Below are 57,304 nucleotides of genomic sequence, written 5' to 3' on the forward strand. Positions count from 1 at the left end.
CTGGCTGACGCGCGAGGGAGACAATTTCGCGGGGGTGATCTGGAACTATGCGATTCCTGATCAGAAGGAGAGCAACCGCCCCTTTTACACCAAGATTCACCCGGCGGCGAAGCTGGCGCCGGTCGAACTGAACCTGTCCTCGCTCAAGCCGGGCAACTACAGGCTGCGGGTCTACCGCACCGGCTACAAGGCCAATGACCCCTACACCCGCTATATGGAATGGGGTCGCCCCGACAAGCTGACGCCGGAACAGATTTCCATCCTGCAGAACCTCACAAAAGACGCGCCCGAGGTCGACCGGACAGTGACAATCGGCTCGGATGGAAACTTTCGTCGCAACATTTCCCTTCGGACCAACGACGTGCTGCTGGTGCAACTCGACAACATCGGCACGTAGCTGTTCAGTGAATCAAGAAGAAGTTGGGCTGCCCGCGGCTCGTCTGGGCGCCTTTTGTCTTTTTGAGCGATCTGTAATTGTAACGGTTTGTGCCGGTCATGGCTTCATCCGCGCGCATGCGCAACGAAACTGCCCGGCTCTAATCGCATCTGAAGGACAGCCGGGGAGCACGTCACACGTCACAGCCAGCTCGACATTGCGACAGCAGTGCATCGGGCAAAGTGAGCGGATCGAAATGCCAGATTCATATCTCGTTCCGCAACTAAGTCGAACAACCTGCCGACAAAGCAGGATTACTCGATAGGGCATATTGACGGCCGGGGATCACCTTGCTGATCCCCGGCCAATTGATCACCAATTAAATCTCAGCGTGGCGCCAAATTCACGCGGCGGCGTGATATTCGCCAGGCGGTAGCCTGAGTCGAACGGGATGGTACCAAAGCTTTCGAGACCCGGCAGTGCGCTCGTTCCAATCTGGAAGTTGCCCTGTGACACCCGCTGCGCACGCGTCTGGTCGAGAAGGTTCTTCACGAACAGGTTGAGTTCCCAACGGTCCTCGCCGCGAAGGCCAACGAAAAGATCGACTTTTGTGAAATCCCGGTAGGTATAATTGCTGTTTTGTGACTTATAGCCCGGCCGATAGGACAGAAGACCGCGGATGAATGGGGTGAGTGAACCCATGCCAAAGCGGACTTCGCCATTACTCGTCAGGCTGAACTTTGGCACATCGGCGATGCGATCGTTACGAGCGCAGACAGCAACCTGTTCGGTTCCGGGCACGCTGGGCGTTCCGATTGAGTCCGGGACGCCGTCACCATTATAGTCGTTACAATAAAGTTTAGCGTTATCGTAGTGGGCATCCGCGTAGGTCGCATTGATGTTCAAGTCTACCCATTGAGAAGGTTGAAAGCCGAGTTGAACTTCAACACCCTTGCTGATGGCGTCGCCGAAAGTCGGCAGCGGCGCAGCCGCCGTGTCGACGGCACCTGGCACGCGTGACGAATTGGTCGTTAATGACGGAGCGAAGTCCACATAGTTTTTGAACTTCTGGTAAAATGCGGCGATGTTAAGGGTGACCTTGCGATCGAACAAGCTGGACTTGAGACCGACTTCAACCCCGTCCGACGTCTCGTCAGGAGTTTGCAGATATTGCGGATCGAGTGGAGTCGAAACACCTGTGGCTGCGACACCCGGACGGAAAGACCGACCGTAGTTTGCATAGATGTTCAGATCAGGGTTTACCTTCCAGCTGATGGCCGCACCGCCGGTCAAAGCGCTCGGCTTCACTACACTTACTGTAGTGGTATCAGTGCCAATGGCCGGGATGATGAGGCGCTGGGAACGGGTCGTCGTACCCCAAGTTTGGCGGAGACCGCCGGTTATGGTCAAGCCATCAACCACTTCATATCCGAGCAAACCTGACACTGCATAGGATTTGCTGAGGATCGGGAGTATGACCGACACATCGACGGGAAATACGAAAATCTGCGGAGGCACCGGCCCCGGGCCCGTCATTCCGGGGAAGATCGTCCCGAACGGATCGGTGAAGAAGGCGTCGTTGCTCTGGTTCACGCGGACGTCGTTGAACTTCGAATAGTCGTAGTTAGCTGCAATGGCCCAGTTCAGACGAGAGTCGCTTGGCGATTGAAGACGGACTTCCGCGGTCCAGAGATCATAGGGTGTGTGCACATGCTGGTTCAGCTGATAGCCAGGGACCGCATTGCCCTCGTCCTGGTCGCGCTGCTGCTCCAGACGTGTTTTTTGATATCCCCCGTTGAATACCAGTTCGCCCCAACCAAAATTATAATTGGTGTTGAGCGTGATCAGATGCGTTTCATTGGTGAACCGCAACGCACCTTCGTTAACCGCCAGGCGGTCTTTCAAGCTGATCGCAGGACCGCTGCGTAATGGGAAGAAGCTGCTCGGGCTTGGCTGATTACCAGAGCCGAAGACGGCACGGAACGGGCGCGTATCTGTCCAAAGATATTGATAGACCAAGTCCGCACGGAATTCGGACGATGGTTGCCAGGCAAGCGAAATACGCCCGCTCATCGTTTCGTTGTAGGATTTACGCCCGTCGACATTTTTTACCTGACCGGCGCGGTTCCGGTCATATAGGAGCGCGCCGCGAACAGCCAGGCTGTCCTGGATGATCGGCACGGACGCAGCACCCTGGAAGTTGTAGGCATGAAGGTCGCTGGCCGCTGCCTGTGCGTAGCCGGCCGGCTTGCTCAGGTCTGGGCGAGCCGAGCCTATGACGATCGAACCAGCGGGCGACACCTTGCCACGGAACAGGCCCTGAGGGCCGCGCAGGACCTGGACTTGGCCGATATCGTATATGGCGCTGAAGAATGTGTTGGGATCAACGTCGATTTCGTTGAAATAAACCTGAACTGCGTCGCTCGATCCGCTGTCCGGATTGAAGGAGATGCCGCGCAATGTCGCGATGTTGCTGCGACCATCGCCATTTTCCAGTGTCAGGCCTGGAACGACGTTCTGGATATCCTTGACGTCGAACAGGTTGAGCTTGGCGATCTCCTGTCCTGAAACGACATCGACTGCCAAAGGCGTTTCCTGCAGCGTCTCTGCACGGCGCGTGGCGGTCACGATGATTTCCGAAACATCCGACTCTGCTGCGCCCTGCTCCACCTGCTGGGCCGCCGCGCCGCTGGCGATGGCGAGCCCGCATGCACAGCTCAACAGGCCGATAAGATGATGCCCCCTTCGTCCCTTCATAGTCCCCTCCGTTTTGATGGCGATTTGCCCGTTAGTTAATAGCGGCCATCTTAAAGGAAGGGTTCGCGCGCCATAAGCGCCCATTCCACCATGTGGAACAACGCTGGCGACCCGGCGCAGTAGCGCCTGGAAGCTATCCAGGCGCTACGCCCCCTTTAAGATGCGCATCATCCTCACGCCAAAAGTGTGGGCAAGATCAAATGCATCTGTCATTCATCCCATGATGTGGGACGGAACCATTGACCCTTCCCATTGACTTGCCATCACTATCTCTGTTTCTTCAAACAATAGATAGGACGATGCCGGTGATCCGGTTACGGCGCACGTCTTGGGGTCGCGAGCCCTCATATCTTTCACCATCCTCTGTCCCGCCGCTTCGCGCTGCTACAGGGGCGTTGCGCTACTTATCTCGCAATGGATGGAGGGAGGGCGTAAGACCGTTGTTCAGAAGCTCTGCGCCGCAATTTCTATGCTGATGCGTTGCGCGGCGCTCATCAGCGCCGGGCCGAGAATATCAAGTCGCTCGCGGGTGAGGTGCGACGATCGATCCGAAATCGACAGCGATCCCTTGGGCAATCCGTAACGGTCGTTCACCACCGCCGCAACGCAACGCAGCCCGTCGCTATGCTCTTCATCGTCGAATGCATAGCCACGAGCGCCTATCTCCGCCAATTCGCGACGGAGCCGATCACCATCGATGATGCTGCGTGCGGTGCGCGGCTTGAGCGGCGCACTGTCAAGATAGCGGTCGAATTCGGCCCTGGACCATTTCGCCATCAGCACCTTGCCCGAAGCAGTGGTATGCAGCGGTAAAACAGCGCCGGGCCGTGCGGCTGTCTGGCGGAACCCGTTCGTGGCAGCCTGCCCCACATAGCAGACGCCTGTGCCCTCTGGCACGGCGATATTCACGCAATGCTGCACTTCGGACATCAGTGATCGCATGATCGTGCGGCCCAACTGCCCCAGGTCGCGCGTCTGCGCGAATACGGCCCCTACCGTAAAAGCCTGGACTCCGATGGACCAGCCGTTCCTGCGCCGATCAAATGCGACATAGCGAAGCGCCTCCATGGTCGTCAGCAGGCGATGAGTGGTGGATCGGGGCAGGCCGACGGCGCGAGACAAATCGCTGAGCGTCATGTTGTCGCTCTTCGCCAGTTCATCCAGAATGCCAAATGCCCGTACCAGCGACTGAACTCGCCCGAGCAAGCCGTCTTCCGGTTCTTGCTGACTATCCGCCACGCCCGTTCCTCACCTTGCCTGATCGCCACCGCACAAGCGGCAATCTATCGAACTGGTATGACCTGTTAGCCCGTGTTTGTCGAGATATTTTCTAATTCAAGAAGTCGCCGCGCCTTAGATCGACGCGTTCCATATTATGGGATGGTGAATTGTGGACGGCACAGCTTGGGCTATTTTCACGGCCGCAAGGAGAAATGATGCCCGAAATATTACCCCTTGATCGCCGCACGGCCCTTGCGTTGGGCGCTGTCGCCCTGCTGTCCGGGATCGAACCCGCCTTCGCGCGCCGACTAAGCAGCGACGCCGCGCCCAATTGGGCCAGCGAACCCATGCGCTGGTTCCAGCTCGCCTTCACCGAAGATGATCCGGGCCATTATGAACCCACATTCTGGACTGACTATTTCCAGCAAATCCACGCCGATGGCATATGCCTGAGTGCCGGGGGGGGCATTGCATTCTACCCCACGGACATTCCCTATCACGGCATGGCGCAGGGCGTCGGCAAGGGCGTCGATCCATTTGGCGACATGGTGACGGCTTGCAAGAAACTTGGGCTGCGCGTCCTCGCCCGCATCGATCCGCATGCGATGAACGCTGCCGCCGCCGCAGCCCATCCCGAATGGGCGCTGACCGGTCCGGATGGGAAGATCAAGCAGCATGGCAGCGCGCCGGACCTCACGCTGACCTGCGCCTATGGCCCTTATAATTTCGAACTGATGCCAAAGGTGATCGAGGAGATCGCGCGCCGCTATCCGGTGGATGGCTTCTTCGGCAATCGCTGGAACGGGAGCGGCACCTGCTACTGTCACAGTTGCCGCACGCTCTATCGCGCCGCGTCGGGACAGGACATCCCGCTCGATCCGGACCCGTCCAAGCCGGAAGGGCGACGCTATGCTGCATGGATTGAAGAGCGGCTCTTCTCCCTTGTCGACCTGTGGAATGCGGCGGCGCGCAAGCACCGACGGGACGCCTTCTTCACACCTGGCGGGGACCGCAGGGGTCTGGTCGACCTGAATGGACCAGCCCTGTCGAAACGCCTTCCGCTTGCTTTTTGCGACCGTCAGGCACGATCGTCGGACAGTTCACCTTGGGGCACCGGCCCGGAGGTCTGGGGCGCCGGTCGCTATACACGCGAATTGCGCGCCTTCATGAAGGACAAGCCGGTCGGCCACATCATCTCCGTGGGGGTGGAGGAGGCCTATCGGTGGAAAGATTCGGTACAGAGCCCGGCGGAAATACGCATCTGGGCCGCTGGCGCGATCGCCCAGGGTGCGCGCCCGTGGATCACGAAGTTCAATGCCAAGCCTCTGGACCGTCGCTGGATGGATGTCGTTCGGCAAATCTACAGCTGGCATCACGCCAACGAACCCTATCTGCGCAACACCGGAAATCTCGCCCGTGTCGCATTGGTGCATACGCCCCGCACCACCGCTTATCTCGGCGGCTGGACCGGGCGGGGAAAGCTTGAGGAGCATGGTGACGGCTTCTACCAGGCCGCGCTGGAAAGCCGGATCCCGTTCGACCTGATCGACGAGGATTTCCTGGACGCCGACAGCCTGTCGCGCTTTGACACCATCATTCTCGCAAACGCGGCGGTGCTGTCCAACCGGCAATGCGATCACGTGCGTGCCTTCGTGGCGCGTGGGGGCAGCGTCATCGCCACTTATCAAACGTCACTTTACGATGGCGAGGGAAGGCAGCGAGCAGATTTCGGGCTTGCCGACCTGTTCGGATGCTCCATCGCGGGCAAGGCCGAAGGACCGATGAAGAACGCCTATCTGACCTTGCGTCACGCCCATCCGGCCATGGCCGGGCTCAGCGACATCAGCCGAACCATCGGGCCGTTGTTCCGCCTGCCCGTCACCGCGCGCGATCAGCGGGACGTCGCCTTGACGCTCGTGCCCAGCTATCCCGACTTGCCGATGGAACGGGTGTTCACCGATCGCGCAGAGAGCGACATACCCATGGCGATCTGCCGTCAGGTCGGGCGCGGCCGCGTTGTCTATCTGCCGATGGACCTTGATCGCAGCTTTGCGGAACTTGGCCATGGCGATCATCTGACGCTCTTGCGCGCGATGCTTGCTTGGGCGCACGAGAAAGCGCATCCGTTGCAAATCGATGGGCCGGGCCTGCTCGACATCGCCTGCTGGCGGCAGGAAAGGTCCATTACCGCACATCTCATCAATCTCAACAATCCCATGGCGATGCGCGGCAGCTATCGCGAAGCGATCCGCACCGGCCCCTATCGGGTCCGCTTGCAACTGCCCAAAGGCAGCCGTGCCATGCGGGCTCGGCTCCTGACAACTGAAGCCGACGTGAAGCACCGCACAACGGATGGCTGGATCGAAGTCGAGGTGCCGTACATCGACTTCCATGAAGTGGTCGCAATCGATTTGATCTAGCCTTTCAGCTTTGTCCAACCGTTCGTCCCGAGCCCATCCAAGGCCTCTTCTATGCTCAAGAGGGAATCAGCCGTCATGATCGACCGCCGCGACATGCTAGCTCTGGGTACGTTCGGTGTACTCACTCTTGGCGCCTCATCGCTTGCCGACGCCGCAGCCATCACGCCAGACCAAGTCAGCCTCCCCTTTCATGGACGGCAATTACACGTCCTCGACCTCACCCACCGGCTGACCCGCGCATTCGCGTTCACGCCCGGTCGCCTCTCCATGGAGGCGGTGGAGGGGTCGGGAACCAACGCAGGCATGGCGCTTAACCGCATATCCATCGTCGAACATACCGGCACCCATCTCGACGCGCCGCGCCATTTCTCGCCGAAGGGTGCGTCAGTCGGCGACATGGCGATCAGCCAGTTGATCGTTCCGCTCGTGATCATCGACATCAGGGAAAAGGCGAAGGCGAATCGCGACGCGCGAGTGGAGCCGAAGGACGTCGCCGCCTGGGAACACCGCCATGGACGCATCCCGGCTGGTTCCTGCGTCGCCATGCTATCGGGATGGGACCCGCTGGGCGCCTTTGCCAATTACGGCAGCTTGCCCCCGGCCGAGCGGCGCAAGAGCCCGGGCTTCGATGCCGCGGTCATGGACATTCTGACGAAGCGAGACGTCATCGGCATCGGCGTCGACACCATGTCAATCGACGCGGGGCAGGCGATGCCGGCCTTCCCCGTGCATCAGGCGTGGCTGCGAAGCGGGCGCTGGGCGCTGGAGGGGCTGGCCAATCTGGACCGGGCGCCTGCCGCTGGTGCCCTGCTGTTTGCCGGGGTTGCGCCGCTCGAAAACGCCACCGGCATGCCTGCGCGGGTGATCGCGCTCTATTGAACAGGCGCTGCGACGCCTGCCCGTGCAGAGGCGGACGTCGCAGCCAATACCGTCAGGCGCGCATCAAAGATCCGCCATTGACGTCAAAGATCGCGCCGTTGATCCAGCGGCCATCTTCCGACAGCAACATCGCCACGACGCCCGCATGATCTTCGGATTCGCCCAGACGGGTATGCGGCGTGCGCGCCATGAAATAGTCGGCCCATTTCGTGGCCTCCTCGGCATTCGCTTCCATCGCCTTCTTCATCTCGCCGGTCACGGTGAAGCCTGGTGCGAGGACATTGGCGACGACACCTTCCTTGCCCCAGCGTGCACCGACATGGCGTGCAAGCGCGTTCACGCCCGCCTTCGCCATGGCATAGCAAGGCCGCGTCGGCTCGCCGCCATGTGCCGAGCCGGAACTGGTGTAGACGATAGCGCCCTTGCCGCTCTTGACGAGATGCGGAAGGACGGCGCGGGTGCACAGCAGGTGCCCGCGCAGATTGACCGTAATCGTCCGGTCAAAGGTGGAGAGATCGATTGCAAGCGCATCGCTATCCTCCATGATGACGCGCAAATCCGCAGCGTTGATATGCGCACCGTCGAGCCCGCCAAAGCGGCTCACTGCCGCTTCGGTCGCCTTCTGCACCGACGCTTCATCGGCGATGTCGACATGTACGGCGAAGGTTTCCCCGCCCGCCTCTTGCGCCACCTGCGTCGCGCCATCGATGTTGATGTCGGCGGCGCAAACGCGCGCGCCTTCCGACGCCAGGCGCCTGACGGTGGCGGCACCGATTCCGGTTGCGCTGCCGAACACGATGATACGGCGGTCTTTAAGACGATTGTTGGTCATAAGCATCCTCCGGAGAAGTTATTGGGTGTGCGAAATGTCTGCGGTTAGCAACCACTCACCAAGTGGTTAGCAGCCCGCTCAAGCGCAGTCACCATGGCACTGTGATCCTTTTCCCCATCTCCGTAGGCCGCGCAGCTGCTGAAAAGCTGCTGGGCATTCGCCGTCGCGGGCAGCGATATGCCCAGCGATCGCGCACCTGACAGGGCGAGATTCAGGTCTTTTTGATGTAGCCGAATGCGGAAGCCGGGATCGAAGCTGCGGTCGATCATGCGTTGGCCATGCACTTCCAGCACGCGCGATGCAGCAAATCCGCCCATCAACGCTTCCCGCACCCGCGCCGGGTCCGCGCCCGCTTTCGATGCGAAAACCAGCGCCTCCGACACGGCTTCGATGTTCAGGGCGACGATGATCTGGTTGGCAACCTTGGTAATCTGTCCCGCGCCAACCCCACCGACCAGCGTAATGTTCTTGCCCATCAGTTCCAGCAGCGGACGGACCTTGTCGAACACTTGCTGCCTGGCACCACACATGATCGTCAGGGCGGCATTTTTCGCGCCCACCTCGCCGCCTGAAACCGGCGCATCCACATAATCGCACCCGAGCGCCTCGATCTTCTCCGCAAAATCGCGTGTGGCGATAGGGTCGATCGAGCTCATATCGATGACGGTTGTGCCGGGCTTCAAACCCTGAGCCACACCATTCTCGCCGAACAGCACGCGTTCAACGTCCGGCGTGTCGGGCAGCATCAGGATCAGACACTCCACCTCCGCCGCCACCTCAGCTGGCGTAGCGCATGCGATCGCGCCGCCTTCGCGCAATTCGTCGGGCATAGGGGTACGATTGGCGCTGCTGAACATCGCATGCCCGGCCGCTTGCAGATGCCCGGCCATCGGACGCCCCATTATGCCAAGGCCGATGAATCCAATCTTCATATCATGCGCTCCTGAATTTCAGATAATTGCGCGCCCAGCCAAGTCCCGCTTTCGTGTCGCCCGCAGGTCGATATTCGCACCCGATCCAACGGTCATAACCAAGCGCGTCGATATGGCTGAGCAGCCAGGGATAGTTGATCTCTCCGCTGCCCGGTTCGGCACGGCCCGGATTGTCGGCGAGCTGCATATGCCCGATCCGGGGCAGCAGGCGTTCGATCGTGCGGGCAAGGTCCCCTTCCATGATCTGCATATGATAAATGTCATATTGCAGGCGAACATTGGGGCGCGCCGCTTCGTCCATGACGGACAGGGCCTCGTCAGTCGTGCCGTAGAAATATCCCGGGATGTCGATCCTGGTGTTGATCGGCTCGATCAATATCTCGACCCCATCAGCCGCAGCCAGTTCGGCAGCGTGCACGATGTTGGCGACCAGCGTGGACCGGCATTCGGCACTGGCAGGCGCCTTTCCGGCCATAAGGTGCAGACGCGGGCAGCCTAGCGCTCGGGCATAATCCAGACCCTTGGCCACCCCTGCACGGAATTCCTCCACCCGGTCAGGTATGGCCGCAATACCTCGCTCGCCCCCGGCCCAGTCGCCCGCAGGGAGGTTGAACAGCACCACCTCAAGCCCGCAATTCCGTGTGCGTGCGCCCACATCGGCCGGATCATGGTCGTAGGGAAACAGGAACTCGACACCGGAAAATCCAGCCGCTTTTGCCGCATCAAAGCGGTCAAGGAACGGCAGGTCCGGGAACATCATCGACAGATTAGCTGCCAGCTTCACCATATCTCTTCCCTCTCATATCGTGCCGGTCAGAACGCGATGCCCAGCACCAGGTCCATGACGTTGGTTCCCGTCGGGCCGGTGCGGAACAGGTCGCCGGTGGCCTCGAACAAGTGGTAGCTGTCGTTGCGCGCCAACATCTCTTCAGCGTCGAGCCCGGATGCGCCCGCTCGCTCGCGCAGCGCGCCGTCGGCAAACGCGCCTGCCGCATCGGTCGGCCCGTCGGTGCCATCCGTACCGGCGGCGAGCAGCGCGGCATTATCCTCTCCCGCCAGCGCTAGGCCCGCCACCAGCGCAAATTCCTGGTTGCGCCCGCCCAGACCGTCGCCCTTCACCTGCAAAGTGGTCTCCCCGGCCGATATCAGCAGCGCGGGGCGATCCTGCGGCGGCACTGCCCGTAGAGCCGCCGCCATCTTCAGCGCGGCGTCATGGGTGTTACCCGCCATGACTGGATCCACGTCGCAGACGGCCAGCCCCTCCCGCGCCGCTATGCCGTGCACCGCCTCGACCAGCATGGCGCTATCCCCAAGCATCAACTGCTCCTGACGCCTCGCGGCTTGAGGGACAGGGTGAGCCTCTTGCGCCAGCGCGTGGCGGATGGACACAGGCACCGCTTCCTCCAAGCCATAGCGCGCCAGGATAGCCGTCGGACGCGCCAGGTCCTTCCTGCGTGCGATGGTCGGCCCCGATCCGATCATGCAAAGGTCCCCGCTGGGAATGTCCGACATCAGCAGCGTCAGCACCGATGCGGGACCAATATGCTCCAGCAACCCGCCGCCCTTCACCCGCGACAGCCGCTTTCGCACCGCGTTGATCTCCTCGATCGAGGCTCCGGACCGCAGCAGCAGGTCCGTCGCCGCCGCCTTTTCCTCGAGCGTCACGCCATCCGCAGGGGCAACCATGAGCGCCGACGCACCACCGGTCAGCAATACGATAACGGTATCGCGCTCCGTCAGTCCTTCGACCGTGCGCAACATCTCGGCGGTCGCCTCTACTCCCTGCTCGTCGGGAATGGGGTGCCCCGCCTGACGCTGCCGGATACGCGTCAGCATCGGCTCGGCATGGCCGTGCTTCACGATGATGCAGCCGTCCGAAATCCGGTCGCCGAGCAGTATCTCCAGGCCTTTGGCCAAGGATCCCGCCGCCTTTCCCGCGCCGATCACGATCAGGCGGCCATCCGGATGCAAGGGCCAGTCGATGATCTTGCCCTGGTGACTGATGCGCCAGTGATCACCCTGCGGAGCGCCCAGCGCTTCGACCAGTCTGTCCCCCCGGACTGACTCAAGCGCCTCCACGTAGATATTCTTCAGCAGCGCGCGGACGGCCACCCCCTGTGGAAGATCGTGCATGTGTTCAGGGCACCAGCAGGGTAAAGGGATAGACATAGGCTTGCAGCATCACGAACAGCCCGATCAACGCACCCAGCACCAGGCTGTGAACGAAGACATGGCGCAGGATTCGGCCTTCCTGACCGAACCATTTGGTGGCGGTGGAGGCAACGACGATGCTCTGCGCATCGATCATCTTACCCATAACGCCGCCCGCGCTGTTCGCCCCGGCCATCAGCACGGGTGGCAGGTTCAGCTGCTCCGCAGTGATCTTCTGCAATCCGCCGAACAGCACGTTCGACGCCGTATCCGATCCGGTCACGGCAACGCCCAGCCAGCCGAGCATGGTGCCGAAGAAGGGATAGAGCACGCCCGTCGCCGCAAAGGCCAGCCCCATGGACGCGTCGATGCCGCCAAACCGGGTGAGATAGCCCAGCGCCAGCATAGCCGCGATGGTGAGCAACGATGGCAACACCAGCTTCCATGTGCGCATGTAGACAAGGCCGATCGTGCGCGCCGGCACTCGCAGCAGCAAAGCAGAGGCAATCGCGGCCACCAGAATCGCCGTGCCCGTCGCCGACAGGAGATTGAGGTTGTAGACCGCTTTTTCAAATTCCGGCGCGCTGACGACCGGGGGCAGCCGCTGGATCACCCCGTCCAGCCCGGCAAAGGGCAGGCGCAACGCAAAAATGCCGTCCAGCCCCTGCTTCATGAAGGGGATGCCCCACAGGAAAACGCAGCCGGTCAGGATGATCCACGGCATCCATGCGCGGCGGACGGCGGCTGGGTCAGGCAGCGGCTGGGCATGGGCTGCATCCGCCGTCGCCGCAACGTCCCGCTCATCTCCCTCAGCGAGCTTCGCCTCATTGACATGCATGACGCGCGCGGGCCGCCAAATCCGCAGGAAGGCAATCAGCGCGGAGATCGAGGCGAGCGCGGCACCGATGGAGGTCAGCCAAGGACCATGAAGATTGGAAATGAGCAGCTGCACGACCGCAAAGCTGACGCCGGCGACCAGGACGGCTGGAAGAACTTCCATCGTGCGCCGCCAGCCGCAATAGGCGACCAGCAACCAGAAGGGTACGATGACGGCAAAGGGCGTCATCTGCCGTCCGACCATCGCGGACAATTCGAGCAAGGGAAGACCCGTTACGCCGGAAAGCGTGACCAGCGGCGTCCCAAGCGCGCCGAATGCGACAGGCGCGGTATTGGCGATCAGCGACAGTCCGGAGGCCTGCAATCGCGTGAAGCCGAGCCCGATCAGCATCGCTCCTGTCACCGCGACCGGCGTGCCGAACCCTGCCGCGCCCTCGAAAAAGGCGCCGAAGCAGAACGCGATCAGCAGCAGCTGCAAACGGCTGTCAGCCGTGATCGATGTGATCGCGCCGCGCAGCACATGGAACTGCCCCGTGGTCTCCGTCAACTGATAGAGGAAGAGGATGTTCAGCACGATCCAGCCGATCGGCAACAGGCCATAGGCGGCGCCAAATCCCGCCGCGCGCAGCGCCAGGCCAGCGGGCATGCCGAAAGCCAGCACGGCAACGGCCAGACCTGCACCAAGGCCCAGGAGTGCGGCGATGTGTGCCCGCACATGAAAGAGACCGATAGCACCAAGCAGCACCACCACAGGGATGGCGGCGACCAGTGCGGACAGCAAGCCGTTGCCGAACGGATCGTAATTCTGCGCCCAGATCATCGCGCCACCCTTGCCCTGTTGTCGGTCAACGTCCGCTTCAATCGCGCCGGCTCTGTCGGTTCGGCACTCTTGGCCAGCCGTCGCTAGGCTGGAGCGCATGGGAACGAAACTCGCCTTTCCGCGATGCGGAACAGATCGGGCATTCAGAGGCAAACTGTTCCACAGGGCGGAACGCCGTTCTCAGGAAGATTGTCGGCCTGACACAGTCGGGGCAGACTGTTCTTTGGACGTCCTAGACAGATCAGGAGCATGAGGCGGGATGGAACTGAAAGCGAACGGCGGGATTTCGCGCCGCGATCTCGTGCGCGCCCTGCCCGCGACAGCGATTGTGGGCGCACTTCCCAATCAGGCCTGGGCAGCCGTGGAAAGCGGCAGCTTTGATCGGCGGCGATGGTGGGAGCAGGAATATCGCATCCTCCAGACCAATCTGCGCGAGATCGACGTGCTGGAAGATCCCCGGAAAATCGCGCGCGAAACCCGCGCTTTCGGCGCGAACGTCATCGTGTCAAACATCGGTGGTATTGTCGCCTTCTATCCTACCCAGTTGGCGCTCCATTATCGCAATCCGTTCATGAAGAGCGACTTCGCAGGTGAAATGGTCGCCGCCGCCCATGCAGAGAGCCTGGCCTATATCGGGCGCTTTGATCTCTCCAAGGGAACGAAATCTGCCTATGACGCGCATCCCGACTGGTTCATGCGCAACCGCGACGGTACTCCGCGCGAATATGCCGGGACGTACCAGGCGTGTCCCAATGGCGGATGGGCGCAGGACTATAGCCTGCAAATCTTGAAGGAGGGCGTCGAGCGACACGACGTCGACGGGCTGTTCTTCAACATGACCGCCTTTGCCCGAACCGACTATGCCGATGTCGATCACGGCATTTGCGTATGCGACAACTGCAAGCGGCGGTTTCGCGAGCTTTACAAGCTGGAACTGCCCCGGACCGATGATGGGTCCGATCCCGGCTGGGGCGCCTATCAACAATTTCAGTCGCGCATCATGGCGGAATTGTCAGCAAAGGCGCGCGACGTCATAAAGGCTGCACGCCCCAACGTGCCGCTGATGGACTTTTTCGGCGGCGTGGTCGCACGCGGAGAGGTGCAGCGGCGTGTTTCGCGCAAAGCTCCGGAATGGCCCTATGCGATGGGAGAACAGACGCGCGCCTTGATGGCGCTGGCACCCGGCAAGGCTTTTTCCGCAACCTCCACCGCGCATATGGACTATCCATGGCGGCAGGTGACAGAAAGCGCGGACAATCATCTGCTGCGCTTCGCCCAGGCATTGGGCACGGGAGCCAAGCTCGACCTTTACCTGATGGGCACGTTGGGTGATCAGGACGACCCGCGCTATCTTCCGCCAATTTCGCGCCTGTTTCACTGGCATGCCGCCAATGAGCAGCATTATGCCGGACTGCAACCGGGCGCACGGGTCGCGCTCTATAATATGGGTTCGTTCTTCCAGTCGGCCGGTACCGGGATTGCCCGCTACAGCACCAATGCGCAGCGGGGCGCTTATCAGGCGCTGGTGGACGCGCGCCTGCCCTTCTGGATGACCAACGGCATGCAAGTGGCCAAGGCGACGAGTGATCGCGCCTATGATGTCATCATCATGCCGCATATCATGAAGTTGGATGAAAGCGACGCCACCGCTCTCGACGCCTTCGTGGCGGCCGGTGGCCTGATCATCGTCACCGGCTATACCGGTGCGCTGGGAAAGGACGGCAAGCCGCGCAGCAGCCCGGCGATGAAATCAAGCCCGGTCAGCAGCTTTGGCCAACCGCGCAATGGCCATGGCTGGTCGCTCGACATGAGCAAGGCGGCCATTCCCATGGGACCGGGCCGGATGCCCATCGACGAGACTTTCTTTCCGGTTACGCCTCGTAGCGGCGCGATGAACCTCATCCCGTTCGCGCCGGATCAGCGCTTCGGCCCGCCTGAATTTGCCTATGCCCGCCCCGGCGAAGCGGCGCGAACCGACGCGGGCGCGCTCGTGATGCCTTATGGCAAGGGACATCATGTCCATGTCCCCTGGCTCCCCGACTGGCTCTATTATCGAGACGGGATCGACGCGCACCGTGTGCTGTTCGAAAGCCTGATCGCGCGTTATGCCCCGCCGCCGCCCCTCCTTCTGGAAGGCCCCGGTCCGATCGAGATGATGGTGATGCGGCAACCGGCGGCGGGCAAGATTCTGGTCCACATCATTAATTACTCAGGCCAGCGCAACACCCATTATGGCGATCCGGTGGTCGCCCAAGGCCTGAAGCTTGGCGTGCGTGGCCCGGTGGGAAGCAGCGCCCGGATGCTGGTGGCCGGGAAGGCGGTCCAAGGCAAACGGCGCGCTGGCGATCGCGATCATCTGTGGTTCGATCTGCCGCCCGTCGATACGTTTGAGGCGGTGCAGCTCACTATGACCTGACAACGGTACCGGGGAGAGGCGGCTGACCGCCCCTCCCCACCCTAAGCCTGATCAGAAGTCCGGAGCGAGGTCCATCAACACGATACCCTGGCCAACGCCTGCGTCGATCACATCGGCCGACCCAACCTGCGCAGCGATCATTCGGCCATCGCGCCGCACCACAGGATTGCCGTATTTCCACCCGCCATATTGCACGATGTTGGTCATGCGCGTGTAGCGGGGCTTTTTGGGATCAAGATCCAGTACGCAAAGATCCATGCCCTTCGAACGATCCTGCGCACATTCGACCAAGGTCCGTTTGCCGTCGGGGAAAATTCCCTCAACCTCGTTATACAAGGTCGAAGGTGTCGGATATTCAGTGATCTTCTTGGTCGCAAAGTCCACTGACATGACTTTGGTCTCGACGCCTTTCGGACCCTTGCCATAATAATAGCAGGGCATGGTCAGTCCCTTATCGCCCGGCAGGAAATCCTGCGCTTCTACGAAGCATTCGGTCGTGGTGATGATTTCCCGTACATCTTCAAGCTTCGCCGACTGCCCGTCAACCGCGACCCGCCCGGTGTAGATGGTTGTCGATGGCGGCTTGTCGCCCGCCGCTGCCTTCACTTCGGCCCAGGCGATCATGTTGCTGCGCGGGCTGACGGCAATCCCTTCGAACACGGTGATGCCCAGTGGTACAGGCGCGCTCATCGCCTGAGCGTCCATCCAGAACAACTGGATACGACCGTGCCGCGTTTCTTCGCGCGTCTTGCCCAAAATACGCGGGCCGAGCAGCATGTAGCTGCCGTCAGGAAGATAATGGACCCGCAAATAGCCTTCGCTGGCGGCGTGGCTGGTCAGGTTGCGCGTGCGGCCTGTCGTCATGTCATATTCGAACGCGTCACCATAGGATTTGCCGATGAACGCCAGCCTGTCTCCCTTGGCCGAAAAGACGGGGCGTTCCCCAAAGGCGGATATGAGGCGCTGCCCGGGTGGCATGTCCTGAATGGGATTGCCCGGCTTGTCCCCCAGCGGCATCGTCGCGGGCACGGCCTGGCCGCGTGTAAAGGTCTGCGCCGTGAGCGCCGACAGGGGTATTGCCGCCAAGAGCGTGGCGGCCAACATCTGCTTTGCCTTCATGGATCTTTCTCCTTGCCCTGCGGATGCAACTTGCCCGCTGCCGCAAGTCAAGCTGCGCCCGTGGATGTCTCACCATATGGACGGCACGACTTAACCACTGGCCAGAAAAGGTGGCGAGCGGTAAAGCCATGCTATGACCATCGAGTGCGCCGCCGTCACCATAGAGCCGGAGACTTCTGGATATCGCCGGGTGCTGGCGCATCTGCGCGACCTGCTCGTGAATGGTGGTGTAGAGACCGGCCAGCGCCTGCCGGGCGAACGGGAACTGGCGCTTAACCTGGGAGTAAGCCGCCCTGCCGTGCGGGAAGCCGTGCGCGCGATGGAAATGATCGGCGTACTGGAAACGCGCCATGGCCGCGCCAGCACGGTGCGCATCCCCGACGCGTCGGTTCTAGGCGAGTTCTTCTCGCTGGCCCTTGCCCAGCAACCCGCCATCATCGATGACATTGTCGAGGTTCGGATCGCGTTGGAACGGCAGGCCCTGCGCCTCGCCTGCACGCGGGCGACGCCCGAAGACCATCGCAACCTCGAACGGGCGCTGGAGGAAATCGAAGCGACCATCAATGATGTGGCGAGCGGGGGGCGCGCCGATCTTCATTTTCACACGCAGATGGTCGCCGCCGCACATTCGCCCGCATTGTCGACGGTTTACGGCACGATCACGCATCTGCTGGAACGCTCGCACGTCGAACGGCGCAGGCGAATATCAGACAGCCCGAAAGCGCGGGATTATCTGGTCGATCACCACCGTAAGATTTACGACGCCGTCCGTGCCGGCGACCAGGCCATGGCCGACGATTTGATCCTTAGCCATTTCGCCATCGGCGCCGCCTGGAAAATGCAGGAAAGCCGCACGCACGACTAACCGTCGATCAGGATCGCACGAAAATCATTGACGTTGGTGCGTGTTGGCCCGGTGAAAACCAGGTCGTCCAACGCCTTGAAGAAGGCGAAGCTGTTATTTTCGCGCAGCATCCCGCTTCCCGAAATACCGGCGGCGCGGGCGCGCGCCAGCGTGCTTTCATCAACGATCGCCCCCGCGTGCCCGCCCACGCCATCAATGCCGTCCGTATCGCACGCCAGTGCGGAAATGCCGGGCGCGGCGTCCAGCGACTTGGCAAGGCTCAGCATATATTCGCTATTGCGCCCCCCGGTACCCGATGGGTTGCCGACCAGCACCGTGGTTTCTCCGCCCGATAGCAGCGCCCAGCGTCCGCCCTTGCGCTGGTGGTGCAGGGCAATCGCGGCGTGAACGATGCCAAGTTCAGTCGCATCGCCTTCGAGGTCATCGCCCAGATAGACTGGCTGATATCCCGCGGCCCTGGCCACCTCTCCCGCAGCCTCCAACGCCATGCGGTTACGCGCGACGATCCGCGTGTCCGCCCGCGCAAGTTCAGGCGATCCGGGGCGCGGCGTCGCGTGCCGATCATCGTGCAACACCGCCATCACATTGTCGGGAACGGCGATGCGATAGCGCTCGATCACCCGGCGTGCATCCTCCAGCGTCGTGCGATCCGCCACGGTCGGGCCGGACGCGATCAGCGCAGGATCATCCCCCGGCACGTCGGAAAAGGCCAGGGTGACCACCTGCGCCGGATGAGCCAGCGCGGCCAGACGGCCACCCTTTACCTGCGACAGGTGCGTGCGCACGCAATTGATCTGCGAGATGGTAGCCCCACACAGTAGCAGTTCGCGCGTCACCCGGCGCTTGTCATCCAGCGACACGCCGTCGACGGGCAGCGCCAGCAGCGCCGATCCGCCACCTGAAATCAGGGCCAGCAACTGATCCTGTTCGCCAAGCCCGCGCACGGCTTCCTGGATCATCTGCGCCGCCTGCAAGCCGTGCTGGTCTGGCAGGGGATGCCCCGCCTCGATGATCAGCGCATCCGTTGGCAATGTGCCGGGCGGCAATCCATGGCCATAAGGAATGAGAATGATTGCCTGCGTCCCCGGCGAGGAGTGACGAAGGGCGACGCTGGCCATGGCCGCCCCTGCCTTGCCCACCGCCAATACAAGCCGCCGGCCTTGCGGGGGTGGCGGCAAGTGCGACGGCAGACAGCGTTCAGCCGACACTGCTGACAGGGCGACGTCGAACATCTCCCGCGCGAGCGCGATACGCGCCGCCTTCACCTTGTCCCCGTCCGTCAATGCCCGTTCCTCGCCCGCCGCTATTCGCTGGCCTTACAAAGCGGTGCGCGAACCTGCAAATTGCAACTTTTGCAGGCTCCGGCAATTCCATCTGGCGGAACACGTCAAAGCATATCTACTCGGCCTTGTTGCCCAGCAGCAGGCGCGCCTGCGTCCCCCAGGCACCGACGAACAGGTCTTCGACGCCGTCTCCATTGACGTCGCCTTTCGCCATGCTCCAGCTGCGCCCTACAGCGGCGGGCGGCACGACGGTCGCCGTCACGTCGCTGAAGCGGCCCTTGCCATCATTGGCATAGGCGCGCAGCTGCAACGGCGTGAACCCGGGCACATCGATCGCCCCGACGATCAGGTCGGGATGACCATCATGGTTGAAATCCATCACCATTCCGCCCCAGCTGGAGAAGCGGTTGACGGGTAGCCGAGACTTGGTTTCGTCGCGGAACCGGCCACGCCCCTTGTTGATCAGCAGCCGCGCTTGCGGGTCCTTGTCCCATTTCTTGTTGTTGCTGGTAAGGTTCAGGAACAGGATATCGGGCCGCCCGTCGCCATTGGCGTCGAACATATGCACCTCGCGCGTTTCCATCGGCGTCCGAAGCTGGAGACCTTTTGACGCCTCACGAAAATGCCCTTTGCCGTCGTTCAGCAGCAGACGGTTTGGCGGGCTTTCGTTGGCGACCACCATGTCGAGATCGCCGTCGCCATCGACATCCGCCAAAGCCATGTCCTGCGTATCATCCTCATAGGCAGGCAAGTGCGTCGACGTGGCGTCGATGAATGTGCCGGGCCGTTCGGGATCGTTAAGCCAAAGGAAATTCTGACCCGAAGCGCGGGGTTTGCCGGGGCGCTCCTCCGCCGAATTGCCCACGATGATGTCGGGCAAGCCATCGCCATTGACGTCGGCCACGGCCAGGCCATTGCCCTCGCTCATTTCAGGCAAGCGCTCCGACGCTTCGGTAAACACCCCTCCCGGCCCGCCGAGGAACAGTTGGTGAGCGTGATCCTCCTCGGCAACGAAGATCAGGTCGGGATATCCGTCACGATTGAAATCCGCCGACAGCACATGTTCGCTATCATGCGCCTTGGTGCCGAGGGCGCCCTGCTTCCAGGTGAAACGCCCTTGGCCATCATTGATATAAAGCCGGTTTGCGCCCATCTCGACGGCAAGCACCGCGTCCAGATCGCCGTCGCCATCCACGTCCACCAGCGCAACGTCCAGCGCGTGGAGATATTTGGAGACGGGGACATGGGTGTCGGTCACATCGTCAAACAACAATGTAGCTGCGGCTTCATTTTGCGCTTGCCCGGGCGTGGCGCCCACCATCAGGAAAGCCAGGATAGCCGTGCGACTGATAAGGCGTCGGCTCACCGTCCGGTTTCCAGCGTGCGAAGAAAGGAAAGGCTCTTGTTGAGGGAGTCGATGCGCGCGCCGGGGAAAGGCGGCTCTTGCTCGACAAAGAAGTTGCGCACGCCCGCGCCGCGCGCCGCTTTCAGGATGGCGGGCCAGTCCATCGTGCCGGAACCGACTTCGGTCGGCTTCTGCCGCATGTGGTAATTGACCTCCGTCCCTGCCGCGATGTCCTTCACATGCATCTGGGTGAAGCGGCCACGATAGCGTTTGAGCCAGACGACGGGGTCCTGCCCGGCGGCGGCCAGCCAGCCCGCATCCATTTCGAAATCGACAATGCTCGGGTCCGTCCTTTCCAGCAGGATCTGCAAACCGGTCTTGTCCCCCAAGGGCGCTAATTCGCCGTTATGATTGTGGTAGCCGATGCGGATGCCATGCTTTTTGAGCCCGGCGCCCTTCTCATTGAGAAAGTCGGCCATGCGCTCGTAACGGTCGGCGGTGATCGGCGGCCCGTCCGGCTTCATCAGCGACATGAAGGACACCGGCGGGCCCCAGACCGGGTCCTTGGGGAACTGGAACAGCGGCAGCACGGCGTTGCGCGAACCCAGGATATTGAGTTGCTCCACCAGCTTGTCGAGATCATCGAAGTTGAGCGCGCTTGCCCCGGGCACCGACGAGGAAGCGGCGACATGCGCGCTGCGGCATTTAAGGCCCGCTCTGTCCAATCCAGCACGGAATTCCGCAGCCGAACGCCGGTGCAGCGACGCAAGCTCCACGGACCGGACGCCTGCCCCTGCAATACTGGCAAGCGCGCCGTCAAAATCGCGATTGAGGTCCGGATCGAACATGTAGAGCTGAACGCCCGCGCCGTCCTCGCCAAGCAAGGACGTAGACTTGCGCCGCGCCATGGCGGGCATGCCGGCAGCCAGCATCAACAAGGCAGAGGATTTGAGGAGGTCGCGACGGTTCATCGGCAGTGTCTTTCAATATGGAAGGTTCAGGCGAGTGCGGCCTTGCGGCTCGCCTCGCGCAGGACGGTTTCGGGATAACGCATCATGCACAGGACCACGCCAAGGGAAAACAGCGCGGGCACGATGCCGATCAATGTGCGCAGCGGCAAAGCGTTGCGCGGGTCGCTGGAATGGGCGGGATCAAAGCCTAGCCAGCCAAGCAGCAGAAACGCAAGGCCGACCGCCAACCCAAGCGCCAACTTCATCGACCCGTTGAGCGTTGCATATAGCAGACCCGTGCGATCGACGCCAAAGCGGGCACGCGTAGCGTCGGCGACGTCGGCCATCAGGGCGCGCGGCAGGAACCATGCGATAGGAATGCAAAGGCCGAGCGCGGCGACATTGGCCGCTGTCAGCCAAAAGGCGTTTGCGGGCTGCACAGCCATAAGCAGTTGGAGGGCAGCCTGTATCAGGGCGCCGACTTGCAGCGCGCGCGCCTTGCCGATCCGCCCCGCAAGCTTTGCAAACAGCGGCGTTCCGGCGAAAGCTGCGGCATAGGCGATCAGGATCAGCGTGCTCGCCGCCGCCCGGTCAAACCCCAGCTGCCCCATGTAGAAAAACAGCGCCACAGCGTTGGCGACGCCGGTCGACAGGGCAATCAGCAGGTCCGCCAACACCAGCCGCACGACCGACCCCTGCGAAAAGAGCGCGACATAATCGCCCAATGCAAGGACAGATTGCGCGCCTTCCGCCGGCTGCTTTTCCGGCGTGCTCTTAAGCGCCAGCAGGATCGCTGCCGGGATAAGCACGATCATGACCCAGCCCGCCGCATGCATGCCCGCGGCCGGATCGTCCGGATAGGCACGCGCTACCAGCGGCAATATTGCCAGGATCGAAAACTGGCCCGCCGTGGCGAAAATCTGCCACCAGGCGAAGATGCGTGTTCGCTCCGCCGCGCCAGTCGCAAGGGTCGCTGTCCAGGCGAGGTGCGACAGCACGATCATGGAAAATCCGATGAAGGCGATGAACAACCATGCCCACAGATAGGGCATGCCGACTCCCCGCTCCGCTTGGAAAAGTGCATAGGTCGACAACATCAGGATCGGCGCGCTTGCGGCCAGCCAGGGGCGGTACCGCCCCCATCGTGATCGGGTGGCGTCCATCATCCCGCCGAGCAACGGGTCGATCATCAGGTCCAGCACCCGCACAGTCATGAAGGCGGTGCCGACCGCAGCTACCGGCAAAGACAGCGCATTGGCGTAAAATTCGGGGAGGAAAACCGTGACCAGGGTCGCATAAGCCTGGATCGCCAGCGCGGTGATGCAAAAGGCCGCGAGCCTGCCGCGCTCCATCGCGCGCCCCTCGGTCTGCATCATTTGGCTCCCCCCTTGATCGGATTTTGAACTGGTAATACCACAGAGATATTAAAGCGCCAGTGAGCAGTTCGATTCCGCCAGTAAAAGACTGCGGAAGCGGAGCTGGCAAGGGTTCCGGGGGATCAATGCGCAAACCAGAAACATTGCCAGGTGACGAACGGCATATTCCCTTCCGGGACGTCATCGGCTTTGCCAACGATCATGCCGGTTTCCCGCTGCGCCTGCCGGTGCTCGACTTGCTTGGACGCCATAGCGAGCGCATCATCGATGTCGGCGCGCAGTCGGAAGAACCGGTGGACTTTCCCGACATCACCCGCCGCGCGGTCCAGGCCATACTCGACAAGCAGACGGATCGCGTCATCCTGTTGTGCGGAACGGGTGCTGGGGCATGTATCGCCGCCAACAAGGTACGCGGTATTCGCGCAGCCGTGGCGCACGACACCTATGTGGCACGGCAGGCCGTCGTGCATGACGACGTCAACGTATTGTGCATCGGCGCATGGATTACCGGGCCGCAGATCGCGCTCGACATCATCCGCCATTTCCTGGCAGCGCAGTTCAGCGACGAAGAACATTTCCGCCGCCGCGTCGCAAAGCTCGCCATGCTCGAACAGGGCAGTTGACCATGGCGGGCAAGGTCGTCGTGCTGGGTAGCGTCAATGTCGACCTTCTGGTCAGCACGCCGCGCCTCCCCGCTCCGGGAGAAACCGTGTCGGGAATCAGTCTGACCCGCCAACTCGGCGGCAAGGGCGCTAACCAGGCAGTCGGCGCGGCCCGCGCCGGGGCGCCCTGCATCTTGCTGGCCGCTGTCGGACAGGATGGGGACGGCGCCAACATGGTGGCAGCGCTTAACGGCTACGGCGTCGATACCGGCCGCATACGCACCACGGCCTCCACCACGGGCTGCGCGGTGGTGGCGACATCGCCGCAAGATAATCAGATCATCCACATCGCAGGCGCGAACAGCGACGTCGACACCACGCTGGCCGCAGAAGCCGATCTCGGCCCGGAAGATGTCTGCGTCGCCCAGATGGAAACGCCCATTCCAGCCACGGCCGCCCTGTTCCAACATGCTCGGGCCGCAGGGGCCTGCACCATCCTCAACGCCGCACCCGCATCCACCGCCGCGCTTTCCTTACTATCGCTCTGCGACCTTCTGATCGTCAACGAAAGCGAATTGGCCCTGCTGGCGGGATCGCGCGCCGAATTGATGTTCGACGACGAAAATCTGCTGTTGAGCAGACACCTGCTAGGATTGCAGCCTGACCAAAGTCTGCTCGTCACCCTGGGCGCTGACGGTTTAGCGATCGTTGAGGAGGATGCGATCCAACGCATCGCGGGGCGGCGAGCGACGGTGGTCGACACGACAGGCGCAGGCGACTGTTTTTGCGGCTATCTCGCCGCTGGCCTGGCACGGGGCGACCCGACGGACCAAGCCGCTATTGAGGCCAATGCCGCCGCGGCCATCGCCGTCCAATCCTTCGGCGCGGCGTCCTCGATCCCCAACCGCGCGACGGTGCTACAAAGCCTGGGCAGCAGCCCCGCCCCTGCCTGCTGAAAATATCGATAAAAGGAGCCTGAATCGTGAGCCATTCCCTGCACGGCGATAAGCCCACTGTCGCCGCCCGCGTTGCAAAAGCGGTCCTGCTCACAGCAGCCCTGCCCCTGACCATATCCGCTGCAACGGCCAAGGACGACGGCATCGACTATCTCACAGCACCCTTCCATCAGAAACGGCTCCTGGACTGGGGCAATCGACCCAACTGGTCGCCCGACGGCCGCCGCATCGCCTTCACAAAGGACGACCTTGTCGACGGCCCCGCCTATGAGGTCGACGTCCGTGCGAAGAAGGTCCGCTGCCTCACCTGCAAGTTCGGCGATACCCAGTTCGTCACCCGCATATTCTATCTGCCCGACAACAGCTTCCTGATCGAGGCCGCCCCGGGAATGAAGGGCGGCAGCGGCGGGGCAGCAGATGCAGCGCGCACCCAGCTCTTCTGGATGTCAAAGTCGCTCGCTCGCCCGGTGTCACTCGACAGCGGCGTCATGGGCGACATCGCGATCGCACGCAAAGCCAATGCCGATGGATCGGTGGACATCGCCTGGTCGCGCCTGACCGCCACTGGCCTGGAACTCACCAAGGCGCGCCTGGTTCATGACGGACGCACCGCACGCCTCGCTGACCCGCAGGCGCTCTACACCTACCGTCCCGGCCAGCCAGGGCCCGCCAGCTTCCCCGAAGCCTATGACTTCATTGACGGCGGGCGGAGCGTCATGTTCTGGACAACCGAAATGGACGCGCTCGACAGCGAAATGTACAAGGTCGACATTGCGACTAAGGTCGTAAGCAAGGTCTACGCAACCCCCTCCCACAACGAAACGCATGTCTTCCCGGACGAACGCTACGGGCTGGAAGAAGCGAATATTCATTCCGATCCGGACGGCCCCTATCGCGGCATCAGCGCCCACATCAAACCGGGCGTCGAGCAGATCCTGCGCTTCGCCGGTAAAAGCAACGCAGCGGAGATCGCCGCCGCCAACTCGGGCAAGGGTTTCGATATCTTCGTCATCACAATGGACGGCAAGTCTCGCCGGGCTCTTACCAATGTCAGCCGGTCCGGTGCACAAGCGCATCAGTCCATCGTGTCTCCCGACGGCCGCCGCATAGCTTTTGCGATCAAGGATCCCACCGGAAAGTCAGCTCATGCAGCAGGGCTCTACATAGGAACCTTCAGTGATTGAGAAGCAGTGCGGCCGGAGGTAACCATGTACCGGCGCGGAATTCAAGGATCACCTCGCGGCGCGAATTGCTCCAAAGCCAATTCGATCCTGGTCCGTTAGCGCAAAGATCCTTGGTTCCCTACGGGAGCATTATCACCGTTTCGTCAAAACCTGTCTTGCAAGAACGGGAGGCCGTGATCTGCGGTGCTTGCGGAAGATAACAATTCGAAACGAGTTGGCAGGTCACCGAACTCATCCACCCTTCGCGAAATCGTCGAAAGCCCGGTTGGTCACAGGGATAATGTGTCGCGCGATAAACGGCGCGCCCTCCGACGCGCCTTGCTCAGGATGCTTCAGCGCGCATTCCCATTCAAGAACTGCCCAGCCGGGAAAGTCATATTGCGCCATCTTCGAAAAGATCTGCCCGAAATCCACCTGCCCGTCGCCCAGCGAGCGGAAGCGCCCCGGGCGATCGACCCAGGATTGATATCCGCCATAGACGCCGGTCCGGCCGGACGGACGAAACTCGGCATCCTTGACGTGGAAACTCTTCACCCGCGCATGATAGATGTCGAGAAATGCCAGATAGTCGAGCTGCTGCAACACGAAATGGCTGGGATCATACAAGATATTGGCGCGTGGGTGCTGATCGACGCGGTCGAGGAACATCTCGAACGTCGCCCCGTCGTGCAAATCCTCGCCAGGGTGGATCTCAAAGGACAGGTCGACTCCGTTTTCGTCGAACGTGTCGAGGATCGGCCGCCAGCGCCGCGCCAGTTCATCGAAGGCCTCTTCGATCATCCCCGCCGGTCGTTGGGGCCAAGGGTAGAAATAGGGCCATGCCAGCGATCCTGAAAAAGTCGCATGGGCGGTCAGGCCCAGCCGCCGACTGGCCTGCGCCGCCAGCTTCAGCTGCTTTATCGCCCATTCCTGCCGCGCATCGGGACGCCCCCTGACTTCAGGCGCGGCAAAGCCGTCGAACAGCGTATCATAGGCCGGATGCACCGCAACCAGCTGCCCTTGCAGGTGCGTGGACAACTCGGTGATGGACAGGCCCTTATCGCGAAGTTTGCCCAGGATTTCGTCACAATAACCCTGACTTTGCGCCGCAGTGGCCAGATCGATGAAGCGCGGGTCGTTGGTCGGGATCTGCAACCCCTTGTAGCCAAGGCTTGACGCCCAATCCGCAATCGCGTCCAGCGAGTTGAAAGGCGCATCGTCGCCAATGAACTGCGCCAGGAAAATTCCCGGCCCCTTGATCGTGCGCATATAAGTTCCTTCAGACGATGAGAGGGACCCAGCCGCTTTCGTTGCGGCTGGCGTGAACGGCGGTCTCGATCAGCGCCATGCCGCGCAGGCCATCGGCCATGCCGGGCAACAGGGGTGCCGTGCCACCGCGCAGCAGCGTGGCGAAGTCGCGATAGAGATTGGCGAAGGCTTCCAGATAGCCTTCCGGATGCCCACCCGGTGTGCGTAGACCTGCCGTCGCATCCACGCCCAGAGACGCATCGCCTGCCTGGACCAGCTCCGTGCGCCCATCGCCATGATGAACGACCAGCATGTTGGGCGCTTCCTGCCGCCAATCGATCCCACCCCGATCTCCGTGGATACGCAGGCGCAGGCCGTTGCGCTCGCCGATCATGATCTGCGAGGCGAACAGCGCGCCGCGCGCGCCGTTTTCAAAGCGCAGCAGCAGTTGGCAGTCGTCGTCCAAAGCGCGGCCGGGCACGACCGATCCCAAATCAGCGAGCAACTGCGTCACACGCAGCCCGGTGACGAATTCCACCAGATGAAAGGCGTGGACACCGATATCCGCGATGCAGCCGCCCGGCCCGGCGCGCTTGGGGTCCAGCCGCCATGCCGCCTGCTTGCTGTCCGCCTCGGTAGCAAGCCAGCCCTGGGGATATTCGACGATCACCTTCGTCACGCGGCCGATGTCGCCCGCCGCAATCCGCACCCGCGCCTCACGCACCAACGGATAGCCTGAATAGGTGTAGGTCAGGGCATAAGGAACCGCCGCGCCAGCCACGACTTCGGCGAGTTCGCGCGCTTCCTCCAGCGTCGCGGTCGCCGGCTTATCGCTCATCACGGCGATGCCAGCCTCCAGCGCGGCGCGCGCGGCAGGCAGGTGATGATGATTGGGGGTAGCGATCGTGACGAAGTCGATCCCATCGGGCCGCGCTGTTTCCGCCTTCAACATCGCCGCGAGGTCGGGATAAGCGCGCGCCGGATCGATCCGGAAAGCAGCCCCCGCCTCCGCCGATCGGGCAGCGTCACTGCTGAACGCGCCAGCGACCAGCTCAATCTCTCGGTCCAGTTCAGCCGCGATCCTGTGCACGCTGCCGATGAAGGACCCAGGGCCGCCGCCGATCAGGGCAAAACGCAGGCGTCGGCCATTTTTGTCGTTCTTCACTCTTCAGACCTCTCTGATCCTGATGTTCCGCCATCGGCAGGCTGCTCCGGACCCCCAGCGGGCCTCGCCGAAATGGGAATCATGGTCATGCACTTCGAATGCGATATGGCCGCGCTCCCCCAATAGCGCGGCGACGGCGGCGGGGTCATAGCCGGGCGATTGCAGCGCGGCGGTGTCGACTTCGGCGATCCGAAGCTCATTCACCCAGGTCGTGATGACCGGCAGCGCGCCGCCCACGCAGCGGATGCGCAACGCGTTCCAATCGCCCCATCTCCAGACGCCCAGAAAATCCTCGACCTTCGCGGCGTAGGAGAGGCGCGCGATCTTGTCCGGCGTCACCGGCTCCGCGCTGCTCGCCGGATCGTCGGCCCTAAGGCCCATTGGTCGGCCCTCACTGTCCGGCACGGCATCGATCGCAAAAGGCACGGCGGAAAAACCGGCCAGGCCGTTGCCGTAAAAGCCGCCAATGCCGCCCGATGGACGATGATCCACCAATATCTGGAAGCCTTCCCAGCTGTCGCGCCGGCGGCGCACCATCACGCCGGTATCGGCAGGCCAGTCGGGGCGCATCTCCAGCGCCAGTTCGAAATCGCCGAACGTCTTTTCTGACAGCAGATAGCCGCCATAGCCAGTCTTTGCCTGACGCCCCACGATCGCTCCATCCTCGACTTCCCAGGTCGCCGGATGCGCCTCCGGGTCGGCAGGCGTTTCGACGCCATATTGCGCCATCAGGTCGGTGACGGCCGGTCCTCCCGGATTCCAGCTGCCGTAGACGCGGGGAATGGCCCGCCATCCGGCAAGCGTGTGACCGTCGAACAATGTGCGAAATTCGCCCGTCATTTACGCCCGCCGCCGTGGCCAAGCAGAAGTTCGATCTCCGTTTCCAGCGCCGCCGCCATATCGATCGAGCGATCGACCAGCCAGCGCACCTGCAAGCCGTCCGACTTGGCGATCAGCATCATCGCAGCATGATCGGCATCGATTGCGGCGGCTACACTTCCCACGGCCTGGCGCCTGCGGATTTCGTCAGCGATATAGGATTGCAGGACGGCAAAGCGCGCCCGGAAAAACTCATGCGCAGGGTGGGATGCGTCCACCGCTTCGGCAGCGAATGCGGTATAAAGCTGCACCAGCCCCGGCGTATGGGTGTTGCGCCTGACCCCCTCCACCAGTCCGGCGAAGACGTCCTTGTCGGCCGTCAATTCAGCAGCATTGCCCTCGTCCCACATGCGCAGCACTTCCTGCAGCAGCATTTCGCGCGTCGAAAAATAGTAAATGATGTGCGCGCTATCGATCCCGATGCTCCGCCCGATCTGACTGAGCGACGCGCCGCGATACCCTTCGCGGCTGATCACATCGACCGCCGCGCGCAGGATTTCGTCCCGCCTTTCCTGGCCTTTCGCATAGGGTCCGCGCCTTTTCATTCCGTCGCCATAACAGCACGATCGCCGAAAATATAGTTGTCCTTAATTTTCAGCGTCGCTATAGATTCCTTCAAAGCGGTGCAAGCCGCAACGGAGGATGTCCCTTGAAACGCATCGCAATCAATCCGCTCCCCTGGGTGACAGGCCCGATGGGGCCACACGTGACTGAGCAGAACCTGCGCGAAGCACTGGCCGATCTGGTGCAGACAGGCTTTCGTTCGCTTCACACAGATGTGCCTGCGAGCCTGACCGTCGCGGAATACAGGTCGATCCTGGACGAATTCGGCTTCACTCCCGCGCCGGGCTATTTCGCCGGGGATTTTCATATCGCCGATAAGCAGGCAGCCATTGTCGAGCAGGCGAAGGCGCATGCCGGCACGCTGGCCGCGCTAGGCGTGCACAGCACGTTCGTCGCGGGCAATATCGACATGGCGCGCTTCGCCAATCCCGCCGTCGGCGACAACGCGTCGGCTGAACGGACCAAGCAGATGGCCGAAACGCTCGCTCTTTTAGCCGATGCCGGCTTTTCAGAAGGCGTCCGCTTCGCTCTTCACCCGCATATCGCGATGATCGTCGAGACGGAGGAGGAAACACGCGGCGTGCTCGACATGACTGCCGGATCCCACCTCGGTTTCGGGCCTGATACCGGCCATTTGCTCTGGGCCGGAATGGTGCCGGAACGGATCATCGCCGACTATGCCGACCGGCTGGTGGCGGTGCATCTGAAGGATGTCGATCCCAACGGCTTCCGCCAGACGCTTCGTTACGAAGATGATTATATAACGGCGATCGGCACCCGGCATATCTGGAGCGAGCCAGGCCGTGGCATCGTCAATTTCGATGCCGTGTTCGACGCCCTGCCTGCCGGTTTCGACGGATGGTTCGTGGTGGAGGTGGATGTGCCGAACCTGCCCACGCCGCTGGAAAGCAGCCGCGCCTCCTATGAATTTCTCGCTTCCCATCCCTATTTCGCTGGAGCCACGGCATGAACATGGTCAAGCCGTTGGGCGTCGGCTTCGCGGGCGCGGGCCCTGTCACGCAGGCGATCCACCTGCCGACGCTCGCCCATCTTCCGGATCTGTTCACGCCAGCCTGCGTGATGGACGTCAACGGCGATCTGGCTGCGGCAGTGGCAGCCGGTGCAGGCGCGCGTTCCGTCACCTCGCTGGAAGCGATGCTCGCCGACCCGGCTGTGGATGTCGTCGCTGTCTGCAGCCCGCAGCAGTTCCACTCCGATCAGGTGATTGCGGCCCTGCGCGCAGGCAAGAAGGCCGTGCTATGTGAAAAGCCGCTGGCGAACAGCGCTGATGAAGCGCGGGCGATCGCGGAAGTATCGGCGGAAACCGGCATTCCGGTGATCCTGGGCGCCATGCATGTGTTCGATCCCGCCTGGAGCGCGGTGAAGGATATGCTGGGCGATCTTTCGCCTAGGGCACGCAGCATCCGCTCCAGCATCGTGCTGCCGCTTAACGACCGGTTTGAAAATTGGGCGACAGAGGTAACCGGGCGGCCCGAAACGGCTTTCTCCATGCCCGGCGAAATGACGCCGGATGTGATCCGCCAGATGTTCCACACCTTGATCCTAGGCTTGGCGGTGCATGATCTGCCGCTGGTGCGCGCCTTCCTGCCGGATTGGCGCGACCTTGAAATCTGGTCGGCACGCCAGCTCGCGCCTTTCGGTTATCTCATCGCCGGTCATGCGGGCGGTCGCGCGGTGCAGCTTGCCGGGACGATGCACGGCCATGGCGAAGCCTATTGGGATCTGGAAGTCGTCACAGACACAGAGCTGCTGCGCATCCGCTTCACGCCATCCTATGTCCATGGCGGTTCGGCAGTCGCGACAATCACCGATGCGTCAGGCGCCGTCCGCCAGATCGGCCCCTTCGACCGCAACGGCTATGTCGAAGAATGGCGGGCGCTTCATGCGGCTGCGCACGGTGACCAGCGCGCCGTGCCCTCGCTCGACACGGTCGCGGAAGATTTCGACTTCGTGATCGATGTCGCCAACAAAGCCAGCGCGAGCGCGATCGGAGAGCTGTCATGACCCTTTCACTGACCATCGCCGCCGAAGCGCCCGGTCTTCAGCAAAGGCTCCGCAAGACGCTCGCCACCCTGCCCCTGTCCTACCGCGCAGCAGCTGACGGCGACACCGCTTCGGTCATGCTTATCGCCGGGGACGGCGACTGGGCGGCACGCGCGGCGGCGGCCATCGACGCGGGTGCGCGCGGCGTCATCATCGCCGATCCGGGCATGACGGGCACAGACGCGATCCTCACCCTCGCCGATCGGACCGAGCAAGCCGGTGCGGTCGTGGAACTGGCGGAACGCTATGCGGGCGATCCGACACTGCTGCGCCACCGTGCCGATCTCATCCAGCATCTGGCGGCGACGTCCACTATACTGATGAGCCAGGTTGGTGGCTTCGCCACCCCTGCCGATGCCGCGCTGGACATGGTGCGCACGGCGCACGCGCTGGGGCAACCGCTCACCCTCACCCATGTCTGGCAGGCATCCCATGCCGTGGTCGTGCGTGGCACGGCGGGCGAAAAGCTCTTCGAAGGCATGGCCACGACCGGCAGCGGCGGCGTTGGCCAGCGAATCGACGCGCTAGGCTTCGGCCGCACGCTGCGTCTGGCGCTACGGGGCGATGGATCGGCCAGCCCTTCGGACCTCAGAATTGCGAACGCCAAGGGTGAACGGAAACTGTCGCCGGTTTACGAAAGCGTGGACCGTTCTGCATGGGTGCGGGCGCATGCCGCGCTCGACAGCGGCCAGTCGACCGGCCAGCCATTAAGGCAGTTCGCGGCCGACATTGCCATGATCCAGGCCCTCTGAATGGCGAGCACGGCCGACGGTCGCGCAAGCGGCGCATTCATCGCGGCCTATTGGATCGCACAATGCGGCAACTGGCTGGGCCTCGTCACCCCGGTCACGCTGACGATCGCCATGCGCATCGCGCAGATCGCCGATCCCGCGCACAAGATGAGCCAGCTTGGCATGATCCTCGGCATCGGCGCGCTCGCCTCGATCATCGCCACCCCGGTCTGGGGCCATATTTCCGATCGCACGACGGCGCGCATCGGTCGGCGCAAGCTGTGGATGATCGTCGGCGTAGCGGGAGGCGGCGCGGGCTTGCTGATGATGAGCGCCTCGAGCAATATCATGCTGTTCGGCCTGGGGTGGGTCATTGCCCAGATCGGCTTCAACGCCAATCAGGCCGCGCTCAACGCCCTTTTGCCGGACCAGGTGCCTGAAGGGCAGCGGGGCCGGGTGTCCGGGTTGCTGGGCCTCACCATCATCGTCGGGGTGGTGGCGGGCACATTCCTCACGCAGTTCACGGCGGGAAGCCCCTATCTGCTGTTCATGGCCCCTTGGTTGGGCACCGTCCTCAGCCTCGCCGTGATCCTGCCGATGTTCAAGGACGGGCCTGCCTCCGCCACCGTGCAGGCGTCCGGCGGCCTCCGGCAGTTTCTCGCCTCGTTCAGCATCAACCCGCGCGAACATCCCGATTTCTACTGGGCGTGGATCAGCCGCTTTCTCGTCATCATGGGCATGTCCTATATTCAGGTCTACGCCGTCTACTTCCTGTCCGATCGGCTTCATCAGCCCATGTCCGACATCCCCCGGCTGATGTTCATCAATGGCAGCATCGGGGCAGCGATCACAATCGCGGTTTCGCCCATCTCGGGATGGCTTTCGGACAGGGTGGGGAGGCGCAAGCCCTTCGTCATCATCGCCGCGATTATCGGGGCCGTTGGGCTTGTGACGATCGGCATGGCGCAGACCGTGCTCCAGTTCCTGATCGGATCGGCCGTCGCGGGCGTCGGCATGAGCGTCTATTATGCGGTTGATCTCGCCCTGGTCGCGGCTGTGCTTCCCGACCCGGACAACAGCGCCAAGGACATGGGCATATTCCAGATCGCCAACACCCTGCCGCAATCGCTGGCCCCGCTCATTGCCCCGATCTTCCTGGCGATCGGCGCCGTGCAGGGCGGCAATTACTCGGCGCTGTTCATCGCAGCATCCGCACTTGCATTGGTCGGCGCCATGGCGGTCATACCGATAAGGAAGATTTCTTAAAGAGTTGGTCCAGAAAACCAGGCGAATGAATTGGCTGCCGCGGAAGATATTATGGACGGGCTCGGCCCTCGTCCATTGCGGCAGCAGTATCCTGTTGCCCAGATCGTGGCCGGCTTTGCCGCCTCGGTGCAAAGTCGCCGGCCAGCCATAAATAGCCTTCGCGAATGACCGTGTTCACCGGCGTCAGCCAGGCGCCGACACATGCGCCGGCGATGCATTCTCCGGTCGCGATGGAAAAGAGCGCGCCGTGCGCGCTGCACCTGATCAGCGACCCGTCGGCGTTGAGATATTCATCCTTCCGCCACGCCATCTTCGCCATTGGAACATGCGGGCAAGCATTTCGATAGGCGTAGACATCCTCGCCGCGACAGATGACGAACATCGTGTCGCACCCTTCGTTCAGGGGATCCAGGCCGCGCGACTTTCCGTCGGCCAGATCGCTGACCCGGCAAAGGGCGCGTTCCACGATCGATCAATCTGCCGCTCAGTGCTTGTCCGGAGGGCCGCCCGGGAAGAACTTCTCGACGTTCTCGAACAGGAACATCTGCGATGCCTCCGCACCCGGCGTGGCTATGCGCGGGATCCAGTCGTCGTCGTGCTTGTCCATGTCGGCATCATATTCAACATGGCAACCCATGGGCGAATTGAAGTACCAGAACCAGTTGGAGCCGAACTTGTGTCGCCCTGGTCCCCAGAAGCTCTCGTACCCCTTGTTCACGAACCGCGTCCCGGCAGCCATGAGCGCTGTCGGTCCCTGCACGTGGAACGCCACATGCTCCAGCCCCTGCATGTGGGGCGGGGTCTGCAGCAGGAACAGGCAATGGTGATCATCGTTGGAGCGCGGGCGCAGGAATGGAGCATTGATCTGCCCCCCGCTGAGTGGCCCAGAGACTATGATAGTCTGGACCACGAAAGGGACGACGAATGCCGAGCAAGAAGCACAAGCCGGAAGAGATTATCGGCAAGCTGCGTGAAGTTGAGATTATGCTGGCACAGGGAGCGAGCACGGCCGAAGCCTGCCGCCGGATCGCGGTCAGCGAGCAGACCTATTATCGCTGGCGGAAGGAATATGGCGGGCTGAAGACCGACCAGGCGCGGCGGATGAAGGATCTGGAGAAGGAGAACCAGCGGCTTCGCCGTGCGATTTCCGATCTGACCCTGGACAAGCTGATCCTGCAGGAGGCGGCAAAGGGAAACTTCTAAGCCCCGCGCGGCGGCGACGCTGCATTGATCATGTGCGACGAGATTTGCCGATCCGGGTGTCCGAGCGATGGATATGCCGGGTGCTGGGTCAGCATCGATCGACGCAGCGCAAGGTGCCGCGCGGGGCGGATGACGAGCAGGCGCTGACGGAGGCCAGCCGGGAGTGCCTGGCGCTCGTCGTGGCGCGTCAGCTCAAGCATGAGGATGTTCTGGCGGCCTTAGCCGACCTGTTCATCTCGCGCGGCCCTCCGGCACATATACGGTCCGATAATGGCAGCGAATTTATCGCGACCGCCGTCCAGCAATGGCTGGGGCAGATCGGCGTGAAGACGCTCTACATCACACCGGGATCACCATGGGAGAATGGCTATAACGAAAGGTTGGGCTTCGCCCGGCCTGCGGCTCAACGGGTCGCTTCGCGACGAACTGCTCAACGGCGAGATCTTCTACAGCCTCGTCGAAGCCAAGGTGCTGATCGAAGCTTGGCGGTGGCATTACAACACCGTCCGCCCGCATAGCAGTCTGGGATACCGACCACCGGCACCGGCAACGGCGACACCGCCATATCCGGCCTCCGGTTCCGTTTCGCTCCACCTCCGTCCGGATATGGCGGCGATGGGCTTAATCCACCAACAAACCAATCGGTCCACTCGGTGGGGGCAGATCAAGCTATTCGGATCAGGTCGCACAGGAAAAGCTCGACTATTTTCGGGAGAAGCGTGGCGATGACTGAGTTCGTGATCCCGGTCTCACCGCAGGCGTCCGCGCCAGTTCACGGCGGAGGCCGCTTCCCTGTGCGTCGCATCTACTGCGTCGGGCGCAACTACCTGGAACACATCCGCGAGATGGGCGGTGATGAGCGCGAACCGCCGTTCTTCTTCCAGAAGCCTTCCGATGCGATCGTGGCGGCAGGAAGCCCCCGACCGGGAGACGATCCGGCAACGGTACCCTATCCGCCGATCACCGCGGATTTCCAGTATGAGGTCGAACTGGTCCTGGCGATCGGCAGGGGCGGCACCGACATACCCAAGTCGGAAGCAGCCGGTCACGTCTACGGCCTTGCCGTCGGCATCGACCTGACCCGGCGGGACGTGCAGGTGGCAGCCCGCAAGAGCGGCCGTCCCTGGGAAATCGGCAAGTCGTTTGACCATAGCGCACCCTTGGCCCCGATCATCCCCCTGACCGGCGACCTGCCGACTACGGGCGCGATCAGCCTCGAGGTCGACGGGGTGGAAAAGCAGTCGGGCGATCTCTCGCAGTTGATCTGGAACTGCGCCGAGATCATCGCCGAGCTCTCTTCTCAATATCGCCTCGAGGCCGGGGATCTGATCTATACCGGCACGCCGGCCGGGGTCGGTCCGGTGGTGCCGGGCAATGTCATTACCGCCCGTGTTGAAGGATTGCCGACACTGGCGCTCAGGGTGGAGGGGCGCCCATGACCGCGCAAATACCGCCGCGCAGAGCCGGCAATGAGGCCGATCGCTTCGGCCGGGTGTCGCAGTTCTTCCACTGGACGACCGTCGCGCTCGTGATCCTCGTTTTCGGCATCGGCCTCACGCTCGACAATTGGCCGCGCGGCGATGCCACGCGCGAGGCTGTGATCACCGTCCACAAGTCGGTCGGCCTGACGATCCTGCTGCTGACCTTCGGCCGCATCGCCTGGCTCCGCCGCTCGCCGGCACCGGCGCCAGCCGACCGCCTCGCCCGATTGGAGCGCTGGACCGCATGGGTCGTTCACAAGTTGCTCTACGCCGTCCTGCTGTTGTATCCGCTGTCTGGCTTCGTCCTCTCGCAGGGCGCCGGCAAGCCGGTCGGGTTCTGGGGACTGTTCACCTTTCCCCAGCTGGTCCCCTACGATCCTGCCGTTTCCTCGGAGCAGAACCCGTGGGTTATCGGGGCGGATGAGGTCCGTTCGCTCGCTGCCGAACTACCGCAAGCCATCGGCGTGCCGACGGACGTGACCGATCAGGCGCAGCTGGCCGCACTGGTCGAAACGGCCGAGCAGCGCTTCGGCGGGATCGACGTACTTCTGTGCAACGCGGGCATTCCCGGCCCCTTCGGGCCCATGGCCGAGGTGAGCGAGGAAGAACTCGAGGCCCTGCTTGCGGTCAATCTGAGACACCCCTTTCACTTGTCCAACCTGGTTGCGCCGCGCATCGCCGCGCGCGGCGGTGGCAGCATAGTGCTGACCGCGTCGATCGCCGGTCTGCGCGGCAACCGGGGGGTGGGCACTTACGGTTTGACCAAGGCCGCTTTGATTCAGCTGGCGCGCAACCTGGCCGTCGAATGGGGTCCCCACGGCGTTCGCGCCAACGCCGTTGCTCCCGGCGTGATCGCCACGAGCTGGGCCAAGAATATCCTGTCAGATCCCGATGCCACGGCCCGCCGCCTGCAAATGACGCCGCTGCGCCGCATCGGCGAACCATGGGAGGTTGCCACAGCAGCACTGTTCCTTGCCGGCCCGGGCGCGGGCTTCATCTCTGGCCAGGTTCTGGCGATCGATGGCGGAACGGTGATCACCGATGGCAGCTGACCCCCGGCAACTCGCCAACCCCGTGGGTTCTTGTTGCTGTCAGACTGTGCGGGACCAAGCTATTCGACGGCAAGCACCGGAGAGGAAATTTCGGTGCTAGCGGACTTCGCCCGTGGGAGACCACTGGCGCGGAGCGATGTCTTTGGCTTGGGCTATGGACCATCAGAACCGCCTCTGCCCGGGGTCGACCTTCTCGCAAGTGCCGAAAAAGTCCTGCCCCGTGCCCTTGATACTGATCTCGCCAGTCCGGCGGTCGATCCTTAGCTTCGGCTTGTTCAGCCCGTTTAGCCGATAGCTGGCGCGGATTTCGTCGGCGCCGACGATCAGATCATCGAGCTGCCACCAATGCTGGTGATCGCCGCCCGAGTTAAGCGGGGGAATGAGTTTCTCGGGCAGGCGGATACGGCCATCGTTGCCGTAGATCTGGAGTGTCACCGCCGACGAGAAGCCCTGCATCTCCGTCTGTACGCCACTGCGCGTCCGATATTTGTGGTCATATCGATCCCACTCCAGCGTATTGACATAGGCGGATCCGAGCTTCTCGCCCTGACCCGAGCAGATCAGGTTGATTGCGTCGCCCGATTCCGACTGCGCGATGGCCGGCGCCCCAGCCAGTCCGGCCATGGCGGTTGCAAATAAGGTTGCCGCATGCATCTCTGTTCTCCCACTTATTTTGCGGAAAGATGCCAGACTCGCCCGCGCCAGGCCAGCTTTTGCTTAGTGGACGATGGCCGCGGCGAGCACGAACAAGACGATGCTGTAGAGGGAGGCAATGCATGCGTCGCCAGCTCCGACAAGAAAGGACACATGCAATTTGCGCGCGAACCAGCGGGCCTGAGTGGCGAGATACCAGAGCGTACCAGCACCAATCACCACTGCCGAGATGATGCGTACATCGGCAAAAGCCAGATTCGGAGCCAGGGTGCCGATCCCCAACATTAAAGCGAAAGGCGCCGCCGTATAGCATTGCGCGTAAAACGGCCGGCGCAGGCTGGCATGGGTTAACCTTGTGCGCTGCCGACGCAGCAGGCGAACCGCCATCATCAACGGAAATAGGCTGAACAGCAGCATCCTGAGCGCCAGGAGCGCCAGGTCGCTGTCGACCAGAGCCGCCAAGCCATGCATGTCGGACAGCAGCGGGTTGCGCGCTACCGTCGCGACTTCGATGCCGTGCGAAATGAGCAACGTCAGGAACAGGAAAAGTGGTGGGCGGATCGCATCGTCATATTGCTCGTCCGGCCGATCGGAAACTTCGCTATCAGCATATTCCATCATTTTCTGGGGCCGGACGACCGAACGCCACAAGGTTATCGGATAGAAAACAAGCCAGCTCATGACGCTGTAAAGCGCCTCGTCGAGTGACTCGATGATCTTCATGAAATCCATGCGCACAGCTTCGCGCGTGCGGCTCAGCCTGTCGAGTGGATTACGGAGACGATCAACAGATGACGGTCATCGTGGGGGAAGCGGCGACGTTCGGTCGGCAGATGCTCCGGGCATTCGTGCCGATCCGGCATAACATAAGCGAACGAGGGCTGCCGATGACGGCAGACGTTCTGCGTGTTGGGGTGGTTGGTCGGGTGGGCGGCGGTGTCCGTGCCGGCTATCTTGTTTTCTTAACATGCGCCCCCATATGGATTGGGTTGGCATCCGCACGATGCTCAATCGCAAATTGGCAGCGCTGGCTCCCCGCTTGTGAAGCGACGACATATCGTCGCGGTCCAGCGGCAGGATGCACGTCATGACATTTCGACCGCTCCACGATCGCGTTCTCGTTCGCCGCAAAAACGCTGCTGAGGCATCGCCCGGTGGCATCATCATCCCCGACTCAGCACAGGAAAAGCCACAGGAGGGCGAGATCGTCTCCGTGGGCGGCGGCATCAGGTCGCAAGGCGGTGTCATTGAGCCGCTGGACTTGAAGGCCGGCGATCGCATCCTGTTCGCAAAATGGTCCGGGGCCGAGGTGCGGGTGAATGGGGAGGACCTTCTCATCATGAAAGAGAGTGACGTTCTGGGCGTCGTCAGCTGACCCCCCCTCTTCCTTCCGGCGCCTGTTCAGCGTTGACCGACCTACCTTAAAGGATCACCAATCATGTCAGCCAAGGACATAAAATTCTCGCGCGACGCACGTGAAGGCATCGCGCGCGGCGTCGATATTCTCGCGAACGCCGTCCGGGTGACGCTCGGTCCCAAGGGGCGCAATGTCCTCATCAACAAAAGCTTCGGCGCTCCGCGCATCACCAAGGATGGCGTGACCGTCGCAAAGGAAATCGACCTTCCCGACAAATTTGAAAATATGGGCGCGCAGATGATGCGCGTTGTCGCCTCAAAAGCCCACGACCACGCCGGTGACGGCACGACCACGGCGACCGTTCTTGCACAGGCCATCGTGCGCGAAGGCATGAAATCCGTGTCCGCCGGCGTCAATTCCATGGACCTGAAGCGCGGCGTGGACATCGCCGTCACGGCTGTCGTCGCCGAACTCAAGGCACGTTCCAGGCCCGTTTCGAACAACCAGGAGATCGCCCAGGTCGGCATCGTCTCTGCCAATGGCGACGAGGTGGTCGGCCGCAAGATCGCCGAAGCGATGGAGAAGGTCGGCAAGGAAGGCGTCATCACAATCGAGGAAGCCACCGGCGTCGAGTTCGAATTGGATGTTGTCGAGGGCATGCAGTTCGATCGTGGCTATCTCTCGCCCTATTTCATCACCAATGCCGAGAAGATGTCGGTCGACCTTCAGGACCCGTATATTCTGATCCACGAGAAGAAGCTGAGCAACCTGCAGCCGCTTCTGCCCATCCTTGAAGCGGTGGTGCAGGCTGGGCGGCCGCTCCTCATCATCGCCGAAGATGTCGAAGGCGAAGCGGTCTCCGCGCTCGTCGTCAACAAGCTGCGCGGCAGCCTGCATATCGCGGCCGTGAAGGCGCCCGGCTTTGGCGATCGCCGCAAGGCCATGCTGGAGGATATCGCTATCCTCACCAATGGAAGCATCGTTGCGGAGGAACTCGGCATCAAACTGGAGAGTGTCACGCTCGACATGCTCGGCAGCGCCAAGCGGGTCGTAATCGACAAGGACAGCACAACGATCATCGATGGCGCGGGCGATCAAGGGGCGATCAAGGGGCGCGTCGATGCGCTTCGGGCGCAGATCGAGACGACCGCCGGCGATTATGACCGCGAGAAATTGCAGGAGCGGCTGGCCAAGCTTGCCGGCGGTGTCGCCGTGATAAAAGTCGGCGGCGTATCGGAAACCGAGGTCAAGGAGCGCAAGGATCGCGTCGATGACGCGCTGCACGCAACCCGCGCGGCGGTCGAGGAAGGCGTCCTCCCCGGCGGCGGCACCGCGCTGCTCTATGCCTCCAAGGCGCTGGATGGTCTCAATCCTGTCAACGACGACCAGCGGCGCGGCATCGATATCGTGCGCAAGGCGCTTCAGGCTCCGCTGCGGCAGATTGCCGAGAATGCCGGGCACGACGGTGGCGTGATCGCCGGGCGCCTGCTCGACGATCGGGATGAGAATATGGGGTTCAACGCCCAGACCGAGACGTATGAAAATCTGTTCCAGGCCGGCATCATCGATCCCACCAAGGTCGTGCGGGTCGCGTTGCAGGACGCGGCGTCGATCGCGGGGCTGCTGATCACCACCGAGGCGGCCGTCGCCGATCTTGGCGAAGGAAGCAGCGGCCCCCCCAAAGCCGGCGGCATGGGATATTGATCCACTCTCAATATGGTGCCCTGCGCGCGCAATCGAAACCGCAACACGCGCCTGGCGAGATGCTGTCGAGGAGGAATGCCCCATGATCCACACATCCGCTTTCTGCCTGGCTCAAGAAGCCGTGCAGCGTGATCGCGCCGCAACCGCAATCCTCAAGAATGTCCAGATGATCGCGACGTCCGCAGCCGCGGCATGGGCGCGCGAAGCTGCCAGCGCGCTGCGCCGTGAAGCAAAGCTCGGGCGCGAGGATCGATTACCGGCCCCAGCCTCGCCGTCCGAGAGTAAAGAGGATTTGTGGTTCAGCGAAAATCCCGACCGCGGGTTGGCAAGCTGATGGTACTGCGGACCACCAAATCTTCGTTTCTCAAAGCGCTGATATTTCAGTCGCAATCCGGCGCTCTTGATCCGGCAGTCTAAGGATGATGAATGCTAATTCGAGCCGGATATGATATCGCCTTCACGGTCGACCAGGCCGTTCCGATGCTGGCGTTGCTCAGCATTCACCCCAGCCGGAACCGGGATCTTCGCAGCGCCCAGCGGATTTTCACCCAGCCCGATGTGGCCGCCTATGATTATGTCGACGGGTTCGGCAATATCTGCACCCGGCTCACCATGCCGCCCGGCGGGATCGCCATATCCTGCGGCTTCGTGATCGAGGACAGCTTTCTGCCCGATGTGACCGCGCCGAAAGCGATACAGGTGCCGCTGGAACAAATCCCCGACGATGCTTTGCACTTTCTGCTGGGTAGCCGCTATTGCGAGACGGACCGCCTGTCCGATCAGGCATGGGGCCTTTTCGGCCGCACGGCGCCCGGCTGGTCGCGGGTCCAGGCGATCTGCGATTATGTGCATGAGCGTATCCGCTTCGACTATACCGCCGCGCGGCCGACCCGCACGGCATGGGACGCACATGAAGAAGGCGTCGGCGTCTGCCGGGACTATGCGCATCTCGCCATAGCCCTCTGCCGTTGCATGAACATCCCGGCGCGATATTGCACTGGCTATATGGGGGACATGGACTTGCCGGCGCTTGTCGGCGACATGGACTTTTCTGCCTGGTTCGAGGCCTATCTCGACGGCACATGGTATACGTTCGATGCGCGCCACAATCGTCCCCGGCGTGGTCGCATCCTGATGGCCCGCGGGCGCGATGCCGCTGACGTGGCACTCACCACGACCTTCGGCACCGCCAGGCTTACGCGGTTCGACATCTACACCGACGAGGATCGCCTGGGGCATCTCGCGCCCTGATAGTCAACCCAGCCAAGGAGAATGCGAATGGCCAAAGGCCAAAAGAAATCGAACCGCGAAGTGCGCAAGCCCAAGGCCGAAAAGCCGGGCAAGACAAATGCGTCCAATCCGTCGACCAAACCCGGTGTCGTCGGCATCGTGACATTGAAGAGCTGATGTCGCGCAAGTTCACGCCACGCAGCGGGGTCAAGCTTTCCGAAGGGGAAGCCAGGCGCCAGAGCCGCGTGACGAAGCTCGCCCTGGACAAGCTGGGCGCATCCGCCGCTATCGTCTTTCTGAACGGCCATTTGGACGATCTTTCGGGCCGACCGATCCAGCTTGCCGTGGCCAGCGATGAGGGTCTCGAGTCCGTCGAGCGACTGCTGGCTAAGACGCCCGCGATCGCGCGATAACGCTCTATCTCGCAGGCGCTAGGCGCGCGCCGCTGCCAGAATGGCATCGGCCAGTCGCTGCGCCCAGCCAAGCTGACCGGCTTCGGTCGAGATCAGGTCCTGCCGGACTTCGATCTCGGCATAGCGCAATGCGCGCGAAATGGCGTGGCGGGGTATGGTATAGTCGATGTCGTCCATCGCGTAGGGCTCATTGTCGCCGACCGTGATATCGCCCCATCGCGCCAGGGCGTGCAGCATAGCTACTGCGATGCCGGTCTGGCCATGGCTATACAGGATGCCGATGTCCCAGGGCCGCGTCTCGCCGTCCATGATCGGCGTAAAGCTGTGCAGTGACAGCAGGATAGTTTGGCGACCGGCCGCGAGGCGCGCGTCGATGATGGTTTCGAGCGCGGCATGATAGGGCCGATGAATAGTCGCGATCCGCGCCTGCCGCGCGACCGCGTCCAGTCCTTCGTTGCCTGCGATAGTGGTGCCGTCGGACACCGCCGGCATCGCATCAGGCCGGTCCGGATCGCGGTTGCAATCGACGACCAGGCGCGAATAGGTCTGATGCAGGAATGGCGCATCGAGCAACAGCGCCAGTTTCTGCCCCATACCAAGAACGCCTATGTCCAGCGCGATGTGGCGCGTGCGATCGGCGGGTTCCAGTCCCATGTCGCCGAGCGCGCGGGGAATGGCCGAACCGGCATGATCGCCGATCAGCAGGAACGGCGCGGCGCCCTCTGCGTTGAACAGCATGAACGGCGCCGGATCATCCGGGCCCAGTAGTCTGTCCGCTGCGCGCCCGACCGTCAGGACCCGAACCCATGCCATTGCTGACGATCCGCCATGTTACTGACTATCGCTACAAGGCGCCGGTATCGCTGGGTGAGCATCGCATCATGATGCGCCCGCGCGAGGCGTTTGACCAGCATTTGCTGTCCGCCCGCCTGGATATCGATCCCAAGCCCAGGGAACTGCGTTGGCTGCATGACGTCTTCGGCAATTCAGTGGCGATGGCTCTGTTCGAACGAAGGACGTCGCAGCTGACGGTCACGAGCGAGACGACGCTGGAACATGCGCCGCTGGCGCAAGGGCAGGTCGATGTCGAACCCTATGCGCGGCTCTTTCCGTTCACCTATTCCTCGGAGGACATGCCCGATCTGCTCCGGTCGATCGAGCGGCAGCATCATGACCCCGAACGTATGATCGACAATTGGGCACGCAGTTTCGTGAGCAACCATGGCGATACGGAAACCATCGCCCTGCTCACCGCTATGGCGACCGGCATCAAACGCGATTTCACCTATGTCCCCCGGCACGAAAAGGGCACCCAGTCGCCGATCGAGACCTTGAGGAAGCGGCAGGGCACCTGCCGCGACTTCGCCGTGCTGATGATCGAGGCGGTGCGCGCGCTCGGCTTCGCCGCGCGGTTCGTGTCGGGCTATGTCTACAATCCATCGCGCAAGGAAGACGTGCTGGGCGGCGGCAACACCCATGCCTGGGTGCGGATCTTCCTGCCCGGATCGGGCTGGGTCGAATTCGATCCGACCAACGGCATCATCGGCAATCGCGGCCTGATCCGCGTCGCCATCGCGCGCGATCCCTATCAGGCCTTGCCCTTGTCCGGCACATGGTTCGGCTTGCCCGCCAGCTATCTGGGAATGGACGTCACCGTCGATGTCTCGCGCGCCGATCCCGCCAGATTCCCGCGCTCTTCCCATGGCGCCATCAACAGCCGCCCCGTCGGCTCTTCAGGAAAGTGACATGCATGCTGATTCGATGCGGATATGACATCAGCTTCCAGGCCGAAACCCAAACCGCGATGATGGCGATGCTGAGCCTGCATCCCTCGCGCCATCAGGATCTGCGGACGGCGCAGAGGCTGACGATCAGCCCCGACATCCCGCTCTATCATTATGAAGACGGTTTCGGGAACGTGGCCACGCGCCTCACCGTTCCGCCAGGTGGCGTCACATTGTCCTGCGACTTCGTGATCGAGGACAGCGGTGAGCCGGACCGCCGCGCGCCGACGGGGGCGCAGACGCCGGTAGAAGACCTGCCGGACGACGTGATGATCTTCCTGCTCGGCAGCCGCTATTGCGAGACCGACCGGTTGATGGACGTGGCCTGGGCCAATTTTGCCCATTATGGGACGGCCAGCGAGCGCGTCGATGCGATCGTCGATTTCGTCCACAATCATATCGAGTTTGGCTATCATCATGCCCGGCCCGACAAGACCGCCTGGAACGGCTATCAGGAACGGCAGGGCGTCTGCCGCGATTTTGCCCACCTTGCCATAACGCTGTGTCGGTGCATGAACATTCCGGCCCGGTACTGCACCGGTTATCTGGGCGATATCGGCATTCCGCCGGTGGACGCGCCGATGGATTTCAGCGCCTGGTTCGACGTCTACATCGATGGCCAATGGTATACGCATGATGCCCGCCACAACCATCCCCGGATCGGCCGCATCCTGATGGCGCGCGGTCGTGACGCCACCGACGTCGCCTTGACCACGGCCTTCGGACCAGCGACGTTGACGGGGTTCGAGGTCCATTGTGACGAGGTGCCATCGATTGACTGATCTCCCCGTCCTTTTGCGACCATGGGACGGCCCGCTCGGCGCGCCGCCCTTCGCGCAGGTGCGGCCCGAAGATTTTCCGTCGGCTTTTGATACGGCCATGGCACGGCATCGTGCCGAGATCGCGGCCATCGCCGACCAGTCCGCCGCGCCCGACTTCGACAACACGATCGCTGCGCTGGAACGATCGGGCGAGGCGCTGGCGCGGGTGCGTCGGCTGTTCTGGATCCTGTCCTCTACGCAGGCGACGCCCGACATGCGTGCAATTGAGGGCGACATTTCGGCGCGGCTGAGCGCGCATTCCACCAGGATCGGCCATGATGACAGGCTCGCCGCGCGGATCGCAGCGGTTCATGCGGGGCGGCATGACGCCGGCCTGAATGACGCGCAGGTCCGGTTGGTCGAAACGACCCATGCCGGTTTCCTTCGCGGCGGGTCGACTTTGGAACCGGCGCAAAAGGCGCGTTTCGCGGAGATCGACGCGCGCCTTGCCGCGCTCGCCGTACAGTTCGGGCACAATGTGATGGCCGCGACCGGCGCCTGGATACTGGACCTTGGCCCGGACGATCTCGCTGGTCTGCCGCCCGCGCTGCGCGCGGCGGCCGCCGGGCGCGCCACGGCGAGCGGTGCGCAGGGCCGCTATCACGTCACGCTCGACCGCACGGACTATGAGAGTTTCCTGACCTTCTCGGCGCGGCGCGACCTTCGCGAGCGATTGTGGCGCGCTTTCACCGATCGCTGCGACGGTGACGTTCACGATAACTGGCCGATCATTGGCGAAACGCTGGCTCTGCGGCGCGAGCGCGCCACCCTGCTCGGCTATGGCGATCACGCGCATTATGCTCTGGAAGACAGCATGGCGAAGACGCCCGATGCAGCCCATGCGCTGCTGATGCAGCTCTGGGAGCCGGGCAAGCGCCGCGCTGCCGAGGAAGCGGTGGAACTCCAGGCGCTGGTCGACCGGGAAGGCGGCGGCTTTGCGCTCGCCCCCTGGGACTGGCGCTATTATGCGGAAAAGGTGCGTCAGTCACGCTATGCGCTGGACGGGGCGGCGGTGGCGCAGCATCTGCGTCTGGGCGCCGTTCGGCAGGCGGCGTTCGACACGGCCGCCAGGCTCTATGGCCTGCGCTTCATCCGCCGCGCCGACATCGCCGGATATCATCCCGACGTCTCGGCATGGGAGGTGAAAAACGAAGAGGATGCGCCGGTGGGGCTGCTCTTCACCGACTATCTGGCCCGCCCGGAAAAGCATGGCGGCGCCTGGATGGGCAGCCTGCGCGTGCAGGAGAACATGGACGGCGACGTGCGCCCGATCGTTTATCTGGTAGCCAATTTTGCCGCCGCGCCGCCGCCCGACACCGCCGCTACCCGCCTGTCGATCGACGAGGCGCGCACGCTCTTCCACGAATTTGGCCATGCGTTGCACGGCTTGCTGTCCCGCGTCACCTATCCCAGCCAGTCGGGCACCGCCGTCGCGCGCGACTTCGTCGAGTTCCCCAGCAAATTCATGGAGAACTGGATCGTCAGCCGGGAAGTATTGTCGGGATTTGGCGTACCCGATGCGCTGATCGCGGCGATCCATGAAGCGGATGCCTATGGCCAGGGATTCGCGACGGTGGAACTGATAAGCTGCGCCCTGGTCGATCTCGCAATCCACCGCGTGCCGGAAGCCGCCGCCGATCCCCGCGCCGTCATCGATGCAGAACTGGGCAGGCTCGGCATGCCACGGGAAATCGGCCTGCGGCACTGCTTTCCCTGCTTCACGCATATTTTCGATGGCGGCTATGCCAGCGCCTATTACAGCTATGCCTGGTCGGAGGCGCTGGACGCCGATGCCTTTGAAGCCTTCCTGGAATCCGGCGACATATTCGACGCTGCTCTGGCGCGTCGCTTCCAGCGGGAAATCCTCGAACCAGGCGACAGCCGCGACCCTATGGCCTCCTTTCAGGCCTTTCGCGGACGCGATCCTGATCCAGAAGCGCTGATGAGAGCGCGACATCTTTTGCCAGGCTGATTTGAGGCGCACCTGCTGTCTTGGTGTCTCTCGTGTTTCTTCCGCCGCCGAAACTTCGGCTGTCGCCATTGCCGGCCGTATAGATTGTCGTGGGGCCGGCTCCGACGAAGGAGATGGTGGGGTCCATGCCTGCATGATGTTCGGCGATGGTGTTCGGTTGCCGGCACATCTACGCAAATCATACTGATCCAAGTCAATGTCGAGGGACTTTTCCTGGTCGCCGTCGTTGAGGGGGTGTCGGCTTTGCCCCAACGCCGTGCTTAAAGACAGGAATTATCATGCCCGAGAACAGCCACGACATTTCCACCCTCAACGGCCTCATCGCCACCACCCTCGACAGCGTGAAAGGCTATAATGAAGCCGCCAAGGAGAGCGAGACCGGCCGTTACGGCGCGCTCTTCACTGCGCGCGCAAGCGAGCGCCAGCAAGTCGCGACCCGGCTGCAACAGGAGGTCGCGACGCTGGGCGGCAAGCCCGAAGACGACGGCACCGTCGCGGCGGGCGCGCATCGTCTTTTCATCAACCTAAAAGCGGCAGTTACCGGCCATGACGACAAGGCGATCGTCAACGAGGTCGAGGCCGGAGAAGATCATATCAAGGCCAAGTTCGAGGATGCGCTGGCGGATCGGGAACTGACCCCCGCTGTGCGCTCACTGATCGAAACTGCCTACGCGTCCGTCAAGGAAGGCCATGACGAAATGCGCGACCTGAAGCATGCGCTGCGTGATTGAAGCGGGTGGCGGGGGAAACCCCGCCTCCTTGCGGAGGGAGGCACCTATGGTTCGATGACGCTGGCTGTGATAGCCGTGCCTCTCGCGCGTGCCCCTGGTTGCGCGTTTTGATGATCCTGGGTGTACGCGTATCCATATGATCGAGTTTATTTCCCTGTTGCCGGGTCGTTCGTTTTGAACGCTTGGGACCGATCCGCGTCTGTCGCCGGACGACTTAACGCTCGTTCGGCGGGCACAGGATCGCGCGCCATGCTGTTCGCGCATGGCTTCGGCTGCGACCAGAATATGTGGCGTTATGTGGCGCCGGCGTTCGAACAGGATTTCCGGACGATACTCTTCGACTATGTGGGCGCCGGCGGATCCGACCTCACGGCCTATGACCCGGAAAAATACGCGACGCTGGAGGGATATGCCGCCGATGTCGTCGCGCTGGCGACTGAGTTGGGTGTTTCCGATGGCGTGTTCGTCGGCCATTCCGTCAGTGCGATGATCGGACTGATCGCCGCGCGAAGCGCACCGTGGCTTTTCTCGACATTGGTGCTGGTGGGGCCTTCGCCCCGCTATATCGACGATGGTGACTATGTCGGCGGGTTCAGCGAGGAACAGATCGCGGAACTGCTCGACTTCCTGGATACCAACCATCTGGGCTGGTCGCAGGCCATGGCGCCGGTGATCATGGGCAATCCCGATCGGCCCGAACTGGGCGAGGAACTGGCTGCCAGCTTCTGCCGGGCCGATCCTGAAATCGCGAAACGCTTCGCGCGCACGACCTTCATGGCGGACAACCGCGCCGACCTGGGCGCTATCGACGCGCGCGTCCTCATTCTCCAGTGCCGAGACGATGTCATCGCCCCGGAAAGCGTCGGCGCGTTCGTTCAGCGTTCGATACCAGGCAGCGAACTCGTGCTGCTCGACGCGACGGGTCATTGCCCGAATCTGAGCGCGCCGGCCGAGACCATTGCTGCGATCAAAGCCTTTGTCTGAGCCAGGGGCAAAGGCGTTCCCCGACGCCGGGATCGATTTCAGGCAACTATTCGACGCCGCACCTTGCGGATATGTGCTGGCCGAACGAGACGGGCGCATCATTCGCGCCAACGGGACTTTTGCGGCGTGGATAGGTCGACCGGCAGAACAGCTTGTCGGCCAAAGATTCTCCGACCTGCTGCCGATCGCGGGCAAGATTTTCTATGAGACCCATTTCGCGCCCACCCTGCATATGCTGGGCAGCTTCAGCGAAGTGGCGTTCGATCTGGTCGATGCCTCTGGAGAGCGGTTGCCCGTCCTCGTCAACGCAACGGGCGGTCTCCACGATGGTGAGCATGTCCAGATCCTGCTGGCGATCTTTCGCGCAACGCAGCGTCGGCACTATGAGCAGGGCTTGCTGGACGCGCGCGACAAGGCCGAGGCGACGGTCGTGAGCGAACGGGCTACTTCCGAACTGCGCGAACAGTTTATCGCCGTTCTGGGCCACGACCTGCGCAACCCGATCGCATCGATCGCAAGCGGCATCCACATGCTGGCCAAGGAGACGCTCAGTCAGCGCGGTAGCCGGGTGGTTGAACTGATGGGGGGCAGCGTGCTGCGCGCGACGGCGCTCATCGACAATGTGCTCGATTTTGCCAGGGGGCGGCTCGGCGGCGGCATCACTCTGGATCGGGATGCCGAAGAACCACTCGAACCGGTCCTTCGCCAGGTGGTGGCCGAACTCCGCTCCATCTCGCCCAAACAGACGATCGAGACGCGTTTCGACCTGAACGAGCCGGTCGATTGCGACCGGATGCGCATCGGGCAATTGCTCTCGAACCTGCTGGGCAACGCACTGACCCATGGCGCAAAGGATCAGCCGGTCGCCGTGGAGGCGTCAACTGCCGGTGACGAACTCGTGATTGCCGTGTCCAACGCGGGCCAACCGATCCCGGCGGAAGCGTTGGAGAAACTGTTCCAGCCATTTTTCCGTGGCGATGAGCGGTTGAAGCAAGGTCTTGGGCTGGGCCTGCACATCGCATCCGAAATCGCACGCGCCCACAACGGCACCCTTGTCGCGCGGTCTGACGCAGTGGCGACGACTTTTATCTTCACCATGCCTCTGGCTATTTGAGGTATGACGTTATCAGATCGCGAATTATCTGAACCTCTGTCGATCTGAGACATTCACGATATTGGGCATTCTCCCGGAAGGAACTCCAGACGTGGCAGAACGCCAGGCAATGCCCACCATCCTTGTGGTGGAAGATGACGCGCTGGTCCGGATGTACGGAATGGTCGTATTGGAAGAGGCCGGTTTCACGGTGCTGGAGGCTGCGGATGCGGACGAAGCGCTCCTGATCCTGGATGGCTTGATCGCTGTCGATCTGCTGTTTTCGGATATCGATATGCCAGGCAGCATGAACGGACTCGACCTGGCGTGCGTGGTGCACGAACGCTGGCCCCGGGTGCGCCTGGTGCTGACCTCGGGTCATCACCGGCTTCCCGAGGGGCAGTTGCCGGCTCAAGGCAAGTTCCTACCCAAGCCCTGGGCGCAGGATGTGCTGGTCCGGCAAGTGCGGGAGCTGCTTCACGCGTGATTGCGTGAGCGACAGCAGCCATGAGGTGCCCAGGAATATGGCGGCTGTCCTCCTGTTCGATATTGCGTGGCGCCACCCTTCTTGGATGGAAGCCAGCAAAGCACTCTGCATTGCCACTCAATATGCCACGCCCAGCTTCGACCTGCTGTAGATTTGCGAGCCAGTAAGAACAAATTGCCGCCTTTGCTCTTCGCATCATACCCCAAGCGACAACAGTAGATTGCACACCGGCCCGCGCGCCTAGTATCGAACTCTCATCGACATTTCGCTTGATGGCACAAAAAAACCAAGAGTGGTCGGCGGGGCTTGCAATCGAACGGGTTCGTGTAATATCTCTTCGGGCTTGAGGAGGCGGGGGGTAAGTTGCTGACCTCACCCCCACGCAGCACGGGCGCGTTTGGCCCGGATGCGTGAATTCGCACGGTTCAAGCGCCTATAATAATAAAGCCTTAGGGGAGCGAATGATGCAGTCCCGCGAAACTTTATCGTCGACACCCGTTCGGCCTGACGGCCAAGCGCGTGCAGCGGTGACGCCAGAGGCTCCTCCATCAAACCGGGCTGCAGCTTGGCGCAGGGCTAAGACGTGGTGCTACGTCAACCTCGCCGATGGGGCCGTCGCAGATTCGGCATGGTGGACCGACCAATGGAGCAGATCCTCGGTCCAAGGTGTCGTCCTCCCCGCGGGTGACGGGATCGAAGGGCTTCGCCGGCTGACGAGGCTGGCTCAAGCGGCGCGGGCCGCGGGCCTGGCGGTGCTGGCCAGCGTGACGGTCAAGCCGCTGACGCGCGAAGACGTCGCCGCGAACCCGGCCTGGGTCGCACGGGATGACAAGGGCGAGCCAATCGCGGTCGATACCGGGTACGCCGCTTGCGTGAACGGCGGGTTCTTCGAAGCCGCAATGGCCGACAGGGTTATACAGGCGGTGACGCAAGCGCCTGTGGACGGTGTGCTTGGCGTCGGCTGGAGTGGTCTGGGCTGGGACAAGGTCTGCTATTGCGCCGCCTGCCAGAGCGGTTTCCGCGCGGCTGCCAGCGCCGATCTGCCCCTCGCCAAGGATCGGGACGCCGCAATCTTCGACCAGTGGGTCGCCTGGAACCGGGCGCGCCGCACCGAGATGTGGCGGGCCAACGACAGGGCGGCGAGCCGGGCGAACGGCTCCGCGCGGTGGATCGGTCTGATCCCGACGGTGCGAACCGAGCAGATCGCGCGCTTCCAGGATGTGGCAGCGCTGGCTGCCGAGGCGCCGATGCTGTTCGTCGAGAACGCGAACACCCCGCGCGTCGGGCGATTTGGCGAGCTGGTGGACGACGGCCTCTATCTGGCGGACCTGGCGCGCGGGAAGCCGATCATACTCCTGACTCCCACCTATCACCGAGGTGTTCGGACATTCGCAGCGGCCAGCGCCGCGCCCGGCGAGGTCCGCCTGGCAATTCTGGCCGGCCTGACGGGTGGCCTTGCCCCCGCTATCGAGCTGCCGGCGAACCTGACCTCGGACGTTCGCACGCTGTCCGTCGCGACGCCTGTGATGAACTGGGCGGCTCGGAACGGTGAGCGCTGGGGCGGGCCGCCGGCCCCGGCGAGAATCGCGCTGGTCTGGTCGCCGACGTCAGCGATGCTCTACGGCCGCGAACGGGGCCAAAGGCTCTCTGAAGCCCCCTTTCGCGGCATGGCCAAGGCGCTGCGCGACGCCAACTTGCCCCACGAGGTGTGGGACGAGAGTCGCCTCAGCGCAGGTCTGGGGGGCATCGACGTTCTGATCCTGCCTGAGGTGGCGGTGATGAGTGACGCGCAAACCAAAGCCGTGCGCGAGTTCGTGGGCAGCGGGGGCGTTCTGATCGCGACCGGCGTCACCAGCCTCTACGACGTGACCGGGCGCGCCCGCGGCGACTATGCGCTGCAAGACGTGTTCGGCGTCAATATCCAGGGCGCGCCGCCCGCGCGGCAGGCGTCGCCCGCCAGGCACGACTATGTCCGGCTGAAGCCGGAATATGCGGCGCGGACGCCCGGCCCTCACAAAGCCGGCGAGCGCGCCGAGCCGGGAGCGCGCCACCCGATACTGAGGGGCTTCGACGCCACGGACCTGCTGCCGTTCGGCGGCATCCTATGGCCGCAGGCGGTGGCGGCCGACCGCACGGTGCTGATGACCTATGTGCCGCCATTTCCGAGCACACCGATCGATGAGGTCTACCCCAGGGTAGAGCGAACGGATGTACCCGGCTTGGTGGTCGGTACGTTCGGCCGGGGCCGGGTCGCGTACATGCCCGCAGACTTCGACCGGCGGTACGGGATCGACCCCATCACGGACCACCGCATTCTCCTGGAGAACCTCCTGGCCTGGGCCACCGGTCCAGCGGTCCCGCTGCGCGTGGTCGGGCCAGCGAAATTGGTCACCAGGCTCGAGCAACGCGGCGATGGTCTCGTTCTTCACCTCGTCAACCTTACCGGGGCAGATAATCAGGCGGGCGCGGTGCGACAAACGACGCCGGTCGGGCCACTGCAGGTGAGTGTCGTACTGCCGCCCGGCACAAACCCCGCGTCCGCGACGCTGCTGGTGGCCGGTCGGCGAGCGCCCATGCGCATGGAGGGGGGCCGGGCCGTGTTCGAGCTGGATCACCTGGCCGAGCACGAACTGGTGGTGCTGGCGTGACACTGATGACCGTCGAGCGCGAGCCCGTCCTCCTTCCTGCCGCTGTTATGCTGGAGCGCCGCACATGACATTGTCTCGCCGAGAATTCATCGCCACCACGGGCGCGGTCGCTCTGAGCGCGACGACGGCCCGGGCGCACACGCAGGCGGGCAAGGAGCTCTGGTTCAACAAGGTCACCCGGTGGGGGCAGACCAACACGAGCGCGATGGACGTCCGCAATTACGACGTCGACTTCTGGCGCCGCCAGTGGCAACGCACCGGAATCCAGGCAATTCTCCCCAACGGCGTTGCGGGCTTCGCGACATTCCCGAGCCGCAATCCGCTGCTTGAGACCAGCGAGTTCGCGCCCGATCGCGACCTGCTGGGAGAATTGACCAAGGCGGCGCGAGCCGACGGTCTCTACGTGGTTTCGCGAATGGATTCCGGCGTCCTCAACCCGAAGATCCGCGCCGCCTATCCGCAGTGGCTGACGCGCGATGCCAAGGGCCGACCCGGCCAGACCATGTGCATCAACAGCCCTTTCCGGGAGACCCATGTCTACGCGGTGTATCAGGAAGTAATCGAGCGTTACGGGGTCGACGCCTTCACCGACAACGCCGGGGTCTCGGGCGGCCCGCTCTGCTATTGCGACTTCTGCAAGACACGCTGGGCGCGCGAGGTCGGCGGCGCGATGCCGACCGGCCTCAGCCTGGATGATCCGATCTATCGCCGCTGGCGTCGCTGGAACACCGCCGTCACGATGGAGAACTGGGAAGCGACCAATGCATTCACCAAAAAGCTTGGTGGGCCGGGCTGCGCCTATCTCGGCCTCGTTCGAAAGTTCTCGACCCTCAATCGTGAGATCGCGACCCGCGCCGATCTGCTGATGATGGACTGCCAGTCGCGCAACGACGCGGCCAGCTTTCATGAGCACGCGGACGAGGGCCGATACATGCGCTCCATCCTCGGCTGGGACAAGCCGGTGGCGGTCGCTTCGTCGATGACTCACCATAGCCATGGCTACTTCCGGCTTACCGCCGATCCGGCGTTCGAAACGCGCATGTACATGCAGGCCGGGTTCGCCGGCGGCTTCAACTTGTGGTGGCACCATCCGACCGCCTATTCGGAGGACCGTCGCTCGTTCGAGATCGCCGCGCCAACCTTCGCCTGGCAGCGCCGTCATGAGGCGTTACTTACCCGCGCAGTGCCCGTAGCGACGGCGGGGGTCGTGCGCTCGGACGACAACGCGGTCTTCTTCGGCCATGACGCGCCGGTCCTCTATCAACCGGGATATATCAGCCGGGTGACGCAGGTGCCCTATCGCGGGATGGTCAAGGCGCTGTTCGAGAGCCGGATCCCTTACTATCCGCTGCACATCGCCGACCTGGCGCGACACGCCAAGGATCTGCCCGTCCTGGTGTTCCCGAACATCGGCGGGATGACGGACACCGAGTGCGCCGCGGTCCGCGAGTACGTCCGCGCGGGCGGCTCGATCCTCGTCACCGGCATGACCAGCCTCTACGACGGCGACGGGGAACCGCGTCCCGACTTCGGACTGGCCGATGTCCTCGGCGTCAACATTGCGGCGGCCGCGCCAAAGCGCACTTTCTTCGCCGAGGCCATGGAGGACAGCTATTTCGCTCTTCCACCGGGCAACGGCGGCACCATGCGCCATCCGGCTCTGGCTGGCCTCGATGAGACCCAGGTCATTCCGTACGGCGGCAGCGCCATTGCGCTGCGGGTGGCGCCGGACCGGCAGGTCCTGGCCACTTTCGCCATGGCCAAGAGCGATGGCACCCCGACTGGCGACAGCGAGCGTCCCTGCCTCATCGTCGGGACCTTCGGCCGCGGGCGTGTAGCCTTCATGCCAAATGACCTGGACCACAGATATCTGGATGATCCGCATCCGGACCAGGCGCTGCTGATCGGCAATCTGTTGCGTTGGTGCGCTGGCGAGGGACCTTTGCCGGTCGAACTCGACGGGCCGGGCTATGTGGGCGCCTACTTGTACCGGAAGAACGGCGCGTCCCTGGTTCACCTGCTGAACGGGTCCGGCATCGACAATGGCGAACAGATCGCCGAGCGCGGCTATCCCGTGGGGCCCCTGAAGGTGAGGGTCAAAGCGCCGGGACGGGGAACGTCCGTGAAGCTGGCGACCAGCGGAGCGGTGCTTCGCGGCACGCGCTCCGGGGACATAGTGGAGTTCACCCTGCCTCGTCTCGGGGAATACGAACTCGCAGTTGTGGAATGAGACGCCGCCGTTGCGCGGCGCGATGGCGCGCGCGGGAAAGTAACCGTCGTTGCCATCAGGCCAACCGCTTACGGTGGCGTGTCTGGGTTTGCGCATAAGAATGATTTGAAGGAGACCGACAATGGAGCGCTATAACATAATAACCCGACGATCCCTGTTGACCGCGGCAGCCGCTGTCGCGGCGTCCGGGCTGGCCGAAGGCGTGACTGCGGCTGCGCCGGCGAGCGGCAATCGCAAAGCGACGTATCCGGCGGGCTTCATGTGGGGTGCTGCGACATCCGGCTATCAGATCGAGGGTAATGCGGTCGGGGCTGATCTGTGGGTGCTCGAGAACGTGAAGCCGACGATATTCTCCGAGCGTTCAGGGGACGCCTGCGATTCCTATCATCGCTACGATGAGGACATCGCGCTCCTGAAATCGTTCGGACTTGATACGTATCGCTTCTCGCTGGAGTGGGCCCGGATCGAGCCGGAGGCCGGCGCGTTCTCGATCGCTGAGCTCGACCATTATAAACGCGTGATCGACGCTTGCCGCCGGAACGGCGTAAAGCCCGCCGTCACCTTCAACCATTGGTCCTGCCCGCGCTGGTTCGCGGCCGCCGGAGGCTGGAGCAACGCCGAATCGCCCCAGCTGTTCGCGCGCTTCTGCGCTCGGGCGGCGAAGCATCTTGCCGCCGGAATGGAAATCGCGATGACGCTCAACGAGCCCAACGGGCTCCAGGTCGTCGACTGGATGCCGGGCATGGATGCGATGATGGGCCAGATCAAGCCGATCGCCGAGCAAATGACTGCGGCTGCGGCGAAGGCCACCGGTTCCGATCGTTTCGTCACATCGATGGGGGGCGGTTCGCGCGAGGTGCGCCCGAATTTGATAGCAGCGCATGAGGCCGCTTACGGCGCGATCAAGGCCGAACGGAGTGACCTTCCTGTCGGGGTCACCCTTTCCATGGTCGATTTCCAGGGGAAGGGCCCGAACAGTCGGGTCGAGGAAGCGCTCAGCGACGTCTATGGACCCTGGCTGGAGGCGATCCGGAGGGCTGGCGATTTCACGGGCGTGCAGAACTACGGTCGTACGCTTATCGATGCCAAAGGACCGGTACCGGCGCCCCCGGAATTCGAGAGGAACGGAGGCGGCGACGAATTCTATCCGGCGGGACTGGGAAACATGGTGCGCTACGCGCATGAGAAGACCGGCAAGCCAGTCTGCGTGACCGAGAACGGCATCAACACGAAGGACGACGGGCAGCGCATCCGCTATATCGACGGCGCGTTGGCCGGATTGCAGAGCGCCATCGGGGACGGCGTGCCCGTCCTCGGTTATCTCCACTGGTCGCTGCTCGACAATTTCGAATGGATGTCCGGCTATGGGCCCACCTACGGCCTGGTCGCCGTCGATCGAGCGACCTTCAAGCGAACCCCTAAACCGAGCGCCTATCATCTAGGTGCCATAGCGCGGGCCCAACGAGCATGAGCGCTTGCGGCGCTCCTGCCGAGATGTTCAGGGCACTGCGGCGCGTGAGGACCATGCCATCACATCCATGGGCCCTGGCCTGCGGGGAACCACGTGCCGCAGACGTCGCGAGAGCTACCGATCCTGCAGCAGGCCGGGCTATGGATCTTGCCTCAACTCGCCTCTCCCACGTCTTAACCTATCCGAAGTTCGTCGTCTTCGCTCTGCCTGAAAGGAGGAACTGACCTTCATGTTCATTCATATGTTCGCCTTTCGTTGGAAGCCTGAAGCGTCGCAGGCGCAGAAGGATCGCGCCCTGGCCGACATTCAGGCTTTCCAGGGGCAGATCGCCGGGCTGATCGAAACCGCATTGGGGATGAATCAATCCCCGCGCGGCGGCGGCTATGCACTGGGCGGCGTTATGAAGTTCACTGATCAGGCAGCGTTCGAAGCCTATAATGACGCGCCGGAACATCAGGCGCTACTGAGCTGGCTGGTGCCGCTGATCGAAGCCATCGAGATCGATTTCACCGTCTGATCATTTGCTTGTCATCGAAAAGGCGGCCGGCGAACGTTGGACGTCAGCTTCTTGCAAGAGCTCGCGTTCGACATATCGCATGCGAACGACTGGAAAGTCCCAGTCCCGCCACCCATCGATGATGTTCGATCTCCGCCTCGACCCGAGCCATTGCGCTCGGCAACCGGCTTGAGGCGATTTGAGGCTGTCCGTCCAAAGCGACCGCCAAATTTCGGTGCGACCGATCAGGGCGCGAGCATCATGCGGAACGCGGCG

The 57,304-nt window shown here is 62.8% G+C and carries 53 protein-coding genes and 1 pseudogene (2 of these 54 only partly in view); 32 read left to right on the forward strand and 22 right to left on the reverse strand.

Annotated features, from left to right (window positions below; genetic code table 11):
• A protein-coding gene (locus J3E64_RS04710) for a cellulase family glycosylhydrolase (protein ID WP_253340366.1) crosses the window boundary here: on the forward strand, nt 1–397 show its end. Its footprint begins 1,181 nt before the window's first position; only the last 397 of its 1,578 coding nucleotides appear in the window; the start codon falls outside the window, past its left edge; the stop codon is at nt 395–397.
• Between the two features lie 351 nt (nt 398–748).
• Here the strand turns inward: J3E64_RS04710 and J3E64_RS04715 are convergent, their stop codons facing one another.
• Together J3E64_RS04715 and J3E64_RS04720 are read right to left on the reverse strand one after the other, a co-directional pair.
• Entirely contained in the window at nt 749–3,133 is a 2,385-nt protein-coding gene (locus J3E64_RS04715; protein ID WP_253340368.1) for a TonB-dependent receptor, read from the reverse strand.
• A 444-nt stretch (nt 3,134–3,577) separates the two neighbouring features.
• Nucleotides 3,578–4,372 carry an IclR family transcriptional regulator gene (locus tag J3E64_RS04720; RefSeq protein WP_253340370.1) on the reverse strand — a complete coding sequence of 265 codons (795 nt, stop codon included), beginning with the start codon at nt 4,370–4,372 and terminating at the stop codon, nt 3,578–3,580.
• 197 nt (nt 4,373–4,569) lie between these two features.
• Here J3E64_RS04720 and J3E64_RS04725 point away from each other — a divergent pair, with 197 nt between their 5' ends.
• Together J3E64_RS04725 and J3E64_RS04730 are read left to right on the forward strand one after the other, a co-directional pair.
• Nucleotides 4,570–6,774 (forward strand): alpha-amylase family protein, encoded by a 2,205-nt coding sequence (locus J3E64_RS04725; protein ID WP_253340372.1) that lies wholly within the window; start codon nt 4,570–4,572, stop codon nt 6,772–6,774.
• Between the two features lie 75 nt (nt 6,775–6,849).
• The gene (locus tag J3E64_RS04730) at nt 6,850–7,653 is read left to right on the forward strand and encodes a cyclase family protein (RefSeq protein ID WP_253340374.1); all 804 of its coding nucleotides are present in this window, start codon (nt 6,850–6,852) and stop codon (nt 7,651–7,653) included.
• Nucleotides 7,654–7,705: 52 nt separating this feature from the next.
• Here the strand turns inward: J3E64_RS04730 and J3E64_RS04735 are convergent, their stop codons facing one another.
• The 5 genes from J3E64_RS04735 to J3E64_RS04755 are packed head-to-tail and all read right to left on the reverse strand — an operon-like array spanning nt 7,706 to nt 13,225.
• Nucleotides 7,706–8,485 carry an SDR family NAD(P)-dependent oxidoreductase gene (locus tag J3E64_RS04735; protein ID WP_253340376.1) on the reverse strand — a complete coding sequence of 260 codons (780 nt, stop codon included), beginning with the start codon at nt 8,483–8,485 and terminating at the stop codon, nt 7,706–7,708.
• A 44-nt stretch (nt 8,486–8,529) separates the two neighbouring features.
• Complete coding sequence (locus tag J3E64_RS04740; RefSeq protein ID WP_301287128.1) at nt 8,530–9,417, reverse strand: 2-hydroxy-3-oxopropionate reductase; 888 nt, start codon at nt 9,415–9,417, stop codon at nt 8,530–8,532.
• A gap of 1 nt (nt 9,418) precedes the next feature.
• Nucleotides 9,419–10,204 (reverse strand): 2-oxo-tetronate isomerase, encoded by a 786-nt coding sequence (otnI, locus tag J3E64_RS04745; protein WP_253340380.1) that lies wholly within the window; start codon nt 10,202–10,204, stop codon nt 9,419–9,421.
• A 26-nt stretch (nt 10,205–10,230) separates the two neighbouring features.
• On the reverse strand, nt 10,231–11,550 hold the full coding sequence (locus J3E64_RS04750) for a glycerate kinase (protein WP_253340382.1): 1,320 nt from the start codon (nt 11,548–11,550) through the stop codon (nt 10,231–10,233).
• 4 nt (nt 11,551–11,554) lie between these two features.
• A complete protein-coding gene (locus J3E64_RS04755; RefSeq protein ID WP_253340384.1) occupies nt 11,555–13,225 on the reverse strand; it encodes an L-lactate permease in 1,671 nt (556 codons plus the stop codon).
• Between the two features lie 259 nt (nt 13,226–13,484).
• Between J3E64_RS04755 and J3E64_RS04760 the strand changes: the two genes are divergently transcribed.
• Entirely contained in the window at nt 13,485–15,641 is a 2,157-nt protein-coding gene (locus J3E64_RS04760) for an alpha-amylase family protein (protein WP_253340387.1), read from the forward strand.
• 51 nt (nt 15,642–15,692) lie between these two features.
• Here the strand turns inward: J3E64_RS04760 and J3E64_RS04765 are convergent, their stop codons facing one another.
• The gene (locus J3E64_RS04765) at nt 15,693–16,760 is read right to left on the reverse strand and encodes a hypothetical protein (RefSeq protein ID WP_253340389.1); all 1,068 of its coding nucleotides are present in this window, start codon (nt 16,758–16,760) and stop codon (nt 15,693–15,695) included.
• A 133-nt stretch (nt 16,761–16,893) separates the two neighbouring features.
• Between J3E64_RS04765 and J3E64_RS04770 the strand changes: the two genes are divergently transcribed.
• The gene (locus J3E64_RS04770) at nt 16,894–17,625 is read left to right on the forward strand and encodes a FadR/GntR family transcriptional regulator (RefSeq protein WP_253340391.1); all 732 of its coding nucleotides are present in this window, start codon (nt 16,894–16,896) and stop codon (nt 17,623–17,625) included.
• Here J3E64_RS04770 and J3E64_RS04775 read toward each other — a convergent pair.
• The 4 genes from J3E64_RS04775 to J3E64_RS04790 form a co-directional block, all read right to left on the reverse strand.
• Nucleotides 17,622–18,908 (reverse strand): glycerate kinase, encoded by a 1,287-nt coding sequence (locus J3E64_RS04775; protein WP_253340393.1) that lies wholly within the window; start codon nt 18,906–18,908, stop codon nt 17,622–17,624. The two genes, J3E64_RS04770 and J3E64_RS04775, sit on opposite strands and share 4 nt — an antisense overlap.
• A 115-nt stretch (nt 18,909–19,023) precedes the next feature.
• Entirely contained in the window at nt 19,024–20,274 is a 1,251-nt protein-coding gene (locus J3E64_RS04780) for a VCBS repeat-containing protein (RefSeq protein ID WP_253340395.1), read from the reverse strand.
• On the reverse strand, nt 20,271–21,224 hold the full coding sequence (locus tag J3E64_RS04785; RefSeq protein ID WP_253340397.1) for a sugar phosphate isomerase/epimerase: 954 nt from the start codon (nt 21,222–21,224) through the stop codon (nt 20,271–20,273). The genes J3E64_RS04780 and J3E64_RS04785 overlap by 4 nt, the downstream gene beginning before the upstream one ends.
• A gap of 26 nt (nt 21,225–21,250) precedes the next feature.
• A complete protein-coding gene (locus J3E64_RS04790; protein WP_253340399.1) occupies nt 21,251–22,579 on the reverse strand; it encodes an MFS transporter in 1,329 nt (442 codons plus the stop codon).
• Nucleotides 22,580–22,704: 125 nt separating this feature from the next.
• On the opposite strand from J3E64_RS04790, the gene J3E64_RS04795 reads away from it, so the two are divergent.
• From J3E64_RS04795 to J3E64_RS04805, 3 genes are read left to right on the forward strand one after another with little or no spacing between them, the layout of a single operon-like run.
• The gene (locus tag J3E64_RS04795) at nt 22,705–23,202 is read left to right on the forward strand and encodes an RpiB/LacA/LacB family sugar-phosphate isomerase (protein WP_253340401.1); all 498 of its coding nucleotides are present in this window, start codon (nt 22,705–22,707) and stop codon (nt 23,200–23,202) included.
• A gap of 2 nt (nt 23,203–23,204) precedes the next feature.
• On the forward strand, nt 23,205–24,137 hold the full coding sequence (locus tag J3E64_RS04800) for a ribokinase (protein ID WP_253340403.1): 933 nt from the start codon (nt 23,205–23,207) through the stop codon (nt 24,135–24,137).
• Nucleotides 24,138–24,163: 26 nt separating this feature from the next.
• Nucleotides 24,164–25,321: a hypothetical protein gene (locus J3E64_RS04805; RefSeq protein WP_253340405.1), complete on the forward strand. Its 1,158-nt coding sequence runs from the start codon at nt 24,164–24,166 to the stop codon at nt 25,319–25,321.
• 231 nt (nt 25,322–25,552) lie between these two features.
• On the opposite strand, the gene J3E64_RS04810 is transcribed toward J3E64_RS04805, so the two are convergent.
• The 4 genes from J3E64_RS04810 to J3E64_RS04825 are packed head-to-tail and all read right to left on the reverse strand — an operon-like array spanning nt 25,553 to nt 29,137.
• Nucleotides 25,553–26,569, reverse strand: coding sequence for a sugar phosphate isomerase/epimerase (locus J3E64_RS04810; RefSeq protein ID WP_253340407.1), 1,017 nt, complete (start codon nt 26,567–26,569; stop codon nt 25,553–25,555).
• Nucleotides 26,570–26,579: 10 nt separating this feature from the next.
• Nucleotides 26,580–27,713, reverse strand: a complete 1,134-nt coding sequence (locus J3E64_RS04815) for a Gfo/Idh/MocA family protein (protein WP_253340409.1) — start codon at nt 27,711–27,713, stop codon at nt 26,580–26,582.
• Nucleotides 27,714–27,716: 3 nt separating this feature from the next.
• Nucleotides 27,717–28,553: a DUF1080 domain-containing protein gene (locus J3E64_RS04820; protein ID WP_253340411.1), complete on the reverse strand. Its 837-nt coding sequence runs from the start codon at nt 28,551–28,553 to the stop codon at nt 27,717–27,719.
• Nucleotides 28,550–29,137: a TetR/AcrR family transcriptional regulator gene (locus tag J3E64_RS04825; RefSeq protein ID WP_253340412.1), complete on the reverse strand. Its 588-nt coding sequence runs from the start codon at nt 29,135–29,137 to the stop codon at nt 28,550–28,552. Before J3E64_RS04825 ends, J3E64_RS04820 begins: the two co-directional genes overlap by 4 nt.
• Before the next feature lie 161 nt (nt 29,138–29,298).
• Here J3E64_RS04825 and J3E64_RS04830 point away from each other — a divergent pair, with 161 nt between their 5' ends.
• From J3E64_RS04830 to J3E64_RS04845, 4 genes are read left to right on the forward strand one after another with little or no spacing between them, the layout of a single operon-like run.
• Complete coding sequence (locus J3E64_RS04830) at nt 29,299–30,126, forward strand: sugar phosphate isomerase/epimerase (RefSeq protein ID WP_253340414.1); 828 nt, start codon at nt 29,299–29,301, stop codon at nt 30,124–30,126.
• Nucleotides 30,123–31,181: a Gfo/Idh/MocA family protein gene (locus J3E64_RS04835; protein ID WP_253340416.1), complete on the forward strand. Its 1,059-nt coding sequence runs from the start codon at nt 30,123–30,125 to the stop codon at nt 31,179–31,181. The genes J3E64_RS04830 and J3E64_RS04835 overlap by 4 nt, the downstream gene beginning before the upstream one ends.
• Nucleotides 31,178–31,972, forward strand: coding sequence for a hypothetical protein (locus tag J3E64_RS04840; RefSeq protein ID WP_253340418.1), 795 nt, complete (start codon nt 31,178–31,180; stop codon nt 31,970–31,972). The genes J3E64_RS04835 and J3E64_RS04840 overlap by 4 nt, the downstream gene beginning before the upstream one ends.
• On the forward strand, nt 31,973–33,217 hold the full coding sequence (locus J3E64_RS04845) for an MFS transporter (protein ID WP_253340426.1): 1,245 nt from the start codon (nt 31,973–31,975) through the stop codon (nt 33,215–33,217). It begins immediately after the preceding gene.
• A 49-nt stretch (nt 33,218–33,266) separates the two neighbouring features.
• On the opposite strand, the gene J3E64_RS04850 is transcribed toward J3E64_RS04845, so the two are convergent.
• On the reverse strand, nt 33,267–33,683 hold the full coding sequence (locus J3E64_RS04850) for a Rieske 2Fe-2S domain-containing protein (protein WP_253340429.1): 417 nt from the start codon (nt 33,681–33,683) through the stop codon (nt 33,267–33,269).
• Between the two features lie 18 nt (nt 33,684–33,701).
• Nucleotides 33,702–34,127 carry a VOC family protein gene (locus tag J3E64_RS04855; RefSeq protein WP_253340431.1) on the reverse strand — a complete coding sequence of 142 codons (426 nt, stop codon included), beginning with the start codon at nt 34,125–34,127 and terminating at the stop codon, nt 33,702–33,704.
• Between the two features lie 14 nt (nt 34,128–34,141).
• On the opposite strand from J3E64_RS04855, the pseudogene J3E64_RS04860 reads away from it, so the two are divergent.
• From J3E64_RS04860 to J3E64_RS04870, 3 genes and pseudogenes are all read left to right on the forward strand, one after another.
• A pseudogene (locus tag J3E64_RS04860) lies at nt 34,142–34,966 on the forward strand (integrase core domain-containing protein); the annotation flags it as partial.
• A 179-nt stretch (nt 34,967–35,145) separates the two neighbouring features.
• Nucleotides 35,146–35,859, forward strand: coding sequence for a fumarylacetoacetate hydrolase family protein (locus J3E64_RS04865; RefSeq protein ID WP_253340433.1), 714 nt, complete (start codon nt 35,146–35,148; stop codon nt 35,857–35,859).
• Complete coding sequence (locus J3E64_RS04870) at nt 35,856–36,953, forward strand: SDR family oxidoreductase (protein WP_253340435.1); 1,098 nt, start codon at nt 35,856–35,858, stop codon at nt 36,951–36,953. The genes J3E64_RS04865 and J3E64_RS04870 overlap by 4 nt, the downstream gene beginning before the upstream one ends.
• Before the next feature lie 162 nt (nt 36,954–37,115).
• On the opposite strand, the gene J3E64_RS04875 is transcribed toward J3E64_RS04870, so the two are convergent.
• Both J3E64_RS04875 and J3E64_RS04880 read right to left on the reverse strand, forming a co-directional pair.
• On the reverse strand, nt 37,116–37,607 hold the full coding sequence (locus tag J3E64_RS04875; protein WP_253340437.1) for a hypothetical protein: 492 nt from the start codon (nt 37,605–37,607) through the stop codon (nt 37,116–37,118).
• A 63-nt stretch (nt 37,608–37,670) separates the two neighbouring features.
• A complete protein-coding gene (locus J3E64_RS04880; RefSeq protein ID WP_253340438.1) occupies nt 37,671–38,339 on the reverse strand; it encodes a hypothetical protein in 669 nt (222 codons plus the stop codon).
• 355 nt (nt 38,340–38,694) lie between these two features.
• On the opposite strand from J3E64_RS04880, the gene J3E64_RS04885 reads away from it, so the two are divergent.
• From J3E64_RS04885 to J3E64_RS04905, 6 genes are all read left to right on the forward strand, one after another.
• Complete coding sequence (locus tag J3E64_RS04885) at nt 38,695–38,982, forward strand: co-chaperone GroES (RefSeq protein WP_253340990.1); 288 nt, start codon at nt 38,695–38,697, stop codon at nt 38,980–38,982.
• 63 nt (nt 38,983–39,045) lie between these two features.
• Nucleotides 39,046–40,668 carry a chaperonin GroEL gene (gene groL, locus J3E64_RS04890; RefSeq protein WP_253340440.1) on the forward strand — a complete coding sequence of 541 codons (1,623 nt, stop codon included), beginning with the start codon at nt 39,046–39,048 and terminating at the stop codon, nt 40,666–40,668.
• Between the two features lie 82 nt (nt 40,669–40,750).
• On the forward strand, nt 40,751–41,002 hold the full coding sequence (locus J3E64_RS04895) for a hypothetical protein (RefSeq protein ID WP_253340442.1): 252 nt from the start codon (nt 40,751–40,753) through the stop codon (nt 41,000–41,002).
• Nucleotides 41,003–41,094: 92 nt separating this feature from the next.
• The gene (locus J3E64_RS04900) at nt 41,095–41,919 is read left to right on the forward strand and encodes a transglutaminase family protein (RefSeq protein ID WP_253340444.1); all 825 of its coding nucleotides are present in this window, start codon (nt 41,095–41,097) and stop codon (nt 41,917–41,919) included.
• A gap of 27 nt (nt 41,920–41,946) precedes the next feature.
• Nucleotides 41,947–42,075 carry a hypothetical protein gene (locus tag J3E64_RS20630; RefSeq protein WP_301287129.1) on the forward strand — a complete coding sequence of 43 codons (129 nt, stop codon included), beginning with the start codon at nt 41,947–41,949 and terminating at the stop codon, nt 42,073–42,075.
• A complete protein-coding gene (locus J3E64_RS04905; RefSeq protein WP_253340446.1) occupies nt 42,075–42,311 on the forward strand; it encodes a hypothetical protein in 237 nt (78 codons plus the stop codon). Before J3E64_RS20630 ends, J3E64_RS04905 begins: the two co-directional genes overlap by 1 nt.
• An 18-nt stretch (nt 42,312–42,329) precedes the next feature.
• On the opposite strand, the gene J3E64_RS04910 is transcribed toward J3E64_RS04905, so the two are convergent.
• Nucleotides 42,330–43,124 (reverse strand): N-formylglutamate amidohydrolase, encoded by a 795-nt coding sequence (locus J3E64_RS04910; RefSeq protein ID WP_253340448.1) that lies wholly within the window; start codon nt 43,122–43,124, stop codon nt 42,330–42,332.
• Here J3E64_RS04910 and J3E64_RS04915 point away from each other — a divergent pair.
• From J3E64_RS04915 to J3E64_RS04965, 11 genes are all read left to right on the forward strand, one after another.
• Nucleotides 43,118–44,056 carry a transglutaminase family protein gene (locus J3E64_RS04915; protein ID WP_253340450.1) on the forward strand — a complete coding sequence of 313 codons (939 nt, stop codon included), beginning with the start codon at nt 43,118–43,120 and terminating at the stop codon, nt 44,054–44,056. The two genes, J3E64_RS04910 and J3E64_RS04915, sit on opposite strands and share 7 nt — an antisense overlap.
• A gap of 5 nt (nt 44,057–44,061) precedes the next feature.
• Entirely contained in the window at nt 44,062–44,877 is an 816-nt protein-coding gene (locus J3E64_RS04920) for a transglutaminase family protein (RefSeq protein ID WP_253340452.1), read from the forward strand.
• Nucleotides 44,878–44,974: 97 nt separating this feature from the next.
• Entirely contained in the window at nt 44,975–46,888 is a 1,914-nt protein-coding gene (locus J3E64_RS04925; protein ID WP_253340454.1) for a M3 family metallopeptidase, read from the forward strand.
• Nucleotides 46,889–47,166: 278 nt separating this feature from the next.
• Nucleotides 47,167–47,619, forward strand: coding sequence for a PA2169 family four-helix-bundle protein (locus tag J3E64_RS04930; protein ID WP_253340464.1), 453 nt, complete (start codon nt 47,167–47,169; stop codon nt 47,617–47,619).
• 249 nt (nt 47,620–47,868) lie between these two features.
• Nucleotides 47,869–48,603 carry an alpha/beta fold hydrolase gene (locus tag J3E64_RS04935; RefSeq protein ID WP_253340466.1) on the forward strand — a complete coding sequence of 245 codons (735 nt, stop codon included), beginning with the start codon at nt 47,869–47,871 and terminating at the stop codon, nt 48,601–48,603.
• Nucleotides 48,596–49,717, forward strand: coding sequence for a PAS domain-containing sensor histidine kinase (locus tag J3E64_RS04940; protein ID WP_301287130.1), 1,122 nt, complete (start codon nt 48,596–48,598; stop codon nt 49,715–49,717). The genes J3E64_RS04935 and J3E64_RS04940 overlap by 8 nt, the downstream gene beginning before the upstream one ends.
• 91 nt (nt 49,718–49,808) lie before the next feature.
• On the forward strand, nt 49,809–50,183 hold the full coding sequence (locus J3E64_RS04945; protein WP_253340470.1) for a response regulator: 375 nt from the start codon (nt 49,809–49,811) through the stop codon (nt 50,181–50,183).
• Between the two features lie 752 nt (nt 50,184–50,935).
• Nucleotides 50,936–52,831, forward strand: a complete 1,896-nt coding sequence (locus J3E64_RS04950) for a hypothetical protein (RefSeq protein WP_253340472.1) — start codon at nt 50,936–50,938, stop codon at nt 52,829–52,831.
• A 64-nt stretch (nt 52,832–52,895) separates the two neighbouring features.
• Complete coding sequence (locus J3E64_RS04955; RefSeq protein WP_253340474.1) at nt 52,896–55,061, forward strand: hypothetical protein; 2,166 nt, start codon at nt 52,896–52,898, stop codon at nt 55,059–55,061.
• Between the two features lie 121 nt (nt 55,062–55,182).
• Nucleotides 55,183–56,532, forward strand: a complete 1,350-nt coding sequence (locus J3E64_RS04960; RefSeq protein WP_253340476.1) for a glycoside hydrolase family 1 protein — start codon at nt 55,183–55,185, stop codon at nt 56,530–56,532.
• A 229-nt stretch (nt 56,533–56,761) separates the two neighbouring features.
• Nucleotides 56,762–57,049 (forward strand): Dabb family protein, encoded by a 288-nt coding sequence (locus tag J3E64_RS04965; protein ID WP_253340478.1) that lies wholly within the window; start codon nt 56,762–56,764, stop codon nt 57,047–57,049.
• Here the strand turns inward: J3E64_RS04965 and J3E64_RS20775 are convergent, their stop codons facing one another.
• Nucleotides 57,050–57,304: the 3' portion of a DUF6538 domain-containing protein gene (locus tag J3E64_RS20775; protein WP_367398602.1), read on the reverse strand. It continues 144 nt past the right edge of the window; the window shows 255 of its 399 coding nt (coding positions 145–399); its start codon lies beyond the right edge, outside the window; its stop codon occupies nt 57,050–57,052.

The sequence above is a fragment of the Sphingobium sp. OAS761 genome, from assembly GCF_024168485.1.
Taxonomy (GTDB): domain Bacteria; phylum Pseudomonadota; class Alphaproteobacteria; order Sphingomonadales; family Sphingomonadaceae; genus Sphingobium.

Excerpts from the sequence above, each read along its gene's own strand:
- J3E64_RS04715 (WP_253340368.1), bottom strand. The coding sequence starts at position 3,133 with ATGAAGGGACGAAGGGGGCATCATCTTATCGGCCTGTTGAGCTGTGCA.
- J3E64_RS04725 (WP_253340372.1), top strand. The coding sequence starts at position 4,570 with ATGCCCGAAATATTACCCCTTGATCGCCGCACGGCCCTTGCGTTGGGC.
- J3E64_RS04730 (WP_253340374.1), top strand. The coding sequence starts at position 6,850 with ATGATCGACCGCCGCGACATGCTAGCTCTGGGTACGTTCGGTGTACTC.
- J3E64_RS04735 (WP_253340376.1), bottom strand. The coding sequence starts at position 8,485 with ATGACCAACAATCGTCTTAAAGACCGCCGTATCATCGTGTTCGGCAGC.
- J3E64_RS04740 (WP_301287128.1), bottom strand. The coding sequence starts at position 9,417 with ATGAAGATTGGATTCATCGGCCTTGGCATAATGGGGCGTCCGATGGCC.
- otnI (WP_253340380.1), bottom strand. The coding sequence starts at position 10,204 with ATGGTGAAGCTGGCAGCTAATCTGTCGATGATGTTCCCGGACCTGCCG.
- J3E64_RS04750 (WP_253340382.1), bottom strand. The coding sequence starts at position 11,550 with ATGCACGATCTTCCACAGGGGGTGGCCGTCCGCGCGCTGCTGAAGAAT.
- J3E64_RS04755 (WP_253340384.1), bottom strand. The coding sequence starts at position 13,225 with ATGATCTGGGCGCAGAATTACGATCCGTTCGGCAACGGCTTGCTGTCC.
- J3E64_RS04760 (WP_253340387.1), top strand. The coding sequence starts at position 13,485 with ATGGAACTGAAAGCGAACGGCGGGATTTCGCGCCGCGATCTCGTGCGC.
- J3E64_RS04765 (WP_253340389.1), bottom strand. The coding sequence starts at position 16,760 with ATGAAGGCAAAGCAGATGTTGGCCGCCACGCTCTTGGCGGCAATACCC.
- J3E64_RS04770 (WP_253340391.1), top strand. The coding sequence starts at position 16,894 with ATGACCATCGAGTGCGCCGCCGTCACCATAGAGCCGGAGACTTCTGGA.
- J3E64_RS04785 (WP_253340397.1), bottom strand. The coding sequence starts at position 21,224 with ATGAACCGTCGCGACCTCCTCAAATCCTCTGCCTTGTTGATGCTGGCT.
- J3E64_RS04790 (WP_253340399.1), bottom strand. The coding sequence starts at position 22,579 with ATGATGCAGACCGAGGGGCGCGCGATGGAGCGCGGCAGGCTCGCGGCC.
- J3E64_RS04795 (WP_253340401.1), top strand. The coding sequence starts at position 22,705 with ATGCGCAAACCAGAAACATTGCCAGGTGACGAACGGCATATTCCCTTC.
- J3E64_RS04800 (WP_253340403.1), top strand. The coding sequence starts at position 23,205 with ATGGCGGGCAAGGTCGTCGTGCTGGGTAGCGTCAATGTCGACCTTCTG.
- J3E64_RS04810 (WP_253340407.1), bottom strand. The coding sequence starts at position 26,569 with ATGCGCACGATCAAGGGGCCGGGAATTTTCCTGGCGCAGTTCATTGGC.
- J3E64_RS04820 (WP_253340411.1), bottom strand. The coding sequence starts at position 28,553 with ATGACGGGCGAATTTCGCACATTGTTCGACGGTCACACGCTTGCCGGA.
- J3E64_RS04825 (WP_253340412.1), bottom strand. The coding sequence starts at position 29,137 with ATGAAAAGGCGCGGACCCTATGCGAAAGGCCAGGAAAGGCGGGACGAA.
- J3E64_RS04835 (WP_253340416.1), top strand. The coding sequence starts at position 30,123 with ATGAACATGGTCAAGCCGTTGGGCGTCGGCTTCGCGGGCGCGGGCCCT.
- J3E64_RS04840 (WP_253340418.1), top strand. The coding sequence starts at position 31,178 with ATGACCCTTTCACTGACCATCGCCGCCGAAGCGCCCGGTCTTCAGCAA.
- J3E64_RS04845 (WP_253340426.1), top strand. The coding sequence starts at position 31,973 with ATGGCGAGCACGGCCGACGGTCGCGCAAGCGGCGCATTCATCGCGGCC.
- J3E64_RS04865 (WP_253340433.1), top strand. The coding sequence starts at position 35,146 with ATGACTGAGTTCGTGATCCCGGTCTCACCGCAGGCGTCCGCGCCAGTT.
- J3E64_RS04870 (WP_253340435.1), top strand. The coding sequence starts at position 35,856 with ATGACCGCGCAAATACCGCCGCGCAGAGCCGGCAATGAGGCCGATCGC.
- J3E64_RS04875 (WP_253340437.1), bottom strand. The coding sequence starts at position 37,607 with ATGCATGCGGCAACCTTATTTGCAACCGCCATGGCCGGACTGGCTGGG.
- J3E64_RS04880 (WP_253340438.1), bottom strand. The coding sequence starts at position 38,339 with ATGGATTTCATGAAGATCATCGAGTCACTCGACGAGGCGCTTTACAGC.
- J3E64_RS04885 (WP_253340990.1), top strand. The coding sequence starts at position 38,695 with ATGACATTTCGACCGCTCCACGATCGCGTTCTCGTTCGCCGCAAAAAC.
- groL (WP_253340440.1), top strand. The coding sequence starts at position 39,046 with ATGTCAGCCAAGGACATAAAATTCTCGCGCGACGCACGTGAAGGCATC.
- J3E64_RS04895 (WP_253340442.1), top strand. The coding sequence starts at position 40,751 with ATGATCCACACATCCGCTTTCTGCCTGGCTCAAGAAGCCGTGCAGCGT.
- J3E64_RS04900 (WP_253340444.1), top strand. The coding sequence starts at position 41,095 with ATGCTAATTCGAGCCGGATATGATATCGCCTTCACGGTCGACCAGGCC.
- J3E64_RS20630 (WP_301287129.1), top strand. The coding sequence starts at position 41,947 with ATGGCCAAAGGCCAAAAGAAATCGAACCGCGAAGTGCGCAAGCCCAAG.
- J3E64_RS04905 (WP_253340446.1), top strand. The coding sequence starts at position 42,075 with ATGTCGCGCAAGTTCACGCCACGCAGCGGGGTCAAGCTTTCCGAAGGG.
- J3E64_RS04915 (WP_253340450.1), top strand. The coding sequence starts at position 43,118 with ATGCCATTGCTGACGATCCGCCATGTTACTGACTATCGCTACAAGGCG.
- J3E64_RS04910 (WP_253340448.1), bottom strand. The coding sequence starts at position 43,124 with ATGGCATGGGTTCGGGTCCTGACGGTCGGGCGCGCAGCGGACAGACTA.
- J3E64_RS04920 (WP_253340452.1), top strand. The coding sequence starts at position 44,062 with ATGCTGATTCGATGCGGATATGACATCAGCTTCCAGGCCGAAACCCAA.
- J3E64_RS04925 (WP_253340454.1), top strand. The coding sequence starts at position 44,975 with ATGGCACGGCATCGTGCCGAGATCGCGGCCATCGCCGACCAGTCCGCC.
- J3E64_RS04930 (WP_253340464.1), top strand. The coding sequence starts at position 47,167 with ATGCCCGAGAACAGCCACGACATTTCCACCCTCAACGGCCTCATCGCC.
- J3E64_RS04935 (WP_253340466.1), top strand. The coding sequence starts at position 47,869 with ATGCTGTTCGCGCATGGCTTCGGCTGCGACCAGAATATGTGGCGTTAT.
- J3E64_RS04955 (WP_253340474.1), top strand. The coding sequence starts at position 52,896 with ATGACATTGTCTCGCCGAGAATTCATCGCCACCACGGGCGCGGTCGCT.
- J3E64_RS04960 (WP_253340476.1), top strand. The coding sequence starts at position 55,183 with ATGGAGCGCTATAACATAATAACCCGACGATCCCTGTTGACCGCGGCA.
- J3E64_RS04965 (WP_253340478.1), top strand. The coding sequence starts at position 56,762 with ATGTTCATTCATATGTTCGCCTTTCGTTGGAAGCCTGAAGCGTCGCAG.